General features: G+C 44.1%; 47 protein-coding genes, 1 tRNA gene and 1 other RNA gene (2 of these 49 running past the window's edge). 40 read left to right on the top strand and 9 right to left on the bottom strand.

The window, feature by feature from the left end; translation table 11 throughout:
- A protein-coding gene (gene pbp2a, locus TZ97_RS08150; protein ID WP_045760001.1) for a penicillin-binding protein PBP2A crosses the window boundary here: on the top strand, positions 1-250 show its 3' end. 1,985 nt of this gene lie to the left of the window's left edge; 250 of the gene's 2,235 nt are visible here — the last part of the coding sequence; its start codon lies beyond the left edge, outside the window; its stop codon occupies positions 248-250.
- 491 nt (positions 251-741) lie between these two features.
- Here the strand turns inward: pbp2a and ypfJ are convergent, their stop codons facing one another.
- Positions 742-1,653 (bottom strand): KPN_02809 family neutral zinc metallopeptidase, encoded by a 912-nt coding sequence (gene ypfJ / locus TZ97_RS08145; protein WP_045760000.1) that lies wholly within the window; start codon positions 1,651-1,653, stop codon positions 742-744.
- 144 nt (positions 1,654-1,797) lie between these two features.
- On the opposite strand from ypfJ, the gene rpmG reads away from it, so the two are divergent.
- The 3 genes from rpmG (at position 1,798) to nusG (ending at position 2,860) form a co-directional block, all read left to right on the top strand.
- Entirely contained in the window at positions 1,798-1,950 is a 153-nt protein-coding gene (rpmG, locus tag TZ97_RS10340; RefSeq protein ID WP_003009043.1) for a 50S ribosomal protein L33, read from the top strand.
- 9 nt (positions 1,951-1,959) lie between these two features.
- On the top strand, positions 1,960-2,136 hold the full coding sequence (gene secE, locus TZ97_RS08140; protein WP_003002261.1) for a preprotein translocase subunit SecE: 177 nt from the start codon (positions 1,960-1,962) through the stop codon (positions 2,134-2,136).
- 187 nt (positions 2,137-2,323) lie between these two features.
- Positions 2,324-2,860 (top strand): transcription termination/antitermination protein NusG, encoded by a 537-nt coding sequence (gene nusG / locus TZ97_RS08135; RefSeq protein ID WP_003002077.1) that lies wholly within the window; start codon positions 2,324-2,326, stop codon positions 2,858-2,860.
- A 236-nt stretch (positions 2,861-3,096) separates the two neighbouring features.
- On the opposite strand, the gene TZ97_RS08130 is transcribed toward nusG, so the two are convergent.
- The gene (locus TZ97_RS08130; RefSeq protein WP_045759999.1) at positions 3,097-3,855 is read right to left on the bottom strand and encodes a hypothetical protein; all 759 of its coding nucleotides are present in this window, start codon (positions 3,853-3,855) and stop codon (positions 3,097-3,099) included.
- A gap of 143 nt (positions 3,856-3,998) precedes the next feature.
- Positions 3,999-4,069, bottom strand: a tRNA-Cys gene (locus tag TZ97_RS08125).
- A 265-nt stretch (positions 4,070-4,334) separates the two neighbouring features.
- Here TZ97_RS08125 and rpsB point away from each other — a divergent pair.
- Both rpsB and tsf read left to right on the top strand, forming a co-directional pair.
- A complete protein-coding gene (gene rpsB, locus TZ97_RS08120; protein WP_003016971.1) occupies positions 4,335-5,117 on the top strand; it encodes a 30S ribosomal protein S2 in 783 nt (260 codons plus the stop codon).
- Between the two features lie 83 nt (positions 5,118-5,200).
- Positions 5,201-6,241 (top strand): translation elongation factor Ts, encoded by a 1,041-nt coding sequence (tsf, locus tag TZ97_RS08115; protein ID WP_045759998.1) that lies wholly within the window; start codon positions 5,201-5,203, stop codon positions 6,239-6,241.
- Positions 6,242-6,319: 78 nt separating this feature from the next.
- Here the strand turns inward: tsf and TZ97_RS08110 are convergent, their stop codons facing one another.
- Positions 6,320-6,790, bottom strand: coding sequence for a COG2426 family protein (locus TZ97_RS08110; RefSeq protein WP_003002130.1), 471 nt, complete (start codon positions 6,788-6,790; stop codon positions 6,320-6,322).
- A gap of 154 nt (positions 6,791-6,944) precedes the next feature.
- Between TZ97_RS08110 and TZ97_RS08105 the strand changes: the two genes are divergently transcribed.
- The 15 genes from TZ97_RS08105 (at position 6,945) to TZ97_RS08035 (ending at position 28,289) form a co-directional block, all read left to right on the top strand.
- Positions 6,945-7,466 carry a Dps family protein gene (locus tag TZ97_RS08105; protein ID WP_003009034.1) on the top strand — a complete coding sequence of 174 codons (522 nt, stop codon included), beginning with the start codon at positions 6,945-6,947 and terminating at the stop codon, positions 7,464-7,466.
- Positions 7,467-7,681: 215 nt separating this feature from the next.
- Positions 7,682-14,596 carry an Ig-like domain-containing protein gene (locus TZ97_RS08100; protein ID WP_045759997.1) on the top strand — a complete coding sequence of 2,305 codons (6,915 nt, stop codon included), beginning with the start codon at positions 7,682-7,684 and terminating at the stop codon, positions 14,594-14,596.
- Between the two features lie 104 nt (positions 14,597-14,700).
- The gene (locus tag TZ97_RS08095; protein WP_045759996.1) at positions 14,701-18,411 is read left to right on the top strand and encodes an alpha-L-fucosidase; all 3,711 of its coding nucleotides are present in this window, start codon (positions 14,701-14,703) and stop codon (positions 18,409-18,411) included.
- Positions 18,412-18,627: 216 nt separating this feature from the next.
- Entirely contained in the window at positions 18,628-19,092 is a 465-nt protein-coding gene (locus TZ97_RS08090) for a CtsR family transcriptional regulator (protein ID WP_021154058.1), read from the top strand.
- Positions 19,093-21,522 carry an ATP-dependent Clp protease ATP-binding subunit gene (locus TZ97_RS08085; protein WP_045759995.1) on the top strand — a complete coding sequence of 810 codons (2,430 nt, stop codon included), beginning with the start codon at positions 19,093-19,095 and terminating at the stop codon, positions 21,520-21,522.
- Between the two features lie 9 nt (positions 21,523-21,531).
- Positions 21,532-22,020, top strand: coding sequence for a hypothetical protein (locus TZ97_RS08080; RefSeq protein ID WP_045759994.1), 489 nt, complete (start codon positions 21,532-21,534; stop codon positions 22,018-22,020).
- Positions 21,998-22,405 (top strand): DUF4430 domain-containing protein, encoded by a 408-nt coding sequence (locus TZ97_RS08075; protein ID WP_045759993.1) that lies wholly within the window; start codon positions 21,998-22,000, stop codon positions 22,403-22,405. The genes TZ97_RS08080 and TZ97_RS08075 overlap by 23 nt, the downstream gene beginning before the upstream one ends.
- 163 nt (positions 22,406-22,568) lie before the next feature.
- On the top strand, positions 22,569-23,294 hold the full coding sequence (locus TZ97_RS08070) for a hypothetical protein (RefSeq protein ID WP_045759992.1): 726 nt from the start codon (positions 22,569-22,571) through the stop codon (positions 23,292-23,294).
- 164 nt (positions 23,295-23,458) lie between these two features.
- Positions 23,459-24,520, top strand: a complete 1,062-nt coding sequence (locus tag TZ97_RS08065; protein WP_045759991.1) for an AAA family ATPase — start codon at positions 23,459-23,461, stop codon at positions 24,518-24,520.
- Between the two features lie 10 nt (positions 24,521-24,530).
- Complete coding sequence (pnuC, locus tag TZ97_RS08060) at positions 24,531-25,313, top strand: nicotinamide riboside transporter PnuC (RefSeq protein WP_045759990.1); 783 nt, start codon at positions 24,531-24,533, stop codon at positions 25,311-25,313.
- The gene (locus TZ97_RS08055; protein ID WP_045759989.1) at positions 25,314-26,090 is read left to right on the top strand and encodes an NUDIX domain-containing protein; all 777 of its coding nucleotides are present in this window, start codon (positions 25,314-25,316) and stop codon (positions 26,088-26,090) included.
- A 169-nt stretch (positions 26,091-26,259) separates the two neighbouring features.
- On the top strand, positions 26,260-26,454 hold the full coding sequence (locus TZ97_RS08050) for a helix-turn-helix transcriptional regulator (protein ID WP_045759988.1): 195 nt from the start codon (positions 26,260-26,262) through the stop codon (positions 26,452-26,454).
- Positions 26,455-26,468: 14 nt separating this feature from the next.
- Positions 26,469-27,011: a DUF6773 family protein gene (locus TZ97_RS08045; protein ID WP_045759987.1), complete on the top strand. Its 543-nt coding sequence runs from the start codon at positions 26,469-26,471 to the stop codon at positions 27,009-27,011.
- Between the two features lie 10 nt (positions 27,012-27,021).
- Positions 27,022-27,357: a hypothetical protein gene (locus TZ97_RS10990; protein WP_045759986.1), complete on the top strand. Its 336-nt coding sequence runs from the start codon at positions 27,022-27,024 to the stop codon at positions 27,355-27,357.
- A 245-nt stretch (positions 27,358-27,602) separates the two neighbouring features.
- Positions 27,603-28,289, top strand: coding sequence for a YoaK family protein (locus tag TZ97_RS08035; RefSeq protein WP_045759985.1), 687 nt, complete (start codon positions 27,603-27,605; stop codon positions 28,287-28,289).
- A gap of 191 nt (positions 28,290-28,480) precedes the next feature.
- On the opposite strand, the gene dusB is transcribed toward TZ97_RS08035, so the two are convergent.
- Both dusB and hslO read right to left on the bottom strand, forming a co-directional pair.
- A complete protein-coding gene (gene dusB / locus TZ97_RS08030) occupies positions 28,481-29,458 on the bottom strand; it encodes a tRNA dihydrouridine synthase DusB (RefSeq protein ID WP_003012894.1) in 978 nt (325 codons plus the stop codon).
- Complete coding sequence (gene hslO / locus TZ97_RS08025; protein WP_045759984.1) at positions 29,445-30,317, bottom strand: Hsp33 family molecular chaperone HslO; 873 nt, start codon at positions 30,315-30,317, stop codon at positions 29,445-29,447. The genes dusB and hslO overlap by 14 nt, the downstream gene beginning before the upstream one ends.
- A gap of 111 nt (positions 30,318-30,428) precedes the next feature.
- Between hslO and TZ97_RS11085 the strand changes: the two genes are divergently transcribed.
- Positions 30,429-30,557: a hypothetical protein gene (locus TZ97_RS11085; RefSeq protein ID WP_374030427.1), complete on the top strand. Its 129-nt coding sequence runs from the start codon at positions 30,429-30,431 to the stop codon at positions 30,555-30,557.
- A 252-nt stretch (positions 30,558-30,809) separates the two neighbouring features.
- On the opposite strand, the gene gshAB is transcribed toward TZ97_RS11085, so the two are convergent.
- Positions 30,810-33,065 (bottom strand): bifunctional glutamate--cysteine ligase GshA/glutathione synthetase GshB, encoded by a 2,256-nt coding sequence (gene gshAB / locus TZ97_RS08015; RefSeq protein WP_045759983.1) that lies wholly within the window; start codon positions 33,063-33,065, stop codon positions 30,810-30,812.
- A gap of 296 nt (positions 33,066-33,361) precedes the next feature.
- Here gshAB and TZ97_RS08010 point away from each other — a divergent pair, with 296 nt between their 5' ends.
- The 13 genes from TZ97_RS08010 to TZ97_RS07955 all read left to right on the top strand — a co-directional run bounded on the left by TZ97_RS08010 (position 33,362) and on the right by TZ97_RS07955 (position 47,161).
- Positions 33,362-34,654 carry an adenylosuccinate synthase gene (locus TZ97_RS08010; protein WP_045759982.1) on the top strand — a complete coding sequence of 431 codons (1,293 nt, stop codon included), beginning with the start codon at positions 33,362-33,364 and terminating at the stop codon, positions 34,652-34,654.
- 371 nt (positions 34,655-35,025) lie between these two features.
- A complete protein-coding gene (gene tadA, locus TZ97_RS08005; protein ID WP_045759981.1) occupies positions 35,026-35,538 on the top strand; it encodes a tRNA adenosine(34) deaminase TadA in 513 nt (170 codons plus the stop codon).
- Positions 35,539-35,577: 39 nt separating this feature from the next.
- An RNA gene (gene ffs, locus TZ97_RS10335) (signal recognition particle sRNA small type) lies at positions 35,578-35,672 on the top strand.
- Between the two features lie 409 nt (positions 35,673-36,081).
- Positions 36,082-37,431 carry a glucose-6-phosphate isomerase gene (locus tag TZ97_RS08000; protein WP_045759980.1) on the top strand — a complete coding sequence of 450 codons (1,350 nt, stop codon included), beginning with the start codon at positions 36,082-36,084 and terminating at the stop codon, positions 37,429-37,431.
- 276 nt (positions 37,432-37,707) lie between these two features.
- Entirely contained in the window at positions 37,708-38,796 is a 1,089-nt protein-coding gene (locus TZ97_RS07995) for a hypothetical protein (protein WP_045759979.1), read from the top strand.
- Positions 38,797-38,903: 107 nt separating this feature from the next.
- The gene (locus tag TZ97_RS07990) at positions 38,904-39,611 is read left to right on the top strand and encodes a hypothetical protein (RefSeq protein ID WP_045759978.1); all 708 of its coding nucleotides are present in this window, start codon (positions 38,904-38,906) and stop codon (positions 39,609-39,611) included.
- 5 nt (positions 39,612-39,616) lie between these two features.
- The gene (locus TZ97_RS07985) at positions 39,617-40,306 is read left to right on the top strand and encodes a hypothetical protein (protein ID WP_045759977.1); all 690 of its coding nucleotides are present in this window, start codon (positions 39,617-39,619) and stop codon (positions 40,304-40,306) included.
- Positions 40,307-40,320: 14 nt separating this feature from the next.
- Positions 40,321-41,235 (top strand): hypothetical protein, encoded by a 915-nt coding sequence (locus TZ97_RS07980; RefSeq protein WP_045759976.1) that lies wholly within the window; start codon positions 40,321-40,323, stop codon positions 41,233-41,235.
- A 65-nt stretch (positions 41,236-41,300) separates the two neighbouring features.
- Positions 41,301-41,999: a 2,3,4,5-tetrahydropyridine-2,6-dicarboxylate N-acetyltransferase gene (gene dapD / locus TZ97_RS07975; RefSeq protein WP_003016885.1), complete on the top strand. Its 699-nt coding sequence runs from the start codon at positions 41,301-41,303 to the stop codon at positions 41,997-41,999.
- A gap of 287 nt (positions 42,000-42,286) precedes the next feature.
- Positions 42,287-43,420 carry an N-acetyldiaminopimelate deacetylase gene (locus TZ97_RS07970; RefSeq protein WP_045759975.1) on the top strand — a complete coding sequence of 378 codons (1,134 nt, stop codon included), beginning with the start codon at positions 42,287-42,289 and terminating at the stop codon, positions 43,418-43,420.
- Positions 43,421-43,528: 108 nt separating this feature from the next.
- On the top strand, positions 43,529-44,068 hold the full coding sequence (locus TZ97_RS07965) for a 5-formyltetrahydrofolate cyclo-ligase (protein WP_045759974.1): 540 nt from the start codon (positions 43,529-43,531) through the stop codon (positions 44,066-44,068).
- Positions 44,052-44,729, top strand: coding sequence for a rhomboid family intramembrane serine protease (locus TZ97_RS07960; RefSeq protein WP_045759973.1), 678 nt, complete (start codon positions 44,052-44,054; stop codon positions 44,727-44,729). The genes TZ97_RS07965 and TZ97_RS07960 overlap by 17 nt, the downstream gene beginning before the upstream one ends.
- Before the next feature lie 449 nt (positions 44,730-45,178).
- Positions 45,179-47,161, top strand: coding sequence for a C69 family dipeptidase (locus tag TZ97_RS07955; RefSeq protein WP_045759972.1), 1,983 nt, complete (start codon positions 45,179-45,181; stop codon positions 47,159-47,161).
- A 163-nt stretch (positions 47,162-47,324) separates the two neighbouring features.
- Here TZ97_RS07955 and galU read toward each other — a convergent pair whose 3' ends face one another.
- Both galU and TZ97_RS07945 read right to left on the bottom strand, forming a co-directional pair.
- Positions 47,325-48,233, bottom strand: a complete 909-nt coding sequence (galU, locus tag TZ97_RS07950; protein ID WP_003008975.1) for a UTP--glucose-1-phosphate uridylyltransferase GalU — start codon at positions 48,231-48,233, stop codon at positions 47,325-47,327.
- Between the two features lie 45 nt (positions 48,234-48,278).
- On the bottom strand, positions 48,279-49,295 hold the full coding sequence (locus TZ97_RS07945) for an NAD(P)H-dependent glycerol-3-phosphate dehydrogenase (RefSeq protein ID WP_045759971.1): 1,017 nt from the start codon (positions 49,293-49,295) through the stop codon (positions 48,279-48,281).
- Positions 49,296-49,567: 272 nt separating this feature from the next.
- Here TZ97_RS07945 and TZ97_RS07940 point away from each other — a divergent pair, with 272 nt between their 5' ends.
- From TZ97_RS07940 to pgfM1, 5 genes are all read left to right on the top strand, one after another.
- Positions 49,568-50,257: a gamma-glutamyl-gamma-aminobutyrate hydrolase family protein gene (locus tag TZ97_RS07940; RefSeq protein WP_003012927.1), complete on the top strand. Its 690-nt coding sequence runs from the start codon at positions 49,568-49,570 to the stop codon at positions 50,255-50,257.
- 114 nt (positions 50,258-50,371) lie between these two features.
- A complete protein-coding gene (locus tag TZ97_RS07935) occupies positions 50,372-52,375 on the top strand; it encodes a DUF2079 domain-containing protein (RefSeq protein WP_045759970.1) in 2,004 nt (667 codons plus the stop codon).
- Positions 52,376-52,538: 163 nt separating this feature from the next.
- Positions 52,539-54,617 (top strand): Ig-like domain-containing protein, encoded by a 2,079-nt coding sequence (locus tag TZ97_RS10725; protein ID WP_045759969.1) that lies wholly within the window; start codon positions 52,539-52,541, stop codon positions 54,615-54,617.
- Positions 54,618-54,687: 70 nt separating this feature from the next.
- On the top strand, positions 54,688-55,647 hold the full coding sequence (gene pgfS / locus TZ97_RS07925) for a glycosyltransferase PgfS (RefSeq protein ID WP_023919773.1): 960 nt from the start codon (positions 54,688-54,690) through the stop codon (positions 55,645-55,647).
- Between the two features lie 17 nt (positions 55,648-55,664).
- Positions 55,665-57,671: the 5' portion of a glycosyltransferase PgfM1 gene (gene pgfM1 / locus TZ97_RS07920; RefSeq protein ID WP_045759968.1), read on the top strand. The gene runs 921 nt beyond the window's last position; 2,007 of the gene's 2,928 nt are visible here — the first part of the coding sequence; it begins with the start codon at positions 55,665-55,667; the stop codon falls past the right edge of the window.

The raw sequence follows: 57,671 nt of genomic DNA, 5'->3' as shown, positions 1-57,671 counted from the left end.
CAGTGTTCTGCCTTATACAGACGGTACCCAGTTTGACTCGGTGAAGAACTCTTATGCTGAAAACGGTATTGCACCAGTCGGAGAAGAAACGACAGAAACAGATAGCAAAGAAGACAAAGGTTTCTTTGAGGATGTCAAAGAAAAGGCGTCGAATATGGTTGATAATGCGAAAAAAGCAATCGACGAGGCCGATATCCCAGGAAAAGCGAAAAACGCTTGGGATACCTTCAAAGGCTGGCTTGGTTTCTAATCAAAAAACGATTCAGAAATTCTTCTGAATCGTTTTTTGCAGATTGAAGATAAAGTCATCTTAGCAACTTTCCTTAGGTGAGTACGGACGTCAGCGAACTTCGAAGAAGTTCCATGACTAAATTAAGATACAAAGGGCGCGGCGGATAAAGTCAAAATAGGAAGTTTGACGCAGAATCTTTAGATTCTAGGAAGACTTATCTTTTTGACACGATCCGCAGCCCGTGTTCAATTCGTTTTAAACCCATTCGCTTTTCAAATTTTAGGCTCATGCTAAAACAGTTCCCCGAACTGTTTTACTTCCAAAACTCCCGTGTGCTAGAAACACCAGTGTTTCTAGCACTTTTCTCACGGCGGAAAGTTTCTGTTGAAATGATCCTAATAGTATTAATTATTTTAATTTTTCAACGTCACTTAGGTTGTTTTATGTAAAATGCAATTTGTCTATATTCTAAAAGATCTATTCAGAAGCATTTCTGAATAGATCTTTGTTTAAAGTTCACTATCTGACAAGCTAAAGGTATCGCCGTGTTGGAGATCCCCGTACTGGTAGCCCCGTTTGAACCAGCGCATGCGTTGTTCCGAAGTCCCGTGGGTAAAGCTATCTGGCACCGAGTAGCCGTAAGCTTGCTCTTGGAGAGTATCGTCACCGACTGCATGGGCCGCATTCATGGCTTCTTCGATATCACCGATATCCAAAAGGTTTCGGTCTTGAATGGAGCGGGCCCAGACACCTGCTAGGTAATCTGCTTGTAGCTCGATGCGGACGCTGATGGCATTCCGTTCCTTTTCAGAAAGTCCTTGCTGCATACGGTGGTATTTGCCAAGGATTCCCAGCTCATTTTGTACGTGGTGGCCGACTTCATGGGCGATGACGTAGGCCATGGCAAAGTCGCCACTAGCCTTGTATTTGGTGGTCAATTCCTTGTAGAAACTCATATCCAAATAAATTTTCTTATCGGTTGGACAGTAGAAGGGACCAGCTGATGCTTGCCCAACCCCACAGCCTGTCTTTGTCCGTCCGGTATAGAAGACTAGTTTGGGCTCCTGGTAGGTCCGTCCTTCTGCTTGAAAGACCTTGTGCCAATGATCTTCTGTTGTCCCAAGGACTTTGCTGACGAACTGGGCGTCTGCATCGTCGACATGGGTCTTATTGGTGCGCGTGACTTGGGTGGACTGGTATGGTTGAGAAGAAGTCCCATTTCCAAAGAGGCCCCCAAGGCTAGCTCCCCCTCCTAGAAGGACCATGACAAGGATGATGATGATCTTACTCTTGAAGCTACCAGGCGATAGCAAAATTTGTAAAATGCCCCCGCCAAGGTTACTGTTGCCTGAAGACTGGGAGTAGCTTTGCCCTCGACGGTCTTCGATATTTCTACTTTCTTTTAAGTTATCACTTTTCATATTCGTCTCCTTTTGTTTTATTTTACCAAAAATGAGGAAAAAACTAGAGTGATAACGCTTTAGTTTTGCTTTTTTATTGACAGTAGATTTTCTGTCCTTGTCAAAACGTGGAAAACTTGCTATAATGGGGTGAACGGAGGCGTTATGGCATTAAAAAAAGCAAGTCTAGCGTGTACGGTTTGTGGGTCACGCAATTACTCCATTAAGTTGAGTGGGACGCCAAAACCAACACGTCTAGAAGTCAATAAATTCTGCAAACATTGCAGCAAGTATACCATCCATAAAGAAACACGATAGGAGAGAGTTGTGAAATTCATTAAAGATATTTTCGTCTTACTAAAAGATACAACTTGGCCAAATCGCAAGGAAAGATGGAAAAACTTTATCTCAGTGATTGAGTACACCGCTTTCTTTGTTGCATTGATTTATTTGTTTGACAAAGTCATTGCACGTGGCCTATTGCACATGATCAATTTCTTTTAAGAAAAGAAGCCAGGCGGGATCCCAAGGGTCCTGCTTTTTATGGTCTTTTCTTAAAAATAAATCAGCAAACCTCTTTGCATTCCTGCAAAATGTGGTATAATGAAGCTAGGAAAAGGAAAGCCAAGAGGCTTTTTTTAGTATGTTCACAAAAGCTCGAGCAGGCTAAACAGAAAGAAAGGATGCCCAAATGGACAGTTTTGATAAAGGCTGGTTTGTACTACAAACCTATTCAGGATATGAAAATAAGGTAAAAGAGAATCTTTTGCAACGTGCGCAAACTTACAATATGTTAGAAAACATCTTGCGCGTAGAGATTCCAACTCAAACCGTACAAGTTGAGAAAAACGGTAAAACAAAAGAAATCGAAGAAAACCGCTTCCCAGGTTATGTCTTGGTAGAAATGGTCATGACAGATGAAGCTTGGTTTGTCGTTCGGAATACACCGAACGTTACTGGTTTCGTTGGATCACACGGGAACCGTTCAAAACCAACTCCATTGTTGGAAGAAGAGATCCGCAGCATCTTGCTCTCTATGGGTCAAACCGTTCAAGAGTTTGATTTGGATGTCAAGGTGGGCGACACAGTTCGCATCATCGACGGTGCCTTCACAGACTATACTGGTAAGATCACTGAAATTGATAACAACAAGGTGAAAATGGTCATTTCTATGTTCGGTAACGATACGGTTGCAGAAGTGAATTTGAACCAAATTGCTGAATTGTAAGAAAGAGAGAGTGGGACAGCTTCAACAGTCTGGGAGACTGTTGAAGGTTGCAGATAAAGGAAACATAGGGCATCTTTGAAGCTTAAAAAGCGAACAAAGACTTAGGATACTTGCTTCGCAAGTTCTATCCGCCACCTCAAAGCAGTGCTTTGAGCACTCAACCACTGCGTCTTGCTCGACAATCCAAAAATAATTAAGAGGCTAGGACTTTTGTCCCAGCCTCTTTGTATGGATCGTTATTGATTTTTATCCAGACCGGTGATGCCTTTTAAACGCTTGGTTTCTGCAGCAGACATAACATTAACGATCTGGTCTCCTTGTGTAGAGAAGTTAGATTCGTCCCCGTTGCTATCTTTATAGACATAGCTGGTCCAACGTTCAGAACGCATAATGGCATAGGGTTTTCCGAGACGCTCGAGAGCTGTTTTTGGTGTATCGGATTTGGAAATGGCGCCAGTAGACTGGTGGTTGGCATCGCCCCCTCTTAGTCGGAAGGTGATATCTGTTAACACATTATTACGGAAGAAAGCCATGATATCGCCATTGTCTGTTGCCCAAACATTGACCCCATCGCCAGGATTCGCACTGTCTGTACTACTTACGGGTTGACCAAAGGCTGCAACTACGTCATCGTAACTGCTTCTTTCTTTTGGCCCACCAACCTCTTGTCCATCTTCGGTTCTTAATACAAAACCAGTGGTAGGGTGGAGATTTTTGAGTTTTTCGATCTCAGGAATGGATGCAGCTCCCGGCACATATTGGAGAGAAGAACCATCATCTGGATCCATGCTGTAGCGATCTGAAAAATCATTTGAGCTAGTGCTGTCTGAAGAAGTGCTAGACGGTTTACTAGATGATTTTTTGGTTGAAGATTGTTTGATCGGTTTTCTAGAACTAGAAGCTGTTTTTACTTGTTGCGCAGAATTGGCAGGTGAGCAAGCTACTAGTGTTACTAGTGAAAGAAGGCCGATCGTAAAGAAACGAATGTTTTTCATAATAACCCTTTCTAATGTGCTTCGCCGATCAGGCGAGATTTTATTATATCAATAATCAAGGAATGGAGCAATTGGAAACAAAAAATCCCCTATTGCTAGGGGAATTTTTAAAAGATAAAAGATGATAAAAAATTTTATTATCAAGGCGGTAGACGGATTTGAACCGACGATCAAGCTTTTGCAGAGCCGTGCCTTACCACTTGGCTATACCGCCGTAACATATAATATTGTAACCTAAAAAACAAGATAGGTCAAGAAAAACTTTTTCCTTCAAACAACTTTAGAAAACCATTTCATCATAAGGATTGAAAAAATCTCTCAAATAGCTTGCGATTTCTAGGGATTTTTGCTATACTTATAGAGTTGTCTAAGACAGCAAATACTCATCTCGGATCCATTGTGACACCGTTGCCCTTGTGGTCGTGCTGCAAGTTGACGTCTGAGAGAGGAGAAAAAAAACAAAAAAGGAGAAACTACTCATGGCAGTAATTTCAATGAAACAACTTCTTGAGGCTGGTGTACACTTCGGTCACCAAACTCGTCGCTGGAACCCTAAGATGGCTAAGTACATCTTCACAGAACGTAACGGAATCCACGTTATCGACTTGCAACAAACTGTAAAATACGCTGACCAAGCATACGACTTCATGCGTGATGCAGCTGCAAACGATGCAGTGATCTTGTTCGTAGGTACTAAGAAACAAGCTGCTGATGCTGTTGCAGAAGAAGCTGTTCGTTCAGGTCAATACTTCATCAACCACCGTTGGTTGGGTGGAACTCTTACTAACTGGGGAACAATCCAAAAACGTATCGCTCGTTTGAAAGAAATCAAACGCATGGAAGAAGATGGAACTTTTGAAGTTCTTCCTAAGAAAGAAGTCGCATTGTTGAACAAACAACGCGCTCGTCTTGAAAAATTCTTGGGCGGTATCGAAGACATGCCTCGTATCCCAGACGTAATGTACGTTGTGGATCCACATAAAGAACAAATCGCTGTTAAAGAAGCTAAGAAATTGGGTATCCCAGTTGTAGCGATGGTCGACACAAACACTGACCCAGATGATATCGATGTTATCATCCCAGCGAACGACGACGCTATCCGCGCTGTTAAATTGATCACTGCGAAAATGGCTGACGCTGTTATCGAAGGACGTCAAGGTGAAGACAGTGTTGCTACAGTAGAAGCTGAATTGGCAGCTACTGAAGGTCAAGCTGATTCAATCGAAGAAATCGTTGAAGTTGTAGAAGGCGACAACGCTTAATTTCATTCAATAAGTAACGAACCTAAGAGGGCAGGGCTCAGCCCGACCCTCTTCTTTTATTAAAAAAATATAGGAGAACAAAAATGGCAGAAATTACAGCTAAGCTTGTAAAAGAATTGCGTGAAAAATCTGGTGCTGGTGTCATGGACGCTAAAAAAGCATTGGTTGAAGTGGAAGGCGATATCGAAAAAGCGATCGAATTGCTTCGCGAAAAAGGTATGGCTAAAGCAGCTAAGAAAGCTGACCGTGTTGCCGCTGAAGGTTTGACTGGTGTTTATGTAGATGGTAACGTTGCAGCAGTTGTTGAAGTGAACGCTGAAACTGACTTCGTTGCGAAAAACGCTCAATTCGTTGAATTGGTAAACGCAACAGCGAAAGTGATCGCTGAAGGTAAACCAGCTAGCAATGAAGAAGCTCTTGCTTTGACAATGCCTTCAGGTGAAACTCTTGAAGCTGCATATGTATCTGCAACAGCTACAATCGGTGAAAAGATTTCATTCCGTCGTTTTGCTTTGCTTGAAAAAACAGATGCGCAACACTTCGGTGCTTACCAACACAACGGTGGACGTATCGGTGTTATCTCTGTGATCGAAGGTGGAGACGAAGCACTTGCTAAACAAATCTCAATGCACATCGCTGCAATGAAACCAACTGTTCTTTCATACAAAGAATTGGATGAGCAATTCGTGAAAGATGAATTGGCACAATTGAACCACGTCATCGACCAAGATAACGAAAGCCGTGCAATGGTTGGTAAACCAGCTCTTCCACACTTGAAATTCGGTTCAAAAGCACAATTGACTGACGAAGTGGTTGCTCAAGCTGAAGAAGATATCAAAGCTGAATTGGCGGCTGAAGGTAAACCAGAAAAAATCTGGGATAAAATCATCCCAGGTAAAATGGATCGCTTCTTCTTGGACAACACAAAAGTTGACCAAGCCTACACTCTTCTTGCACAAGTCTACATCATGGATGACAGCAAGACAGTTGAAGCTTACCTTGAATCAGTAAATGCTTCAGTTATCGAATTCGTTCGTTTTGAAGTTGGTGAAGGTATTGAAAAAGCTTCAAATGACTTTGAAGCAGAAGTTGCAGCTACAATGGCAGCAGCTCTTAACAACTAAGAATAAAAAAATAAGAGGTTTCCTTCGAAACCTCTTTTTTGTATGTAAAGGACTGAAGGCGTTGCTTCAGTCTTTTGGTTAATGTGCGAAGGTATCGATTCCTAGAAGCAGGGACAGGGTTCCCATGATGAGGCCGGCTAGTATCACTCCGAGCATGACTGCGAGGCTACTGCGTTTGAAGTCCCAGTCAAGGATAGAAGCTGCAAGGGCCCCAGTCCAAGCCCCAGTCCCCGGAAGAGGAATTCCAACGAAGAGCAATAGGGCCCAGAAGATTCCTTTGTCACCCGCAGCTTTTTCTAATTTCTGTCCGCCTCTATGGCCTTTATTGAGACACCAGCTAAAAAAGCCTCCGATAATTGGTTTTTTTGCCCCCCAAGTAAGAATATGGCGGGCGAAAAAGAAGATCAGAGGGACTGGGAGAAGGTTTCCGATCACTCCAATGAGGAGCGCTGTCCATAAAGGAATGCCATTTGCAATGGCAAAAGGGATGGCTCCGCGCAATTCAACGAGGGGAACCATGGAGATCAGGAAGGTAAAGATATATTTCATTGGTTATGCCTTTCGATTAGTCCTCTTCATTCTATCGTATCTTTTCTCAATTGACAACTATGATCTTTTTTAATCTTTTATCTTGACTTTCTGGTGGAGGAAGCATATAATAAAGACATAGTTAATTAGAATCATTATAAAAAGGAGAAATGACATGACAACTATGAAACATGAAGCAGCTACTGATGTAGCAACTTTTGCACCTTCAAATAAAGAAACTCTTCCAGAAACAAAAGCTCTCTTGAACCAAGTCGTAGCAGATCTCTACGTGGCTCACATTGCCCTTCACCAAGTACACTGGTATATGCGTGGACGTGGCTTTATGGTTTGGCATCCAAAAATGGACGAATACATGGACAGCTTGGATGCAACCTTAGATGAAGTGAGCGAACGCTTGATCACTCTTGGTGGTGCGCCATATTCTAGCATGACTGAATTTTTGGAACACAGCAATATTGAAGAACGCCGTGGAACATTTACAAAAAATGTAGAAGAAAGCTTGACACGTGTTCTTGAAATCTTCCATTACCTTGATGGCCTTTACCAAAAAGCTTTGAATGTTACCGATGCTGAAGGCGACGATGTAACCAACGATATCTTTGTTGGGGCTAAAGCAGAACTTGAAAAGAACATTTGGATGGTGGCTGCTGAACTTGGTCAAGAACCAGGATTATAAGATCATAAAAAAATAGAAGCCGTGGGCTTCTATTTTTTTGGTTTGTAGGAGATTTCCACTAATTAAAGGAATTCTTAATCTAACTATAGTTGGAGCGAAATCGAGGCCTATCGCTCCTATTTTTTTGGTATAGTTAATATGTGATTTTCTGTAAGCGTTCGCAGGTATAAGAAAGCGCTTACAAATTTAACAGTTAATCCTAAGAGGAGGTTTTTATGGGAAAGTCTTTTTTTGAAAAGCGTCCTGTTTTTAGTATTCGTAAGCTCTCAGTTGGAGCTTGTTCTGTTGTGATTGGGCTTTCTGCCTTGGGTCTTTCAAGGGTCCATGCGGAAGAAAAGCCAGCCCTCGAAAGTGAACCGACTTCGATGGAGACACCAAGTGTTGTAACTGAAAACTCAGAAACGGAAGTTCCTGAAGCTGGTGCAATGGTTTCAGAAGCTCCAGCTGTCATCACCCCTACCAGAGCTGAGGGAAAGCCGGCGCCTCAAGGCGAAGGCCAGCCTGTTTCAGCTTCATCTGAGCGTGCTACAGGAACGGAAGAAACAGCTGTTCCAGATCAAAATCGTGTAGCGGAGGATATTGTGCAAGATCGAGAACGTGATTTTAATAAAGATTGGTATTTTAAATTAAATGCAGCTCCTGGTGCAGAAGGGCGTCAAGTGGATGTCAAGGATTGGAAAAAATTAGATCTTCCTCATGACTGGTCTATTTTCTTTGATTTTGATCACAACTCTCCTGCTCAAAATGAAGGGGGTCAATTAAACGGTGGGGATGCTTGGTATCGTAAGACCTTCCGTTTGGATGACAAAGATTTAGATAAGAAGGTCCGCTTGGAATTTGGCGGGGTTTACATGGATTCCAAAGTCTATGTAAACGGACAATTCGTCGGTCATTATCCAAATGGCTACAATGCCTTTTCTTATGATATTACTCCTTATTTGAACGCAGATGGAAGCGAGAATACCATCGCCGTTCATGTGGTCAATCAACAACCAAGTAGCCGTTGGTATTCTGGTAGCGGGATTTACCGGGATGTTAAGCTGAGTGTGACGGACAAGGTTCATTTAGCGCAGTATGGGACTACGATTACGACCCCTCAGTTGGAAAAACAGAAAGATGGGGCAGTAGATACGGTGGTGAAGAGCCGCATTGTCAACCAGGATGATCAAGCCCATAGTATTTATGCGGAATATGAAATTGTCGATCAAAATGGCCAAGTGGTGAGCGAAAAAACGCGCAGTGAAGCACAAGCTGTTCTAGCAGGTCAAGCGATCAACCTTTCTCAAACCTTGCATGTTGAAAAACCAACCCTCTGGGATGTGAAAACGGATCATCCAGCTCTCTATACCTTGTATACGCGGGTTTATCGGGATTCGCAGTTGGTCGATGTGCAAAAGGAACGCTTTGGTTATCGCTATCTCAACTGGACGCCAGAAGGTGGCTTCTTCCTCAATGGGGTGGCGACGAAATTCCACGGAGTATCCCTTCACCATGACCACGGGGCTCTTGGAGCTGAGGAAAATTACAAGGCTGAATACCGTCGTCTCAAACAGATGAAAGACATGGGGGTCAATGCCATCCGGACGACCCACAACCCAGCCAGTGAACAAACCTTAAAAATTGCTGCTGAGTTGGGCTTGATGGTCCAAGAAGAAGCCTTTGATACCTGGTATGGTGGTAAGAAACAATACGATTATGGTCGTTTCTTTGAAAAAGATGCCACTCACCCAGAAGCTCGTAAGGGGGATACTTGGTCCGATTACGATCTACGAACCATGGTAGAGCGGGGCAAGAACAATCCAGCCATTGTCATGTGGTCAATCGGTAACGAAGTCGGTGAAGCAGATGGTTCAGACAAATCTGTCGCAACTGTTCGTCGCTTGGTCAAGACCATCAAGGACGTGGATGCAACCCGCTATGTCACTATGGGAGCTGATAAATTCCGCTTTGGTGATGGATCAGGAGGCCATGAAAAGGTAGCGGCAGAGCTCGATGCGGTTGGTTTCAACTATTCAGAGGCCAACTATGAAAGCTTACGGGCGAAACATCCAAACTGGCTCATTTATGGTTCTGAAACCTCTTCTGCGACGCGGACACGGGGCTCTTACTACCACCCTGAAAGAGAATGGGTCGGAAGCAACCAAGAAGATCGCCACTATGAACAATCAGACTACGGCAATGATCGGGTTGGTTGGGGTCGGACAGCGACAGCCTCTTGGACCTTTGACCGCGATCATGCCGGCTATGCAGGGCAATTTATCTGGACTGGTACGGACTATATCGGTGAGCCAACTCCATGGCACAACCAAAATGACACACCTGTGAAAAGTTCTTACTTCGGTATTGTCGATACGGCCGGTCTTCCAAAGAATGATTTTTACCTCTACCAAAGCCAATGGGTATCGGCTGAAAAGCATCCGATGGTGCATCTCTTGCCACATTGGAACTGGGACAACCCAGAATTGGCCAATCGTGTCATGGATGAAGAAGGTCGGATTCCTGTTCGGACCTTCTCCAATGCCCACAGTGTGGAATTGATTGTCAATGGGGAATCACAAGGAGTGAAGACCTTTACCAAGAAGACCACAGCTGATGGCCGGACTTACCAAGAAGGGGCAAATCCGGATGAACTCTATCTAGAGTGGTTGGTTCCTTATGTGCCAGGTAAGGTGGAAGCCATTGCCCGCAACGAAGCAGGCGACGTGATTGCGAAAGATCAAGTCGAAACAGCCGGCAAGGCTGCAGGTGTTCGCTTGTTGAAAGAAGAACATGCGATTGCAGCAGACGGTAAGGATTTGACCTATATTACCTATGAGATCGTTGATGAAGCAGGTCGTGTGGTGCCAACTGCCAATAATTTGGTGCATTTCCATTTGCATGGACAAGGCCAAATTGTCGGTGTCGATAATGGGGAACAAGCTAGCCGTGAACGTTACAAAGCGCAGGAAGATGGCTCATGGCAACGCAAAGCCTTTAACGGCAAAGGGGTGGTCATTGTCAAATCAACTGAGCAGGCGGGTGCCTTTACTCTGTATGCAGACTCAGACCGCTTGCAATCAGACCAAGTCAGCCTCTTTACAGGTAAGAAGGACCAAGCGGAACGCACCGTATTGGGTGTAGAACCCGTTCGACAAAGCGCTTATCTGGGAGAAGAGCCAGCTTTACCAAGTAAGGTCAATGTGGTCTATAGCGATGGCAAGGCCCAAGAAGAAGCCGTTGAGTGGGACAAAGCAGACTATAGCCGTGCTGGCCAAGTCCGTGTGACAGGTCATGTTCAAGGACGGACGGTCGAAGCTCTGGTCGATGTGATCGGTGTGGAGCAAGTCCTTCCAGTTATCAAACAAATCCCACAGGGAGCAGATCTAGCGACAGTGGATAAGACAGTGCAATTAGTCTTCACAGATGGCCGGACAGTTAGCTATGAAGTTGATCAATGGACCTTGGAAGCTGGTCAAGAAGATCAGTTGTCCACACCAGGTGCTCGCTTGAAGGCGACAGGTCTCCTAGGCAATGGGGAAACGGTCCAAGCGACACTAGTGGTTGCAGGAGGAGATGTAGCCAAGGCTAAGAAACCAACGGTTCAGCTAGATGGAGTAGCTCTTCCAAAATTTGGTAGTGGCAACCATACCATTTTCCGTTCCCTCGCTTATGGTCAAGAGCCAGGTCAAGTCATAGCAAGTGCAGAAAATGCTCAAGTGACGGTCCTACAAGCTAGCCGTGAAAATGGTTTGAAAACTCAAATCTTTGTGACTGCTAAGGATACGGGAGCTGTACAGACCTATGTGGTCCAATTCCAAGAAGAAAGTCCACAGATCAAGCGCCTAGAATTGCGTCTGCCAGAAGGACAGGAACTCAAGGAAGACCAAACAGTACCACTTGAAGTCATTGCTCATTACCAAGATGGTAGTGTAGCTAGCCTTCAAGCAGATCAAATCGATGTGGCAACAGCAGCCGGTAGTCAAGGAAAAGCAGTCGCAAGCAAGAAAGGTTTGGAACTGCGAGAAGCAGGATTGGTTCATTTAGAAGCTAACTTCCAAGGACAAACAGGGGAATTAACCTTTACCATCACGCCAAATCCAGAAGAAAAGACAGTTGTCAAGGTGCGTCCTGTACGGATCAGCACCGATCGAAACGTTTTGCCAGCTCTTCCAGAGACCGTCTTGGTCGAGTATGATAAGGGATTCCCGAAAGAAAAACGTGTGACCTGGGATGCCGTGACAGCAGATCAAGTCAAGGATTATCATAGCTTTACAGTCACAGGTCATGTAGAGGGTGTGGAAAAAGAAGCCCAAGCTCAAGTCACCGTTGAAGGCATTATCGCTGTAGAAGAAGTCAGCACTACCACTCCAGTCGGAGAAAAACCAGCTCTTCCAGAAAGCGTGCGGACCTATCACTCTAATGGCAAGACCTATACTGCTAAGGTGGCCTGGGATGCGGTCGATCCGCAACTCTTGGCCAAAGAAGGAGAAGTTGTCCTAGCCGGTCGTGTAGAAGGAACGGATCTTCCAACACGTCTTCATATTCGTGTTTCCGCAAACACAGTCAAGGGGGCCAACGTAGCAGAGCAATGGACAGGATCAGTCTTGCCACTCGCTTTTGCAAGTGACTCTAACGATGCAGATCCAGTTGCTAAGGTCAATGATAAAGTCATCTCCTTTACCGATGCTCCAGCTAACCGTTGGACCAACTGGGGTCGTAACAATGCGGAAGATTCTGTTGGTATCTTGTTTGGGGATTCTGGTATCTTGACCAAGCGAGCAGTGGACAACCTCCATGTTGGTTTCCACGAAGACCACGGCGTTGGCGCTCCAAGTGAATATGTGATTGAGTACTATACAGGGGAACAAATCCCAACTGTTCCAAGCAATCCAAATCGCGTCAAAGACGAAACAGACCATCCATTTAACAATCCAGCCAACTGGAAAGAAGTCAGCAACCTAACCGTTGAAGAACCGGTAGCAGCTGGCAAGATGAATCATTTCAGTTTTGATAAAGTCGACACCTATGCCGTTCGGATCCGCATGAAGACACCAGAAGGCAAACGTGGAAGCTCTATTTCAGAGATTCAGGTATTTGCCAATAAGGTGGCAGCAGAAGAAAAGAGCCAGTTGACCATTCGCGTCAATGGCGATGTCTTGCCAGGTGTCAACCCAAGTGTGACCGATTACTACATCGATGCGCGTGATCGAGCTTATCCACAGGTGGAAGCGACAGCCAGCCATCACGGTCTTGCAACGGTTGTGCCAAGCGTCCATGAAGGTGAGCCAATCCGTGTCATCCATAAAGCAGAAGATGGTACTATCTTACAAGAATACCGCCTCCATCTCACAAGTGATGCAGAAAAACTGAAACAAGCTGCCCCAGTAGCAGTAGAAGCAGGCAGACGTTTTGTGAAAGTCGGTCAAGATCTGGTTCTACCATCTACAGTAGGTGTCTACTTCAAAGGGGACACAGGTTACGAACGCAAGGAACTTACGGTGGACTGGCAGGCTATCCCAGCTGATGCACTTTCTCATGAAGGCAGCTTCACGTTAGAAGGAAAGGTCCTCGGTTATGATCTGACAGCTCAGCTGACCGTCCGGGTGTCCGAAAAAACAGGAGAAAACCTCTCTGTGAACCGTGACTACAATGCAGAAGATACCAGGGCATTTGCTAGTGAAACCAATGATCTCGATCCAAATCAAATCGACTATATCGATTACATCAACGATGGTGGCTACAACGAATACTATCGCTGGACCAACTGGAAGAGAGAACCGGATCAAACCGAAGCCTTTGCTGGTCTCATCTTCAAGAAAAATGGTCAAGTAACAGAGCGTTTGGTCAATAAAGTAGCGGTCGACTTCTTTGCAGATCAGGAAACAGGCCTGCCAACTAAGACGGTGCTTGAACGCTATATTGGACCAGACTTTGAGGTTCCGGATGATTATGGCAATCTGAAGAATCTTCCAGATCATCCATTTAACCAGGCCTCTAACTGGGAAGAAATTCCTTATAGCTTGGATTATGACTTTGAAGCTGGTTATATCTCTAACCTCAGCTTCAATGAAACCAGAACCAAAGCCATCCGTTTAAGAATGGTTCGTGATGAAAATCTTAAAGGAATCGGAATCATTGAATTGAGTGCCTATGCCCCAACAGAAGAGGCTCAGGCAACAACTGATGTCACCATTCAAGTGAATGGCAAAGACCTAGAAGGTTTTAAACCAGATGTGACAGATTATCATCTAGAGTATGAGGGAGAACGTCCAAGCGTTTCAGCACAAGGCAAGAATGGAACAGCCGTTACGGTCGTGGATGCTAAAAGTGCTAATGCCCCTGTTCTTGTCAAGGTTGTCTCAGAAGATGGCAAGCTCGAAAAAGTATATCAACTTTCTCTCTCCGCAAAAGCACCTACAGGTTCAGCCATTCCTGAAGAAGGGGTTAAGAATCTGGTCCATACCAAACCAGAGTTGGTGATTGAGCCAGAAGAGATGGACTTTGAACGCCTAGAACGTCCAAATGCGGATCTTCCAAAAGGTGAGAAACGTGTGATTCAAGAAGGTCAAAAAGGCCGCAAATTGCGCTTGGTGGAAGTTTCTCAAGAAAATGGTGTGGAAAGCCGGAAGGAACTAGATGCCTTTGTAGAGCTAGATCCAGTGGCAGAAATTACAGAGGTGGGCACAAAAGAAGTACTTCCAGACACTCCACAACCAGAGCCACAGCCACAACCGCAGCCAGAACCACAACCAGAGCCACAGCCACAACCGCAGCCAGAACCACAACCAGAGCCACAGCCAGAACCAGAGCCACAGCCAGGACCACAGCCGCAACCGCAGCCTCAGCCACAGTCACAACCGCTTCCGAACCCAGAAGGTCCTCATGTCTCAGAAGGACCAGTAGCTACCGCAACTCCTCAAGCATCTCTTGAGGTCAAAGCGGTGCGCCAGGAAGGGACAGATGCAATAGAGAAGGAAGTCGAGAAAGACACTCAAACACCAGCAGTTTCAGCGGCTCCAGTTTCCGAAGGTACATTACCAAATACAGGAACGGAAGAAAGCGTCGCAAGCCTCGTTGCTGGAATCTTAGCGGCAGGCCTTGCCAGTGCTGTGCTGGACGATCAGAAAAAAAGAGCCAATAAGGCCAAGTAAAACAGCTAGAGAAACTAGTAAAAAATGGTGAAAAGTTCACAGGTAAAAAGAAGGAGGATGGGGAAGCCCCACCCTCTTTACCTGGTGACATAAAGGAATAGAATATGGGAAAAAGATTAGTTGATCAGAGAAATCGATTTGGCATTCGTAAACTCTCAGTAGGTGTCTGCTCGGTAGTCGTAGCGACTTGTTTTTTAGGAACTACTACCAGTTACGCAGAGGAACAAGCTGAGAATAATGAACCGCGTGAAGAACGGGTTGAAACAAGCAATGCAGGAGATCAAGGAAAGGAGGAGAAAACTGTGAACGAGCACCAAGAAGCATCAGAACAACCCTCAGCAGCTACTAGTGAGAAAGAAAATCGCACAGTCAGTCAAGGGACAGAAGCAAGCCAACCAGCCACTTCTCTAAACGAGGAGACTGAGATTGCGGATTACGGACCACTTCCAAGCAAGGCTCAGATGCAATACCACCGCGAAGAGCTAGCAGCTTTCATCCACTTTGGGATGAATACTTACTATGATCGTGAGTGGGGAGATGGGCAAGAAGATCCTTATTATTTCTATCCAGAGCATCTGGATACCGATCAGTGGATCAAAACCCTGAAAGATGCTGGCTTTAAACGGACGATCATGGTCGTTAAGCACCACGATGGCTTCCTCTTGTACCCTTCCAAATATACCGACCATACCATTGCTAAAAGCGGTTGGAAGGATGGGAAAGGCGATGTCCTAGCCGAGGTTTCTGCTTCTGCCAGCAAGTATGACATGGACATGGGGGTCTACCTCTCACCTTGGGATGCTCACAGTCCGCTCTACCATGTGGATACAGAGGACCAATATAATGAATACTATCTCAACCAGCTTAAGGAAATCCTTGAAGATCCAAAATATGGGAACAAGGGCAAGTTCGTAGAAGTCTGGATGGATGGAGCGCGTGGCGATGGGGCTCAAAAGGTCACCTATACTTTCGACAAGTGGTTTGAAGCCATTCGTAAGGCCCAAGGGGATATTGCTATCTTCTCAGCTGAGCCGACCAATGTTCGTTGGATTGGAAATGAAAAGGGGATTGCCGGAGATCCGGTTTGGCAAAAGGTCAATCCAGATAAGATCCGCAACAATCCATCCAACAGCTACCTCAATCACGGGGATCCGGAAGGGAAGCAATACTCAGTGGGAGAAGCCGATGTCTCTATTCGCTCCGGCTGGTTCTACCATGACAATCAAGAGCCTAAGTCCTTGCGCGAATTGATGGACATTTACTTCAAATCGGTCGGCCGTGGAACTCCACTCTTGCTCAATATTCCACCCAACCAAGACGGAAAATTTGCGGATGCCGATGTGGCCCGTTTGAAAGAATTCCGTCAGACCTTGGACCAACTCTACAGTGTGAACTATGCGGCAGGAGCTTTGGTAGAAGCTGACTCGACACGGCGCAATCCTCTCTACAAGGCCAGCCATTTGACAGATGGCGATGAAAAGACCAGTTGGGCCCCGGCTGATGATGCCAAAACCGGCTCTTTTGTCCTTGATCTTGGAAAAGAGCAACACTTTGATGTGGTAGAGCTCAAAGAAACCATCGAGAAAGGCCAACGGATTTCTGGTTTCACCATTGATGTGGCAGTGAATGGGCAATGGGTTCCTTATGGAGCTGGCTCAACTGTAGGATACCGCCGATTAATCAAAGGGCAACCAGTTGATAGTCGCTATATTCGGGTGTCCATCACTGATGCCCAAGCCACTCCAATCTTGAACGGTGTCTCTGTCTATAAGACACCAGCCAGCATTGAAGAAACCGATGGCTATCCGCTTGGTTTGACTTATCATTCCGACCGGACAGCAGAGCGGTCCAATGGCCAGTGGAATGAAGAGGGAGAAGGCGTTCGAGGCACCTCTATGTGGACCAAAGAAAAGGGAGCTTCGGTGACCTATCAGTTTGAAGGCACCAAGGCCTATGTCGTCGCAACTGTCGACCCTGGTCATGGGGAAATGGATGTCTATGTCGATGGTCAAAAGCTAGCGACCGTCAATACCCAAAGCTCAAACCGCAAACGCAGCCAAAAGGTCTATGAAACACCGGATTTGGCAGCAGGATCCCACACCTTGACCTTGGTCAATAGCAAGGGAGATGCGATCGCAACGGAAGGGATTTATGCCCTCAATAACCAAGAAAAGGGTCTCTTTGAATTTGCTCAGCCAACCCTAGCTGTTAAGAAAGGCGACCCAGCGCAAATCCTCGTCAAGAGAAAAGGTGGCTCTAAAGGAAGTGCCAGTCTTAAATTAATCACAGAACCAGGAACAGGGGTTCATGGCAAGGTCTACAAAGATACCAACATCACCCTTGAGTTCGCAGATGGCGAGACAGAAAAAACAGTCCAAGTTCCAACCCTTGATTTTGCAGGAAAAGCGACCGACGTCTATGACTTTAAGGTCAAATTGCTCCATCCGGATCAAGGAAGCCTGGTCGGCTTTATTCCAGAACTGACAGTCCAAGTGATGAATGAAGACCAGTTGCCAGAAAATCGCAAAGAAGTGGATGACCAAGATCCAAAACTGCACTATAGCCAAGGCTGGCATCATGAGACAGACAACAAAGACTTCTCAAATGGCACAGAATCTTGGTCCAGCTTTAACCAAGTGACCGATGAGGAAGGCAAGAAACACATTGAAGTGACCATTACCTTTAAGGGCACAGGCGTGGAGGTCCGAGGAGTGGTTGATCCAAGTCATGGTCTCTACAGCGTCACTTTGGATGGGAAAGAAATGGCCTTCGAAGAAGGGCGTGGCCATGATTATGAGATCGACGGCGATCATTATTTCAGTGGCTACGGAGATCAACGCAAGCTCGACCAGAGTTTGGTCAATCTGCAAGGCCTAGCAAAAGGCTACCACCAGCTACGCTTGCATCTGGATCCAGCCCTCAATGACCCTCACTCATCTCGAGCTATCCAGGTGGACCGATTTGTCCTCTCAGGGAAAGATAGCCAGTTGCTCAGTCAAGAAGAGCTGCAACAGATCATCAGAGAAGGAGTAGAAAAGATCAAGGCTACTTCTCTCGATCGCTTGAAAGCAGATCTCAAACCGACGGTTCAAGGACAATTGACGGACTTGACTCAGTTGTTGGATCAAGAGCGGCCAGATTTGGTTGCTGCAGCTAATCAAGTCGAAGCCCTTGAAACCATCTTAGAAGATGCTCACAATTATGAACCCCTGACGCAGACACGGCCAGAAGAAGGTATTCGGGATTTGATTCTTGAAAAGCCAGAACTTCTCATCGAAGCGGAGGAGATTCCATTTGAGAGTCAAACACGTGAGAACAAGGACTTGGCCAAGGGCGAAAGCCGGATCCTTCAAGCAGGAAAGGTCGGACGCCGGTTGAAATTGATCGAGGTTCGACAAGAAGAAGGCAAAGAAATTCGGACAGAAGTCGATGCCTTTGTCGAAGTGGAGGCCCAGGACCAGATCACAGAAGTCGGAACGAAGGAAGCGGAAAAAAGTCCGTTGATAGCTGATATGCCGACTCCAACCACTCCTGTCTCCCCAAGTAAGGTGCAACCAGAAGTTATGACTCTTTCTCAAGCTGAAGACAAAAAAGAAAAAGGAAGACCTGTTCTCTTGCAACCGAAAACCCCAGAAGCAGTTTCTGTTTTGACTTCAGACCATCCGGAAAAAGAAGTGGTTGAAAGTCCTTCTCTACAATCGGAAGGAAAACTACCTCAAACCGGTACAAAAGAAGGTGGTTTCTTTGCTTGGTTAGGCCTTCTTGGTCTAGGTTTCTTGGGCGGAGGCGCCAAATTCGCTCGTCGCAAAGAGTAGCTCCTTCTTCGCATAAGAGGTTAGTTCTCACTAGCCTCTTTTTTTTGCCTTCTTAAGAGATTCCTATTTCCATAGAGTCTTTGCTTTATTTACAGCCGTAAAAATTGTATAATAGTCAAATAAGGTCAATGATGAGAAGGAACACTCCAAGGCCATTTTTTATGGGCCAAAGAGCAGAGCATCCATCTAGAAAAAAACAAGCCAGAAAGGAGCATCATGGCAAATAAGAACACATCTGATAGCATCGAAGCTTATATTAAGGCCTTGCTGGCTCAAGCTGGCATGGCAGAGCTCAAAAGAAGTGAGTTAGCCGATGTCTTTCAGGTCGTACCCAGTCAGATTAACTATGTCATTAAGACCCGTTTTACCGAGAGTCGAGGCTATATTGTAGAGAGCAAACGCGGTGGGGGTGGCTATATCCGCATTGGCAAGGTCCAGTTTTCAGATCACCATCAGATGCTCCAAGACTTGGCAGCCAATATTGGAGAAACCATCAGCCAGCAGGTCTTCAATGATATCCTCCAGATGCTCTATGAAGAAAAATTATTGACAAGACGTGAAACGCAGCTCTTGCTTGCGACGACCTCCGATGAGGTCCTAGGTCGAGATGTTCTCATCCTACGAGCAACGATGCTGAAAAAAATCATTCAACAAGTAGATAGAAAAGGAAATACCGACTAGATGAACTATTCAACAGCACTGTTAGAAAGTATAGAAGCGGCCCAAATACTAGCAGGCCACTATCAGGGACATACCTTAGATACTTGGCATCTCCTGACGGCTATGGCCAATAATCCCTATAGCGTGGCAGGTTCTGTACTTAACGATTATCCTATGCAGATCGATGAGTTTCAGGATGCGGCGGAGCATATTACAGGCCAAGCTTTTCAAAGCGACAATCGGTATGAAATCTTCCCATTTTCTTATCGGATGGAAGCCATTATGAAGCACGCAAGAGAGATTGCCCAGGTCCTTCATGCCAAGACCTTGGGAACAGAGCATGTGCTCCTCTCTCTTCTAGCAGACCGTGGGACCTTGGCGAGCCAAGTCATGGAGTTTGCCGGCTTTGCCTTTACAGAGCAAGACAAGGGAGTTCCTATTGCCTCCCTTCGCAAGAATTTAGAAGACAAGGCAGGCTGGGACAAGAATGATATCAAAGCCATCCGGAGCCTCTACCGGGCCCAAAACCCTAACCGCCAAACCATGGGAAATATGATGGGCATGCCCCCAAGCACCAGTGGAGGTCTTGAAGATTATACCCGTGATTTGACAGAAATGGCGCGTGCAGGCCAGCTTGAGCCTGTGATCGGCCGGGATGCAGAGATTTCACGCATGATCCAAATCCTCAGCCGCAAGACCAAGAACAATCCTGTATTGGTGGGAGAAGCAGGGGTCGGAAAAACCGCTCTTGCATTAGGTCTGGCTCAGCGTGTCGCTAGTGGCAATGTTCCAGCTGAAATCGCGCAAATGCGTGTTCTTGAATTGGATCTCATGAATGTCGTTGCAGGGACGCGCTTCCGTGGGGACTTCGAAGAACGGATGAACAATATCATCCAGGACATCGAAGAAGACGGTCACGTGATTCTCTTTATCGATGAACTGCATACCATTATGGGCTCAGGATCCGGTATTGATTCGACCTTAGACGCAGCCAATATTCTAAAACCAGCCCTGGCACGAGGAACCTTGCGCACAGTTGGTGCTACGACTCAAGATGAGTACCAAAAGCATATCGAAAAAGACGCGGCTCTCTCTCGTCGTTTTGCGAAAGTCACCATTGAAGAACCGAGTGTTGCAGATAGCATCCAAATTCTCCAAGGCTTGAAAGAGACCTACCAGGACCACCATCATGTGACCATTACCGATGAAGCGATCGAAACAGCTGTCAAATATTCCCACCGCTATTTGACCAGCCGTCAATTACCAGATTCAGCCATTGATCTCTTGGATGAAGCGGCAGCTACCGTACAAAACCGCGATTCCAACGGTCACGTAAAAGAAGAGTTGACCGCCTTGGACCGGGCTTTGATGGATGGCAAGTGGAAGAAAGCAGCCCAGCTCTTACAAGTAGAGGTTGCTCCCATTGTCTACAAAAAAGAGGTCACTGACCAAGATGTCTTGGTGACCTTGAGCCAATTATCGGGTATTCCAACTCAAAAACTGACCCAAACTGATGCCAAGAAGTACCTAAACTTAGAAACAGAATTGCACAAGCGCGTGATTGGTCAAGATCAAGCCGTTTCGAGTATCAGTCGGGCTATTCGTCGCAATCAATCGGGTATCCGTAGCAATAAACGTCCGATCGGTTCTTTCATGTTCCTAGGACCTACCGGTGTCGGAAAAACGGAGCTAGCCAAAGCCTTGGCGGAAGTTTTATTTGATGATGAATCGGCCCTCATCCGTTTTGATATGAGTGAGTACATGGAAAAATTCGCCGCTAGCCGCCTCAACGGTGCCCCTCCAGGCTATGTGGGCTACGAAGAAGGGGGCGAGTTGACCGAGAAAGTCCGCAACAAACCGTATTCTGTCCTCTTATTTGATGAGGTGGAAAAAGCCCATCCAGATATTTTCAATGTCCTTTTGCAAGTCTTGGATGACGGAGTCTTAACCGATAGCAAAGGCCGGAAGATCGACTTCTCCAATACCATTATCATCATGACCTCAAACCTGGGAGCAACAGCCCTTCGGGATGATAAGACAGTTGGCTTTGGTGCTAAAGATATCCGCTTTGACCAGGCCAATATGGAAAAACGTATGTTTGAAGAGTTGAAGAAGACCTATCGTCCAGAGTTTATCAACCGGATTGATGAAAAGGTGGTCTTCCATAGCCTCTCAAGCGAGGACATGCAGCAGGTGGTGAAAGTCATGGTCAAACCGCTTATCGCGACCTTGGCCGAACAAGGCATGACCCTCAAATTCCAGCCTTCAGCGCTCAAGCTGCTAGCAACCAAAGGCTACGATCCAGAAATGGGAGCTCGCCCACTGCGTCGTGTCTTGCAGACCGAAGTGGAAGATCAACTAGCAGAGCTATTGCTGAAAGGCCAAGCCCAAGAAGGGCAAACCATCAAGGTTGAAACAACAGCCGGAACGATCAAGTTCGAGATTGTCTAGGAGGACGTCATGACGCTTCAGCGATTAACCCGTATTTCGCTTTTGGCGGCCCTTTGTGTCGCCCTACGTCAGGCTTTTGCACCTTTTCCAAATGTCCAACCGATCTCTGCCATCTTTTTTCTCTTGGTGATATTTGAAGGGTATAGCTTTGCTTTTCTTGTTATGATGATCACCATGTTTGTCACCGCTTTTTTCCTGGGGATGAGCCTGATTGTGTTCTTTCAGATTGTCGCCTTCGGCTGCTTGATGCTCCTTTGGTGTATCAGTTACAAGTGGTTGCCCTTTGTCCTTCAGATTCTTTTTGTGGGGCTACTGTCCTTTGCTTATGGGGTCTTGATCGATAGTGTTTATGCCTTGATTTACCATATTCCTTGGTGGACCTATGCTTTGGTCAATGGTTTTAGTTTTAACCTGGCCCATGCTTTATCAACGATCGCTTTTTATCCCATTATCTATCATATCTTTAGGAGATTTTATGTTGAAAAAAATCATTTCTAGCTTGACGACCTTGCTTGCAGCTCTTCTTTTAGTGAGTTGCGCTCCGTCTCATAGCACAAACAATCAACCAACAGCTTCTAGCACAGAAGTTGCCAAGAAAAACGAAATTTCGATTACAATTAGCGTGACGCCAGAAGGTCAAGAAGCGCAATCAAAAACCTTGAAAGTAGCAGAAGAGAGCAATCTTATGAAAGTGCTCAAAGCCAACTACAAGATTGAAGAAAAAAATGGCATGATCACCTCGATTGATGGCCACAGCCAAGACGAAGCCAAAGGGCTTTACTGGATGTACAAGATCAATGGAGAGATGGCTCCCAAAGGAGCGGCAGAAACCACTGTCAAAAAAGGGGACAAGATCGAATTCTATCAAGAAGTGTACAAATAATGAGTAGCCGGATTATGTGTCCGGCTCTTTTTGTGATGGTATAGGAACTTACCTAAAACTTCTTTCAAATTAGAAAAATATTTGAGAAACTATTGACAGCCTCATATAACAGTGTTACAATAATGTTACAAAATATTACAAATGTTACAAAAGAGGTTCCGTTATGAAAAACAAAAAAATCATTTCCCTAGCAGCCCTAGCTTTGACAGCTAGTCTTTTCCTAGGAGCTTGTGGCGGGAATAAAGAAGAAAAAACTTCAGAAGCAAGTAGTTCAAAGACCAGTCAGGTTAAACAAACAAGTTCTTCTTCTAAGAAAAAAGTGATCACTAGTAAAGATCCGATTGCCTCTTCATCCTCTGATAGCAAATCAGAAGAAAGTCATACCGTTGGTAGCAAAAATAACCAAGCTGCAGCTAGTCAAACACCAGCTCCAGCTAAAGAAGCGACACCAGCAGCACCAGTAACAAAAGAAACAAAAGAAGTGGCCACTCCAGCAACACCAGCGAAAGCAAAATTGCCAAGTCTAGAAGACGGCCATGCCCAGGCTAAGAAGCAAGCTTCTGCTACGGAGAATGCCCAATACAAGGGAGTCTATTCTGTAGCAGCAGGAGATTTCTCTGCTGCAGCTGGGAATTGGTCTGACAAACGCGACACTGGAGTCACTATTGGCCAAGGTGGTCAAGTGACCATCCAACTTCCTGGGGGTCAACCCGTAGCCTATGGGATCAGCGCTTATAACTATACCTTGGATGATGGTCATTACCATGCTAATCTCTCAGCAGGCGATGGGTCTGCAGCGACTCTAGATATCGTAGTTGGAAAAGATGGTTCTGTGTCTAGTGTGACGGTTCTTAAAGACGGTGTCAGTCACTCCCTCACTCGTGAATAAAATTCGAAAGATCTGAAAGGAGAAGCATCTCTTTTCAGATCTTTTTTTGTTGATTTGAATAAAAATATATTTTTTTATAAAAAACTATTGACAGATAGAAAATATAGTTTATAATAAAAACATAAAGAAAATCTATTTATAAAAAATTATAAAAAGGAGCTTATATGAAAAAAGAAAGAATTGCCCTGGTTTTTGGAACCTTTGCGCCTCTTCATCAAGGGCATATTGACCTGATCCAGCGGGCCAAGCGTCAGTGTGATCGCGTTCGTGTCATCGTTTCTGGTTACGAAGGGGATCGTGGCGAAGAAGTGGGACTGCCTTTACAAAAACGCTTCCGTTATATCCGCGAAGCTTTCTCAAATGATGAGTTGACCAAAGTCTATAAGTTAGATGAGACAGAACTTCCTCGTTATCCCTTGGGCTGGGAGCCTTGGTTACAGACAGCCCTAGACACCATCCAGTATCAAACAGAGACAGAAGAGTTGATCTTTTATGTAGGGGAGAAAGCCTACAAGGAAGAGTTGGAAGCTAGAGGGTTTGAAGTTCACTTAGAAGAGCGTCGCTTCGGGATCTCTGCTACTATGATCCGGGAAAATCCCAGCAAATACTGGAAATACATTGCCCAGCCCTTCCGTCGCCAGTTCACGAAAAAAGTCTTGATCATGGGGAGCGCCAGCAACGGGAAAACGACCCTTGCAAAGGACTTAGCCCGCTTTTACGATGCACCTGTTAGTCTTGAGTATGCCCGTGAATACCAGATCAAGAACAATGTTCGAGATGATGAGCTCACGCCAAAAGATTACTATTATCTACTCTTAGGACAGTATGATCAAACCTCTAAGCTCATCGATAGTAGTGCCAATAGAGGCCTTGTCATCGCAGATACCAATTCCCTGGTGACCAAGGGTTATTACGACTACTACATGGAGGTCGAAGGTCAGGATACCAGCATGACCGATACCTTCGACAACCTCTTTGTCAGTATTCTGTCCAAAGAAAAATGGGATTTGATCCTCTTTGTACAGCCGATCGGTTCTTATGTCAATGATGGTTTCCGAGACATGACCATGGCTGACGAAGAGATCCGCACCAGCTTTTCAAATTACCTGGACCAATTGCGCCAGCAATACCTAGGAAACATTCCGACCACTTTCCTCGCATCAGACTACCTCGGCAACTACGAAGAAGCCAAGAAGGTGATCGATGCCATTTACCAAGCCGACTAAGGAGCAGCTTATGAAAAACCTATCTCAAAAATTCGCAACTTTTAGCCAAGACTTTAGAAATGTTCACCAAGAAGCGAAAAAGCAAGGCTTTGTCAATATTATGAAACTTCTATGGAAGGACCTTTTTGTAGGACGCACAGCCTTTCAATGGATCTATCTCCTGCTTCTTTCCAGTGTTCCCTTCTTCTTAGAATGGACCAATCGTACAGGTCAGCATGATTGGCTGGGACTGTTTGCCTCTTGGACGGGCATTGTCTGTGTTATCCTGGTTGCCGAAGGGCGTGCTAGTAACTACCTCTTTGGAGCAGTGAATTCCGCGATCTACCTCGTTTTAGCCCTCAATAAAAACTTCTACGGAGAAGTTCTGACAACTCTTTATTTCTTCATCATGCAACCGATCGGCCTTTATGTTTGGCTCTCTAATCGGATCAATGATCAAGGTAAGGTCGAAGAATCTCACTTTGAAGCCAAGAAATTGAACTTGATTGAGTGGATGCGCTACTTGGCCTTGTGTGCTGTGATTTGGATCGGTATGGGTTTTGCGTATCAGAGCATCCATAGCGCTCGCCCTTTCCGTGATAGTATCACCGATGCGACCAATGGGGTTGGCCAGCTCCTAATGACCCGCCTATACCGGGAGCAATGGATCTTCTGGATTGCAACCAACGTCTTTAGTATCTATCTCTGGTGGGATCAGAGTCTTCACATTCAAGGGATGTACTGGGTTTACACGCTCAATAGTTTAGTGGGCTGGTACCAATGGACCAAAGCCCTCAAGAAGGAGGTGGCTTAGATGGCAAGTCTCTCAATTCCAGCAGGAATGACGGAGAAAGAGTATTTTGAGACGGTCGCTAGTGAAGCAGACTTTCTCAAGTGGTACAAGGAGCAAGATCTGCCAACTTATGAAACTCCAAGTGTCACAGCGGACATGGTGGCTTACTGTTTTGTTGATGGACAGCTCAAGCTCTTAGCCATTCGCCGCAAGGCCCACCCTTATCAACACCGCCTCGCCTTGGTGGGGGGCTTTGTGAACAAGGATGAAGATGCGACTCATGCCTGTATCCGAGAAGTCAAAGAAGAAGTTGGGCTCGATCTGCCAGTGAATAAGGTGGAGCAGCTCATGACAGTTTCCACCCCTGGGCGGGACCCTAGAGGCTGGGTCATTACCATCGCCCATCTGGTCTATCTGCCAGCAGAAGCAGTAGACTTAGCCCATGCAGGTGACGATGCCAAGGAAGTCGTTTTTCTCGATGTCGATTTCAAAAAATCCCAGTGTTTGCTCGATGGAGAACCCTTAGCTGCTTCTGATTTTGCCTTTGACCACTACCAGATTATTCAAGAATCGATCAAGCGGATTCAGGGGCGTCTGGATTGGAATCCAACCTTCCTCTATCTGTTAGAGGAGCCCTTCACCGTTTATGAAGCAACTGAGTTGGTCAATCTGATCAATCCTGGACGTCCCATCGTTAGCAATAACTTCCTCGTAAAATTCGGAGAATTCGTGGAAGAAGTGGGTGTCAAGCGAGTACCTAAGAAAAAACCACGCAAGACCTATCGTCTAAAACAGTAGATCGAGCAGGGTTCTTTCAGGAAATCTCTCCAGTTACTATTAGTAGCTGGAGGGATTTTTTTGTTCTAGTAAGAAATATTTAAAAATATGTCAAAAATAGTTGACATTTTATGTTCATAATACTATACTATAGTCAAATATATACGACATTCATTTAATAGGAGGAAGCATGAATCGTGTAAAAAAATTCCGCAAGGAATTGGGCATGTCCCAACTCGAACTTGCCAAAGATATCGGTGTCTCTAGACAAACCATCAACATGATTGAGAATGACAAGTACAATCCTACCCTGGAACTCTGTCTCAATCTCGCTCATAGCCTCCAAACAGACCTCAACAGTCTCTTTTGGGAGGACGAATTTTAATAAGGAGAAGAAAAATGAAAAAAGAAACTCTCACTGAAAAACTCATCAAACGCACATATGGCATTTCTGGACCACTTGATGAACATAAGCAACGCGAGGCTGACCGCATCGGAAATAAAATCTTTATGGTCCTGTTTTATCTCATGATTTTTGGCAATCTCATTCCCTTTGTCCTTGCTTATAAATATCCCCAAATGGTCGCGTTTGGATATCCAATTATCATCTTTCTGGTTTCTATGGTTTGTGCTATCTATGTCAGCACTCAAACTAAAAAAACAGGTATTACTGCTATCGATCCTGATATGTTGAGCCAAAAAGAAAGCAAACAGCTACGCTATCCTGGCATTAAAGCTGGTCTGCTCTATGGAGTTTTGATGTTCTTTGGAATACCACTTCTCAATGTCTTAACGGATAATAGCAAAAACTTTTTCACCTCTCTTTTCAATCTAGGTCATTTTATATCAATCCTTTTCGCAGCTTTCTTCTTCGGATTGATGATGCAAATTATCGTCTGGCTTCGCATTCGAAAAGCCAAGGAAGATCAGGACGACGATTAGGAGGAAGCTTATGAAATCATTACAAACTTTAATTTTCAGTCATATTTTAGTTAGCATCTTTGTTACCTTTTTCCTAGTCTATGGCCAAGTTACGCGTCCTTTTCTGATCATTTTCCTTTTAGTTCTTCCAGTCTTGAATAAGGGACAAAGATTTCAGAAAATCACATCAAAAAAAATACGCTTCTTGAACGCATCTCTCTGCTTTATCCTCGTATCTCTCCCACAACTGATAACGAATTCTATGGATTGGAGATATCTCCTATTTCTAACCATCTGTATTATTTTTAGTCTCATTTATATCTATACTCTCTATCAACTCTTTAAAGAAGGCAAACAATGTTTTTAAGAGGTCACTACCATGAAAAAAGAAAACAGGACAACTGAATTATTTTGATCTTTCTTTCAGGAATCACGAAGGTTATTAATATGATTCTCTTAGCACTATACAGTGATAGGGAAATTCTAATTATCTAGAATCATAGTCCTGACGTAAACCACTTGTTTGATGAGTGGTTATGATTGATTTTCAATACTCAGCTCTGGTGCAAAGTGGTATAATAAAAAATAATTGAAATCAAAAGAGACAAGACTATGGAAGAAAAAATAATTTTACCACAAAATACACGACTGATGGGGGCTCTGCTTGGTTTTATCGGAGGAGGCCTCGATGTCTTTTGCCACATGCACTACCGGAGTTTGGTCGCGACTCAAACTGGGAACCTCCTGCTTCTCATCGCTGATTGGCACGATCCCCGTGTCGAAAATACCATCATGCGTTTTTCATCTATTTTGTTTTTCTCGATCGGCTTTGTGGTTGCTCTCCATATCAAAGAGTATCGCAAGACAGCCTTTTGGCGGACCAAGATGTTGATTCCTTTGTTTGTGGTGACACTCCTGATTCCCTTGGTGTCTGTCATACCACCTGTAGAAGTTCCCTTTATTGCTTTTGGAACAGGGATGATGATGTTGACCTTTACAGGGAGCCTCATCGAAAATCACCCTTATGTGATCTTTATGACTTCCGGCAATTACCGCAAGATGCTGACGGCCTTGTACCGAATCACTCGAGGAAAGGGAGATTTGGACGAGTATCGGCGTCAGGCTATGAATTACGGGATTGTTGTTGGAAGCTTTGTTGCGGGAGCGATTAGTGTAGCCATCCTCATGCATTTCATTCACCAATGGGCCATCTGGCTGATCACAGCCAACCTCTTTTTGATCATGACCTACTACACCGCAAGAGTCAAACAACTCGGCCTGCAAACAGACAATCTATAAAAAGAGGCTGGGACAAAAGTCCTAGCCTCTCAATTATTTTTGGATTGTCGAGCAAGACGCAGTGGTTGAGTGGGCTCTACTACTCTGATTTCATCAGCTTTTACAGCCCTACTCAACTGTGCGGAGCTGGGATGACGAAATCGAATTCTAACGAATTACCGATTTCAGTCCCATTCTCGCTTTTTGTATTTCTATGCTTTTAATTGTAAGAGTTCTTCAATCTCAGCCAGAGTGCTGGCTTGCGAGATGGCTCCACGGAGTTTGGCTGCGCCTGAAGTCCCACGAAGGTAGTGAGGGGCGAGCCCTCGGAATTCACGAACGGCAATGTGCTCACCTTTGAGATCGATCAAGCGTTTCAAATGTTCGTAAGCAATCTTCATCTTGTCTTCAAATGTCAAATCAGGCAGGATTTCTCCTGTTTCAAAGTAGTGGTTGATTTGGTTGAAGAGATAAGGATTCCCCATAGCAGCGCGACCAATCATGACCGCATCAGCACCGACTTCTTCGATCCGTTGTTTGGCATCTTGAACTGTGCGGATATCTCCGTTTGCGATAAATGGAATCTTAGTCAGGGCTTGTGCAACCTTGTGAAGGGTCTCAAGATCCGCATGCCCCGTATACATTTGCTCCCGAGTCCGTCCATGCATGGCAAGGGCAGAGACACCCGCAGCTTCGGCAGCGAGGGCGTTCTCAACTGCTAGGGAAGGATCCGACCAACCCGTCCGCATTTTAACAGTGAGGGGGATATCGAGGACGGATTGAACCTTATTGATGATGGAGTAGATCTTGTCTGGGTCTTTGAGCCACATGGCACCAGCCTCGTTCTTGACGATTTTATTCACCGGGCAACCCATGTTGATATCGACGATATCGGTCTTGGTATTTTCTTGGATAAATTCAGCTGCGCGTGCGAGGCTATCTTCGTCACTTCCAAAGAGTTGGATCGATACAGGATTTTCTCCTTCATCGATATGGAGCATGTGAAGCGTCTTTTCATTGTTGTACTGGATTCCCTTGTCAGAGACCATTTCCATCACAACGAGCCCCGCCCCTAGTTCTTTGGCAATGGTCCGGAAAGCTGAGTTGGTCACTCCGGCCATTGGGGCTAGGACAGTACGGTTAGGGATTTCGACATCCCCGATCATAAATGGCGTATTAAGATTTGTCACGAATGAGTTCCTCCAAGTCATTTTCGTCAAAGTGGTAGTGTGTTTGGCAGAATTGGCAGGTAATCTCTGCACCGTGATCTTCATCTTTCATCTCTTTCAGATCACTAGCTGGCAGACTTGCTAAAGCGTTCAAGAAACGCTCACGGCTACAGTCACACTGGAAGCGGATCTCTTCTTCTGAGAGACGCTTGTATGGTTCGTCACCATAGATGGCAGTAAGAAGGGCTTCAATATGGTCGTCAGAGGCTAAAAGGGTAGAAATGGCCGGCATTTCTTGGATCCGTTTTTCAAAGCTGGCAATTTCTTCTTCCTTGGCATTTGGCAAGACCTGCACCAAGAAACCACCGGCAACCTTGACCTTGTCTTCTTCATCAAGGAGGACATTGAGCCCAACCGCAGATGGCGTTTGTTGGCTTTCAGTCAAGTAATAAGCTAGGTCTTCACCGATTTCTCCAGTGACGAGAGGTGTCATGGAATGATAAGGATTGCCTGTGCCGTAGTCGGTAATCACTAGGAATTCCCCGTTTCCGACAAATGGTCCGACCACGACTTCACCGGTCGCTGTTTTCTTGATATCCACACCAGGATTTTGCACGTAGCCTTTGATGTTTCCTTGAGTATCTGCCACAGTGATGATAGCACCAAGTGAGCTAGTCCCAAGGACTTTGACCGTAATTTTAGTATCTCCTTTCTCGTTTGCCGCCAAGATTTGACTGGCAATGAGGGTACGGCCAAGTGCGACCGTGGAGCTAGCTTGTGTATGATGTTTTTCTTGGGCTGTTCGTACAGTTTCTGTACTGTCTAGTACAAAGGCACGGAAAGAGCCACTTTCTGAGATAGTTTTGATAATTTTGTCCATACCTTTTATTTTAACACAAAATAGAAAAACAGGCGCAGGCCTGCGCTTGTTTTTTGGGGTTAGGAAGAATTTTAAGACCAAAAATAGTATAATAAAACAAAGGAGGCTAGCATGAACCAATCTTTGAAAGCGGCAGTCTATGGTTTGGCGGTAGCTGATGCATTAGGGGTTCCGTATGAATTTTTAACCCGAGGCAGTTTTAAAGCGGTTGAGATGGTGGGCTATGGAAGCCAACAGTAACTGGCTGGAAATTGTTCAGATGATACTAGCCTTGTATTCGCGACCTATGATTCTTTTTATGAAAAAGGGAAGATTTCCTCTGCTATATGCAGGAGAGGTTTGAAATTTGCTTGTTAGAGGATGATTTTACAGCAAATGACTTGCTATTTTAAACTTGTAGGAGGACCATGCTTAATCTTTTTAGGTTATCATCTAAAACTCTACCTCGGTTACAAAACAAAAACGCAGAGACATCTTCTGCGTTTTCTTACTTTATAGGTCCATTTCTGGGAAAAGTTTAGCTAGTATTTTCGGAGTAATGCTTTGTCCCGGCCCCTCAGCACAATAGGTGTGCATATACATAGAAGGATTGAAGTTGAGCTCGATGCAGGTACAGTTGGGATTTTCCTTTGTGGAAATAGCAGAGCTGTCAGGGATGATGAGATCAACGCCACAGGCCCAGGCTCCCATAGCCTTTGCCATGTCCGCAGCGAGTTCCTTATAAGATGGGTGCATGCTGTCTGTGACATCAATCGAGTCTCCGCCAGTAGAAATGTTGGAATTGCGCCGCAAGTCAACCTTGACTCCAGCAGGCAGGATATCATCTGGTCCATAGCCTTGCTGGTCCAGCATGAGCAGTTCAATGTCCCCCAGTTCAATGATTTCAAGCGGTGAACGATGATCTCGGCCCCGCAGAGGATTGTCATTTTTGATGGCAATCAATTCTCTCACGGTATGCTGACCGTCTCCGACGACATTGGCCGCCACTCGCAAGAGGACTGCTTGGCATTGTCCGTCTAAGACAAAGAAGCGGTACTCCGTTCCAGCGATAAATTCCTCCACTAAGACGGCGACATCTTCTGAAAAAGCAATCTCCAGAGCCTTGTGATAAGCTTCCAGGCTAGCTGGCTCTTGGAAGATAGAGATGCCCAGTCCGAAGTTAGTTGACTTGGGTTTGACAACAATTTCTCGGTTCTTAATCAAAGGGTAGTAGGCCAGTCCCTCTTCTAGAGAAGAAAATTCTGCTCCAGCCGGAACGGGAAAGTCAGCTGCTGCCAAAATCTTTTTGGTGACTGTTTTATTGGCCATGGCCAAAGGGATGACATAGTTATCCTTGGAGGTCATATTGCCGTTCTTGACATATTCTACATGACTACCATGCCAAAGCTTGAGAAATTGGTCCTTTTCATCTAAAATTTCGACATTTAGCCCCTTTTGAATAGCATCAAAGAGTAGCATCTGGGTGGACAGTTCCATATTTTCGTAGCCTTTGAGGGCATAAGGAGCAGTCCAGGCATAGCGGTGGTATTCTTCTGCTTTTTCTAGACCAAAAGCTGTTAAGGAATCTTGCTGGATATGGGGCAGGAGCTGTCCTGACAGTGTCAGCTGAGGATGTATGAGAGCCTCTCTCATCTGGTCCAGCAAAGTTTGATAGTAAGTTGGCAGTTCAAAATGCTGGATGAGCTCTTCCATGGCTTGGAGAAGGGCTGAGCTGTCTGCCTCATCTGGCAGGGCAGTCAGCGGGTGGCTACAAGCAATTTTCTGGTTCAAATCATGGGCAGCTTTTAATACTGCATCAACATTTTCTACATCATCTAGCCAGAGCAGGCCCAGTAAAAAGAGATGGACAGTATCTAAGGTCTCTTGGCTAATGCCCAAATGGTCAAAAGGATTGAGATCGAAGCAGCGGAATTCCAGATAGGTGATACCCTGCTCCAGATAGGCGCGATTGTGCTTCTGTCCACGGAAGCGAACGGCTGAGTAAAATTCTTTTTCAGCACTGAGCTCGCCAGACTGAACGTAGTTTTCAATATCGGTTACATATTGCTCCAAAGAAGTGTAGGACACCTGAATATTCTCGTCATTGACATAGCCATAGTCGCTGTTGCGAAAAGAGCGGATAGGCTGCGGGTATTCCTGACTGTAGAAGCCGGCTTCTGCCAGAGGAGCAGCACCGTAGAGATAGGTTAAGAGCCATCGGAAACGCAGAAAGTTTCGAGCCAGTTTGAGATAGAGGTCATTTTTAAAGTCCTTGAGTAAATGATAGGAGCTGACTTGAAAGAGAGCAGCGACCAGATCTTTCCCTAGCTCCATGTTGTAGTGGATGCCAGAGATGGCCTGTAGTTTTTTGCCATATTTTTTCGCTAAACCCTCTCGGTAGTGGCGTTCGTATTCGTTTTCCAGACGGGCGATGATAATATCTTCTTCAGTCAGCTGCGGTGGCATGGACAGAGGCCACAGGCATTCACTCTGGTCAATTGAGCGGCCTGCCACATCGCTGATAGCTCCCAGTAAGCGCCGCGCTTCCTTAGTAGAGTGAGCAATAGGTGTAATTAGTTCCAGTTGTTGTTCGCTGAAGTCTGTTTGGATGGTCGGGTGGAAATTGCGGGAACCAAGCTGACTCGGATGAGCAGTTTGAGCTAAGTGTCCATCAGTTGTCACTCGCAGATTTTCCCTCTCCAGACCAAAGGTCGCTTGGAGAATAGGGCTTGATGTATCCAGTTTCTGCAGTAATTGATTAATCGTCATCGTTTCACCGTCCTATGGTAGTTATTTTAGTCTATTACAAACGGAAAAAGAAAGCAAATTTCCGCTACGATTTTACAAAAATTCCGAACTTTTATTTTAAATTAAGTACTAAAATTCAGAAAATACATATTTTGTAAAAATGTAATTCGTCTACATAAGAGAAAAAACAAATGAAATGATGAACCCTCCTTGAAAAATTGTCAAATTTTTCATATAATGAGGTATAAAACATAATCGCAGGTGAGATTCCTGCCTGCTTTTCAAGAAAGGACGAGCTATATAGCTCAGACAAAGATATGACATCAGTAGTTGTTGTAGGAACCCAGTGGGGAGATGAAGGAAAAGGGAAGATTACAGACTTCCTATCAGCCAATGCAGAAGTCATTGCTCGCTACCAAGGTGGGGACAATGCCGGTCACACCATCGTGATTGATGGCAAAAAGTTCAAGTTGCACTTGATTCCTTCTGGTATCTTCTTCCCTGAAAAGATCTCTGTGATTGGAAATGGGGTGGTTGTCAACCCGAAATCATTGGTCAAAGAGTTGGCTTATCTCCATGAAGAAGGGGTATCAACAGACAGCCTTCGCATTTCTGACCGTGCCCATGTCATCCTTCCTTACCACATCGAATTGGACCGTCTCCAAGAAGAGTCAAAAGGGGACAACAAAATCGGAACGACCATCAAAGGGATTGGACCAGCTTACATGGACAAGGCTGCGCGTGTGGGAATCCGGATCGCGGATCTTTTGGACCGCGACGTCTTTGCAGAACGCCTGCGCATCAACTTGGAAGAAAAGAACCGTCAATTTACCAAACTCTATGAAGCAGAGGCTCTTTCCTTTGACGATATCTTCGAAGAATACTATGAATATGGTCAACAAATCAAACAATATGTAACCGATACTTCCGTCATCTTGAACGATGCTTTGGACAACGGCAAGCGCGTGCTCTTTGAAGGAGCACAAGGGGTTATGTTGGATATCGACCAAGGAACTTATCCATTTGTAACCTCTTCAAACCCTGTTGCAGGTGGGGTGACCATCGGATCAGGTGTCGGCCCAAGCAAGATCGACAAGGTTGTCGGTGTATGTAAAGCCTACACTAGCCGTGTCGGTGATGGACCATTCCCAACAGAGCTGTTTGATGAAGTGGGCGAGCGCATCCGTGAAGTGGGGCATGAATACGGTACAACGACTGGCCGTCCGCGTCGGGTGGGCTGGTTTGACTCCGTTGTTATGCGCCACAGCCGCCGCGTATCAGGAATTACCAATCTTAGCTTGAACTCCATCGACGTTTTATCAGGCTTGGATACAGTGAAAATCTGTGTGGCTTACGACTTGGATGGCGAACGCATTGATCACTATCCAGCAAGCTTGGAGCAACTCAAACGTTGCAAACCAATCTATGAAGAATTGCCAGGTTGGTCAGAAGACATCACCGGTGTTCGCCACTTGGACGAGCTTCCAGAAAATGCCCGCAACTATGTGCGCCGGATCGGCGAATTGGTTGGTGTGCGCATTTCAACCTTCTCAGTCGGACCAGATCGTGACCAAACCAATATCCTTGAAAGTGTCTGGTCAAGTAAATAATTTAAAAGAGGCTGGGACAAAAATCCTAGCCTCTCAATTATTTTTGGATTGTCAAGCAAGACGCAGTGGTTGAGTGGACTCTACTATGCTGATTTCATCAGCTTTTACAGCCCTACTCAACTGTGCGGAGGTGGGACGACGAAATCGAATTCTAACGAATGACCGATTTCTGTCCCACTCTCTTTTGCTACTTAAGCTTACTTTAAGACCTCTGAGATATACTAAGATCATAAACAAAGACCTCCCAACTTTGTTTAGCACTCTTTAACTTTTTTCATAATATCTCCCTATAAGAAGTCACCCATTGGTGGCTTTTTTTGTAGCTTCATCATATAATAGAACAAGAACATAAAAAGTAAGTGAGTGTACAAGTGAGAGACTATACCCTAGAAGAGAAAGAAGCTTTTATGCGAGAGGCCTTAAAAGAGGCAGAGATTGCCTTAGCCCATGAGGAAATACCCATTGGCTGTGTCATTGTCAAAGACGGTGAGATCATTGGACGTGGCCACAACGCACGAGAGGAATTGCAGCGAGCGGTCATGCATGCGGAGGTGATAGCGATCGAAGAAGCCAATCAGCATGAAGAGAGCTGGCGTTTGCTGGATACGACTCTTTTTGTGACCATTGAACCTTGCGTCATGTGTAGCGGTGCCATTGGACTGGCCCGGATCCCTCAGGTGATTTACGGAGCGACCAATCAAAAGTTTGGCGGAGCAGGGAGTCTCTATGATATTTTGACAGATGAGCGCCTCAATCACCGGGTGGAAGTAGAAACAGGAATCTTGGAAGCAGAATGTGCAACCATCATGCAGACCTTCTTCCGCCAAGGCCGAGAACGAAAAAAACAAGCCAAGCTCGCAGCCAAGGCCGAAACACAAGAATAAAAACCGGACCTTTGCAAATCGAACAAATTATGATATAATACCTATCGGAGCAACAGTTCTGCGTGAAGCGGGTCAGGGGAGGAATCCAGCAGCCCTAAGCGAAGTGAACTGTGTGCTCTTTTTCTATAGCTCTTAGTGAGGTAAGCCTGTAAGGCGTGACCGAGCTTAGAGATATTGATCCTGAGGAGCGAAGCGACGTGAGGACTATAGCGTAAAATGAAATTAGCCCGTAAGGCGCGACCGAGCTTAGAGATATTGACCCTGAGGAGCAAAGCGACGTGAGGGCTATCATTCACCAGAGTCATGTAGAAATGACTTTCATATCCAAAGAATAAAAGAAAAAAAATAGAGTTTCGTGAGAAGCTTCTTTTTTTGATTTTTTAGCCCAAAATAGTACAAATATGCAAACGATTGCTATTGCGTCGTTGCTTGATTTGTGAAAATAAAAAAATTAGCAAATGAAAACGTTTTATAGATTGGTTTCCCTTGATTTAATCCGTGTAAAGCGATATCATAGAGAAGAACAAAATTTGGAGGAATAACATGTCTCATATTAAATTTGACTACTCAAAAGTTTTGGGTAAATTTGTTGCCCCACATGAAGTGGAATACATGCAACCACAAGTGACTGCAGCTGATGAATTGATCCGTAAAGGAACAGGTGCTGGTAGTGACTTCCTAGGTTGGTTGGACCTTCCTGAAAATTATGACCGTGAAGAATTTGACCGCATCTTGAAAGCTGCTGAACAAATCAAATCAGACAGCGATGTTTTGGTCGTGATCGGTATCGGTGGATCATACCTTGGTGCGAAAGCAGCGATTGACTTCTTGAACCACCACTTTGCAAACTTGCAAACAAAAGAAGAACGCAAAGCTCCACAAATCCTTTATGCTGGAAACTCAATCTCATCTACTTACCTTGCTGACTTGGTAGAGTATGTTTCAGATAAAGACTTCTCAGTCAACGTGATTTCTAAATCAGGTACAACAACTGAACCAGCTATTGCTTTCCGTGTCTTCAAAGAACTCTTGGTGAAGAAATATGGTCAAGAAGAAGCCAACAAACGGATCTATGCGACAACTGACCGTGCCAAAGGTGCTGTAAAAGTGGAAGCAGATGCCAATGGTTGGGAAACATTTGTAGTTCCAGATGATATCGGTGGACGCTTCTCAGTCTTGACACCAGTTGGATTGCTTCCAATTGCTGCATCAGGCGCAGATATCAAAGCCCTTATGGAAGGTGCAAACGCAGCTCGTAAAGACTACACTTCAGATAAAATCTCTGAAAACGAAGCATACCAATACGCAGCAGTTCGTAACATCCTTTACCGTAAAGGATATGCTACCGAAATCTTGGTAAACTACGAGCCATCCCTTCAATACTTCTCAGAATGGTGGAAACAATTGGCTGGTGAGTCAGAAGGAAAAGACCAAAAAGGGATCTACCCAACTTCAGCTAACTTCTCAACAGACTTGCACTCATTGGGTCAGTTTATCCAAGAAGGAACTCGTATCATGTTTGAAACAGTTGTCCGTGTGGACAAACCACGTAAGAACGTGATCATCCCTACATTGGAAGAAGACCTTGATGGACTTGGTTACCTCCAAGGAAAAGACGTTGACTTCGTAAACAAAAAAGCAACTGACGGTGTTCTTCTTGCCCACACTGACGGTGACGTGCCAAACATGTACGTAACTCTTCCTGAGCAAGATGCCTTCACTCTTGGTTATGCCATCTACTTCTTCGAATTGGCAATCGCCCTTTCAGGTTACTTGAATGCGATCAACCCATTTGACCAACCAGGTGTTGAAGCTTACAAGAAAAATATGTTTGCCCTTCTTGGTAAACCAGGATTTGAAGAACTTGGAGCAGAACTCAACGCTCGTCTTTAATCAATAGACAAAACGATCTCGTAAGAGGTCGTTTTTTTACTTGCTAAACAAACTCATATTTTTGTCCCCTGGAATCAATTATAAAAACACGATCTAGTTATGTTTCTCAATCATATGGTTAACTGATTGCTATTGTCTCCCTTCGCAAGAAATTTTAAGATAAGTTTCTAAAAGGTCGGATATCTCTCCGATCTTTTTTAGTCTATCAAGACAGGAGTTGGTCCTTGCTTGGTTTTATGTTATAGTAGAAGAGAAGAATAAAAAGGAGAATTCAAAATGTCAGAGAAAGATCAAGAACCATTGATGAAACAGACTCCCTTAGATGGAACACCCCATTTTGATGTGGCTGCGCCGGCATTTGTCCCAAAAGAAGAAGTCAAAGACTTGGAAGTTCCAGAAGTTAGTGGCGTTTCAGCGACGGAGACGAAAGCAATGGAAGAAGAGGTAAAAGAGCCAGTTATTTCAGAAACGGTGGAGCTCCCAAAAGTGGATAAAACGACTGTTGAAGAAGACGCGGTAGTGCCTGCTGCTCCCCAACCGACCCCTCCATTCCAGCCTGCACCTCAAGCTCCTCAAAACATGGCAGCTGAACCAATTGGTCCGCAAACAGTGCCTGTTCCTGAGACACCTATTCCACAAGCTCCTCTTCCTCCCGTTGGAAAACCAATGGATACTGCGGACAAGAAGGCGATTCGTTTTGCCCTTGGGATTTTAGTGGGTCTCCTCATCGGTGGAGTCAGTGGCTATTTGATTGGTCATGCCAGCCCTAGCACGTCACCATCTAAAAAGCACACTTCTTGGTCAGGAAACCAGTCTGGTTCTTCATCCAATATTGATTTGGACCAGTTGACCGCAGAAGATGCGGAAGCCGATTTTAGCTGGGAGCAGTCTGATATCGAGCAACTTCAATTTTTGACTGGAAAGGATGATGGGGAGACTCCTGAAGGAATGGTCGACGCTTATGGAAAGGCTAGTTCTGTTCAATTTGATAGTGGAGAATTGAAATTATTCTGGGATGATAACTCTTATAATAAAGAGGTCAAAGCGACCTACTCTAAGAAAGGAAAAGAATTTCAGCTTGTCAAATTTGAATTTAATCAATTTGGGAAAAATCTTAGCGTCGAGGATAACTTCGCAGATGGGTTCAAGGTTGGAGATAGTGAGACCGGTGCTGGAGGGACCTCTTACAAAGAACTCTTAGAAAAATACGGTGATGCAGTCAATCTGACGGTGAGTTCATCCGATGATTCAGACATAGTGGAATTGGTCATGGACTTCCAAAAGAAAAACGGGGACTATGTAGATTTGACCTTTATTCGTCAAGAAAATGGAGATTTCCTCTTGAGCAGTAAGGATAGTTACTAAACCAATGAATAAAAAAAGAGGCAAGCGCCTCTTTTTTGGAATAAGACAAGACAAATGCGCTAATTTTCTATACAATAGAAGGAGTTTGAATAGAAAGAGCATAAAGGATGGAAGAAATGAAACAGTGGATAGAACATCATAAGCGGATCCTCCAAAAAGCTGCAGGGGCTTTGCTAGCTTTTGTCGTTGGGGCTTGCTTGGTGTTTATGATTCATCCGGTTAAAACCTTACCAAAAGACCGTTTGCTGAGCCTATCTCGAATGCAAGAAGCTAGCCAACAATTTGTCGCTCCTTCTTCAAAAGAGCCGGCTCTAGAAGACTTGTTGTCATTAGAGCTTGCAAGGGGAGAAGGAAAGGTACAAAAAAGTTGGGTGACTTTGTCTGCATTCGTCAAAAAATTTGGAAAAGCAGCGAGCTTTACACAAGAAGATACGAGTTTTGGAGCACAAGTCCAGTTAGGCTATGGGGCTTCTGTGAAGGGGCTCTATCCTTATACCATAGAATTTCAAAAGCAGGATCATGATTTTTATTTGAGCTCGATTCAAGGATTTGCGCCAAAATCGTCTCACTATCAGAGCAAAAAGAATTTAAAATTAGCAGATTTTACAGGCTATAAGCCTTTGGATGGAAAAATGGAAAAGGGAACGGCAGTAGAAGAAGTCTTGAAAAAATCAGGTCTTCCCAATTCTCTTAGTTTGACCTCTGTAAAGGACAAGCAAGTTTTAGCTTTGTCTTATCAGGTGACAGATGGATTGGTCTCTTTGACCTTTGAACGCGACCAGAGTGGTCAGTATCGTTTGACGAAGAAGGGGTGAAGCAAATGATCGAGTGGATGAAAAAAAATCGAAAAGAACTCTTGCTGCCGTTTTTATGTTTTGTTTTAGGGTTGTTACTTGCGATTGCAAGCATCCAGGTGCAAGAGCAGGGAACCGATACCAAGGAGGACCAAACGCTTTCCCGTTTTCAGCCAAAGGATTACAAGAATTTGGTAAGCAACGATCAAGAAATCAAGCAGTTTAAATGGACCATCGAAGCTGTGGCGAATTTGAAAGTCCGTCTTAAGCAGAGTCAGCAACCAGGAACCCGCTTGGAAACAGTTGTGACTGAATGGGGAAAAGCACAAAAAGTTCGCTACACAAAGACAGCTCAAGGGGAACAAACCGTTCTTGTCTTGACTTATGCAGCTAAGCAAACCGATCAGGGGAAGAAAAGTGTGAACTTGTGGTTTGAAGAAGAGAAAGACCAGGGGTATCGCTTGACGATGGTGGATGCGACGAATTTGTTGGACGCAAAAGAGAAGACAAGCAGTGAGAAAGAAATCACTACTGAAAAAGAGCACAAAGGTGCAGAATTCGCCCAGCTTATTAAGAAACTAGGAAATCCTCAACGCTTAATCTGGGGGGAAGTGTCAGATGGCGGAATGGGGTATCGCGCGACTTACCAGCTACCAGGGCAGTCAGAAGTGGTAATGGAATTCAAGAAAAAAGGCAAGAAATTAGTGTTGGTATAAGAAGGGAGACATCATTGGACGATCAACGGACAGACATCAAGGCAACTTCTTCTCACCAGGGTGGGAGTCGCTTGATTTCAGAAGCTGACCTGGCTTCAATAGGGGGAAGCAGGCGCTCAGAACCAAGACAACCTGTACTAGACTCCCAATCGGATAGGGCGAAAACCTACTCTCCTTCCTCTAATAGTGGAGGGTCTTCGCTGGCAGCCTTTTTTGGATTAATGGCCATGCTGGGATTATTTGCCTATCTGGCTTCAGGAGGTATCCATAGTGAGGAACATCCTTCTTCTACTACTAGTGAATACGGAAGCACTGGCCGGTCTTATGGAATCAGAAAGGAAACCTTGAAGAGTGGCACGAGTACCTTGATTGCTCCGGAGGGGGAATTTCAGTTTCAAGTGACCTATGAGAAGGCGATTTCCCTGATTCCTGGTTTAAGTGAGGGGGATCAAGGCCGTACCTCTTCAACTTATCTGTCTCCGCAGGATGTGGTAGCTGTACTGGGCAAGGCTAGTAGTGGGGAAGAAACCTACCAAGAGGGTAGTGTCGGTCCTTTCATGACAAGCTTGGATTATGAGGCTGAAGGATCCCCTTCTTCTGTATCTGTTTTGCTTTCAAATATGATTAGTAGCCGTCTATCTTCTCTTAATTTTGAGAACTTAAACAGTGAGCGATTAGCCAATAAAAATGGTAGTTTGAATAGAGAGGATTTTGCCAATATTAAAATAGGAACCAGCTATGCAGATCTTGTGAATACAGTCGGAATTCCTAGCCGTGTTTCTTGGTCGAGTATGATGGGTTCAGAGTCTTTTTTAACCTTTCACTATAAACTTTCTGATTCGCGATCAGTCATTATTCGTTTTGGAAGTAATCGAACTATTAGTGAAATCAAGGGTCTCGAAGATCCGGCGACATCCACATCGCCTTAGGTGTTCATCTCACTAGGATTGTGGTATAATATGGATACATTTAATTGAAATGAATGGAGAATCTCATGACTGCACAAAAAATGTCTGCTCAAGAAATTATCGCTTTTATTGGAAATGCAGAAAAGAAAACAAATGTGAAAGTAACCTTTGAAGGGGAATTGGCAACAGCTGTTCCTGCTTCTGTTACCAAGCTGGGCAATGTGTTGTTCGGTGACTGGAAAGATATTGAGCCCCTTCTTGCTAACTTGACTGAAAACAAGGATTATGTGGTCGAACAAGATGGCCGGAATTCAGCTGTTCCCTTGCTGGATAAGCGCTATCTAAACGCGCGTATCGAACCAGGCGCTATTATCCGTGATCAAGTGACCATCGAAGACAATGCTGTCGTGATGATGGGTGCTGTCATTAATATCGGTGCTGAAATCGGTGCAGGAACCATGATTGATATGGGGGCTATCCTTGGTGGCCGTGCAACAGTCGGTAAAAACAGCCACATCGGTGCAGGTGCCGTTCTTGCGGGTGTCATTGAGCCAGCTTCTGCTGAGCCGGTTCGGATTGGTGACAATGTCTTGGTCGGTGCCAATGCAGTTGTGATTGAAGGGGTTCAAGTAGGGAACGGATCCGTCGTTGCCGCTGGCGCTATCGTTACTCAAGATGTCCCTGAAAATGTGGTCGTAGCCGGTGTCCCAGCTCGCATCATCAAGGAAATCGATGAAAAAACACAACAAAAAACAGCACTCGAAGACGCTTTGCGTAATTTGTAAGATATGAATGGTAGAGGCTGGGCAAAAACTGTCCAGCCTTTGATGTTTGAAGGGAATAATTGTATGACGCAGTGGTTGATTGGCATCTTTGTTCGCTTGATTAAGCTCCAAAGATGACCTATATTGACGGAAATGATATTTCCTTTATCTGCAACCTCCAACAGTCTCCCAGACTGTTGGAGCTATGCGGGGGTGGGAAGATTGAAAAGGTTTGGGGAACCTTTTCAACCTTTTTAAAATAATAGGAGTTCTTTCCCACTCCCTATTCTAATAGAAAGAAGACGACGATGACATTGGATTTAACCAAAATCAGACGGGATTTGCACCAAATCCCTGAAATTGGCTTGGAAGAATTTGAAACCCAAGCCTACCTCTTAGAGAGAATCGCAGAGATCACAGCGGGCAAGGACTTTGTTGAGCAACGGACTTGGCGGACCGGGATCTTGGTTTATCTCCATGGATCTGCGCCTGAAAAAACGATCGGCTGGCGGACGGATATCGATGCCTTACCGATTGTGGAACAAACGGGCCTTGATTTTGCCTCCAAGCACGAAGGACGGATGCATGCTTGTGGTCATGATATGCACATGACGACAGCCCTTGGACTGTTGGATCAACTGGTTCAAGTGCAACCAAAAAATAACCTGCTCTTTCTCTTCCAACCAGCTGAAGAAAATGAGGCTGGTGGAATGCTCATGTATAAGGACAATGCTTTTGGCGACTGGCTTCCTGATGAATTTTATGGTCTGCATGTGCGACCTGATTTGAAGGTGGGGGACATTGCGACCAATACGGGTACCCTTTTTGCGGGGACCTGTGAAGTCAAGATCACCTTTACAGGAAAGGGAGGGCATGCGGCCTTTCCACATGAGGCCAATGACGCTCTTGTAGCGGCCTCTTACTTCATTACCCAAGTCCAATCGGTCGTGAGTCGAAATGTCGATCCGATTGAAGGTGCTGTGGTGACCTTTGGTTCCATGCATGCAGGGACAACCAATAATGTGATCGCTGAGACAGCCTTCCTTCATGGGACCATTCGGACCTTGACCATGGAGATGAATCTTTTGACTCAAAAACGGGTCAAAGCCATTGCAGAAGGAGTTGCAGCAGCCTTTGATGTGAAATTGGACCTGGAACTCAAGCAAGGGGGCTACCTGCCTGTGGAAAACCAACCAGCATTGGCTAGAGAACTCATGGACTTTTTCACAGCTGAGGAAGACGTGAACCTGATTGATATCCTGACTGCGATGACAGGAGAAGACTTCGGCTTTCTCTTGAGCAAGGTCCCCGGTGTCATGTTCTGGTTGGGGATTGATACCCCTTATGCCTTGCACCATCCAAAGATGAGCCCAAATGAGGCCGCCCTTCCCTTTGCTGTGGAAAACATTGGTAAATTTTTGAAAATGAAGGCTAACCAATAAAGGATTGATTCAACTCCGTCTGGAGTTGGATTTTTTCTTTGTTGTATAAAAACTGTTCGGATCTTTCCTAAAAAATGATACAATAAAAGCTAGACAAAAGGAGTAGGCATGAAGAAAACACTACGAAAAGAAACTATAGCAGCCATGAAAGCACTGCCTCAAACTGTGAAAACTCAAGCAGATGAAGAGCTGACTCAGCGCCTCTTGGAGCTACCAGCTTTTCAGGAGGCAAAGACCCTTGCGACCTATCTGTCTTTTGACCATGAAGTTTCCACAGCTGGCTTGATCCAAGCAGCTCTTCAACTTGGGAAACGCGTCTGTGTTCCCCGTACCTACCCACAAGGGAGAATGGAATTTGTGGAATACGATCCTGATATTTTGGAAAAGACACGCTTTGGTTTGTTGGAGCCCAATGAAAAAGGGAAGCTTGTGGATCAGTCAGAGATTGATCTGATCCATGTACCAGGCGTGGTCTTCCAGTCAAAAGGCTACCGAATTGGCTATGGTGGTGGCTATTATGATCGTTATTTAGAAGATTTTACTGGAAAAACGGTTAGTACGATTTATTCCATCCAGCAAGGGGATTTCCAGCCAGATACGTTTGATCAGGCAGTTCAGGAGGTGCTAGTCTATGAAGTTACTCTTTGATCGTCGTTATCCTGTGACCAGCCTCTTATTGCTCGTGACAACGGCAGTCTTTCTTTCCATGTTTATCCGATTTGGAGGTGACTACCAAACAGGTGCCGCTGTTTACTATAGCGGTGGGATTATTGGAGAGGTTGTGAAAGTCGATCCTAGCCAGTTATGGCGAATCGTGACAGCTACATTTGTTCATATCGGCCTAGAACATTTTGTGCTCAATATGATCACTCTCTATTACTTGGGACGTTTGGCAGAAGATCTCTTTGGATCGAAGGCTTTCTTAGCTCTCTATCTCTTATCGGGCATGATGGGCAATGTCTTTGTCGCTATTTTTACGCCAGATGTGATTGCAGCAGGAGCTTCTACAGCCCTCTTTGGACTGTTTGGGACTATCGGTGCTCTGCGCTTTATTGTCCAAAGTCCCTATATTCGCCACTTGAGTCAGTCCTATACCAGCTTGATTGTGGTCAATTTGATCTTTAGCTTCATGCCAGGAATCAGTATGGCGGGGCACATCGGTGGCTTAGTAGCTGGGGTCATGTTGGCTTATGTCTTTCCAGTAAGAGGGGAAGCTCGCTTTATGAACCGAACCTATCAGATGAGTGCAGCCCTATCTTATCTCTTACTTTTGCTTTATTTCTTAGGTAAAATCTTAACTCTATTTTAAGAAGAGGCTAGGACAAAAGTCCTAGCCTCTTAATTGTTTTTGGATTGTCGAGCAAGACGCAGTGGTTGAGTGGGCTCTACTACGCTGATTTCATCAGCTTTTACAGCCCTACTCAACTGTTCGGAGGTGGGACGACGAAATCGAATTCTAACGAATTACCGATTTCTGTCCCACTCTCTTTTTTTCCTAAAAAATGTAGCGCAATCGTAAACTAACAGAAAATTGTTTGAAATGCAAAGAATTGTATATATTTATTATAATATGTTTGCAGGAGTCAAGAGAGCCCTCTATTGCTAGGTCCATAGAGAAGGCAATTATGGGTAAAGAGGTATAAAAATGCAAAATAGAAAGCGCTTGCAAAAAGGCTGAGAAAGGTGTAAACTGGAGATATAAAAATCAAAAATAGTGCTATTTTGTCAGAAGTAGTGCAAAAATAAAGGAGATTTGCCATGAAAAAATGGTTGTTAAAACTCTCATTGGTAGCGATGACACTCTTACTCCTACCGATTCAAGCTGTTCAAGCCTGTTGCGGTTTTATCATTGGTCGCCAATTGACCAAGGATGGGACCACTCTCTTTGGTCGGACAGAAGACTACCCTTACTATCCAAATGGTGGAAAGCACAACAAAAACTTTGTAGTTGTTGATGCGAAGAACTATAAGGAAGGGGATCAACTGGAAGACGAATCTAATGGTTTTACCTATCCACATGCTGCCAGTGAAATGAAATACACAGCGACTTATGACTCTGCTCGTGGAGATGGTAGTAACGGTGCCTTTGGTGAACACGGATTTAACGAAGCCGGTGTCTCTATGACCTCAACTGTTACAGCAATTCCAAACAAAAAGGTCTTGAAGACTGACCCATTGACAGAAAAGGGAATTCCAGAAGCTGCTATGTTGGACGTAGTTTTACCACGCGTTAAGTCTGCTCGTGAAGGAATCGAACTACTTGCGAAAGTCATTGAAGAAAAAGGTTCAGCTGAGGGGAATACAGTTGTTATTGCCGATCAGAAAGAAACTTGGTACATGGAAATTCTTTCTGGACACCAATATGTAGCTGTTAAAGTTCCAGAAGATAAATATGCAGTTTTTGCCAATACCTACTACCTTGGCCATGTAAACTTGAATGACACTGAAAATGTTATTGCTTCAAAAGATGTTGAAAAAGTAGCTAAAGAATCAGGTAGTTACAAGACTGATAAAGATGGCAATTTCCATATCGCTAAATCTTATGGACCAGAAAAATATGCTGAAGGAGACCGTTCACGTACTTACGCAGGAATCACTCTTTTGGATCCAAAATCAAAAGTGACTTATGAAGATGATGAATACGAACTCTTCCGCTCACCAACAGATCCAAACAAGAAATTTACTTTGGAAGATGCCTTTGCTCTCCAACGCAACCGTTTTGAACATTTGAATGGTCGTTTTGTTCCAGACGATCAAATTGGTGTCAAGAAACAAGGGGATAATGGTAGCAATGATGCTGTTCGTAAAGACCAATACAAGTATGCTTTAGGAAACGAAAACGTCATCGATGCCCATGTCTACCAAATCAATCCAAACCTTCCAAAATCATTTGGTGGAACTGTATGGCTTGGTATGGGACCATCTCGGAACACTCCTTATGTTCCATTCTATGGTAATCTAAAAGATACTTACGAAGCCTTCAAACCTCAAACAGCAACTTATGATCCAAATTCATGGTATTGGACAGTATGGCACATTGACAACATGGCGATCAATAACCAAGATGTCTTTGGTAAAACAGTTCAAGATCACTGGAAAGCTCTGGAAAAACAATTGATTATTGAACAGGAAGCTAGTGATGCAAAATATAAAGCTTTGAAAGACAATCCGGAAGCTGCTAAAGCAGTAGAAGACGAAGTGACAGCAAATGCTCTTGCGCTATCTAAAAAACTGTTTGAACACTTCAAATCTTATGAAGCAGATATGCATGCACATTTGATTTCGCTAGGTCGTAAAGATGATCCATATCGTGCCTCTAAGCCAGATGATTACAAAGACCCAGAGCCTGAAAAACCAGTTCAACCTGAGAAACCAGTAGAACCTGAAAAACCAGTTCAACCTGAAAAGCCAGTAGAACCTGAAAAACCGGTTCAACCAGAAAAACCAGTTCAACCAGAAAAACCAGTACAGCCAGAAAAAACTCAGCCAATTCAAACAAAAGTCAATGAAGAAGGCAATCCAAATAACCGCTTCGGTTATGCAGCTACAAAAGATAAAGAATCTTATGTTTCTACTAAAGTTGAAACATTTGTGAAACCAGAAGCAAAAGCTCAAGATCCATCCGAAGCAGTTTCAGCTGGTAATGGTGGCAATGAGAACAATCGTTTTGGTTCATCTTTTGCGAAAGCAACTGTTGAAACGTTCCCAAATACCAATTATTCTTACAATGTTCATCCTTAAACAATAAGAATTAAAAAGTGAATTGGACTAAGTCCAATGAAACAAAAGAGGCCGGATTTTTATCCAGCCTCTTTTTTACAAAAAAAAAGATTGACCATTGTAAGGTAGCAAATCCCTTACATGATATGGCCAGTCTTTTTGTATTCTTTTGATTTGGGAATGATTAGTCTGCAGTTTGTTCAGATGCTTCTAATTTTTTTCCAAGGTCGATAATATATTGTTTGAGATCATCTTTGACTTGAGGGTGTTTCAAGGCATAGTCAATCGAAGTTTTCATGAAGCCGAATTTATCACCTACATCGTAGCGTTGGCCTTTAAATTCACGGGCAAAGACTCGTTGGGTCTTGTTGAGAGTGTCGATCGCATCCGTCAATTGAATTTCATTGCCAGCACCTGGTTCTTGATTTGCAAGAATATCAAAGATTTCAGGAGTCAAGAGGTAGCGTCCGATAATAGCAAGATCACTTGGAGCATCCTCTGGGTTTGGTTTTTCGACAAAAGTTTCAACGCTATAAAGACCGTTAATGCCTTCGCCTTGAGGTGCGATCACACCGTAAGAAGAAACCTCTTCGTGAGGGACTTCCATCACAGCGATAGTGGACGCATGGGTTTCATCGTAGTCGTTCATCAACTGTTTGGTCAATGGCAAGGCATCATCATTAGTGATGTCCATGAGATCATCTCCCAACATAACGACAAAAGGCTCGTTTCCAACAAAGGCTTTTGCCTGAAGAACAGCGTCCCCTAAACCTCGAGGGTGACTTTGGCGGATGAAATGAAGATTGATCGCTGTTGTATCATTGACCAACTTGAGTAAGTCAGTCTTGCCTTTTTGCTCGAGATTGTATTCCAATTCGAAGTTAGAATCGAAATGGTCTTCGATCGAACGTTTGGCCTTCCCTGTTACGACAAGGATTTCCTCGATCCCAGATTTCAGAGCCTCTTCTACGATGAATTGGATCGTAGGTTTGTCAACGATTGGCAACATTTCCTTTGCCAAAGCTTTGGTAGCTGGGAGGAAGCGCGTCCCCAAACCAGCCGCAGGAATGACTGCTTTTCTAACTTTAGTCATATAGTTTCCTTTCTAAAAGGTAGGATTGATGATAGGGTGGTTGACTTATTTCCACTCGTTTTCTTCTTTAAATTCATTGCTCATCATGTGGTGGATGGCTTCGCGGATATCTTTTCCTTCATAAATGACTTGGTAAATGGCTTGTGTAATCGGCATGTAGACATCCAATTCTTGCGCCAGTTCATGGGCGACTTTGGTCGTAGAGATCCCTTCAATGATCATGCCCATGTTGGCTTCGATGTCTTCCAATTTTTCGCCACGTCCGAGAGCATCCCCAGCTCGCCAGTTGCGGGAATGAACAGAAGTACCGGTAACGATCAAGTCACCAACCCCAGACAAACCGCTATAGGTCAAGGGGCTAGCTCCTAGCTTAACGCCAAGGCGCGTAATTTCAGCGAGACCGCGCGTGATGATAGCTGCTTTGGCATTGTCACCATAACCAAGACCATGCAGGGCTCCAGCTCCGACTGCGATAATATTCTTCAGGGCTCCAGCAGTTTCCACTCCGATGACATCTGTATTGGTATACAGGCGGAAGTAGTGATTGCTAAAGAGTTCTTGAACATAACGTGCAGCTTCTAAATCTATTGAGGCAGCTGTAATGAGGGTGATGTCCCGTACGATAGTTTCTTCGGCGTGACTAGGTCCAGAAACGACCACCACCTCGCTGCGAAGAGAAGCAGGAATTTCTTCTTCAAGGATTTGAGAAATCCGATTGTGTGTACCAGGTTCTAGTCCCTTGGAAGCGTGCATGACTGTTACAGGGTGATCCAGTGTTTCAGCGACTTGTTTCGCCACCAAACGGGTCACCTTTGTAGGCACGACAAAGAGGATAGCGTCCACACTGTCCAAAGCTGCTTTCAAATCGGTCGTAGCAGTGATGTCTTCGCTAATAACGATATCTTTGAAATAGCGTTGATTGGTATGAGCGGTATTGATTTCATCGATTTGTTCTTGGATATTTCCCCAGAGACGGACTTCATGGCCGTTATCATTGAGGACTTGTGAAAGGGCTGTTCCCCATGAACCAGGACCCAATACTGCAACGGTTTGTTTTTCCATTGTATCTTCCATTTCTATGTCTATTTTTCAACAAGGCTAGGAATCTAGCGCTTGCGCCTTCGGAACGGCCTAATGTGTGCCTTGAAGGGCGATTCTATTTTCCTCTCTATTTTAACATAATATAGGTAAAAAAACTTGTATGATCATCAATTGTTTTGTGAGGAAAGTGAGGGTGATAAATAAAATCTATCACGGTTTTAAAAAATACATATTAGACACTATCACTAATGGGTGGTAAGATAAGTAGTAGTTAAAATGAAGGAGGAATGAATATGTGCAGAACAATTGTTGGAGTATCCGCTAATCTCTGTCCGGTGGACCCGGAAGGGAAAAACCTTCATTCCTCCGTGTCTAGTCAATTTGCTGAAGGAATCCGTCAAGCAGGTGGGCTTCCAATGGTCATCCCGATGGGGGATCCTTCCTTGGTTAAGGACTATGTTGAAACGATTGACAAGTTGATCTTAAGTGGAGGCCAAAATGTCGATCCTAGTCTCTATGGGGAAGAAAAAACCATCGAAAGCGATGATTACAATATCGAACGCGATCAATTTGAGCTTGCCCTACTGAAGGAAGCAGTTCGCCAAAACAAACCGGTTCTAGGAATCTGCCGTGGGGTTCAGTTGATCAATGTAGCTTTTGGAGGAACACTCAACCAAGAGATCGAAGGGCATTGGCAAGGACTTCCGTTTGGGACCTCTCATTCTATCCAGACTAAAAAAGGCAGTGTGGTAGAGCAGCTTTTTGGGCAGGCCAGTCGAATCAATTCCGTGCACCGCCAAAGTATCAAGGATCTTGCACCAAATTTCCGTGCGACCGCCTTTGATCCGCGCGATCACACCATCGAAGCGATTGAAGCAGTAGACGGCCATCGGATTATGGGCTTGCAGTGGCATCCAGAATACTTGGTCAATGAAGAAAAAGGTAATTTAGAACTCTTCCGTTATTTATTACAGGAACTATAAGAAAAAGAGAGGTTGAACTGGTATCAACCTCTCTTTTAGTGTGCTTATTACTATCTAGAAATAGTAAGGGTTTTGTGCTAGAATAGGAACTACAATTGGGAGGTATTGATAGAAATGAAACTTACTAAGACACTGAACCGTAACTATTTATGGTTGCTTCTAGGTTCTTATTTTGTGGCCATGATGGTCAATCTATTGAGTTTTTCAACAAAGGAATTATTTCTAGAACTTGGTAAAGTGGGATGGACCCATACGGTCCTTGCTTTGTTCGTTAGTTATCCTATTCTTTGGTTTTTGACGGAGAGCAAGAAGTATATCTGCATACAAAAATTGAATCTCTGGTTCGCGGCAGGTATCCTATTTATTTCTATTTTGAAAAGTCCGAGTCTCTTTATGTCATTGGGCCTAGTGTTGCTCTCACTGGTCTTGTTTCTATATTTTTATTTAGGAAAAGAAACAATCGCTTATATCTTCTTGGTGGTAAATATCTTGTCTTTTCCGAAATTGTTGCTACAAACCAGTGCCAATTTTCAAGATAAGGAACTGGGGATCTTTTCGTTTATGGTTTCTGAATCGAAGTTACCCACTTTGATCTGGCCAGTATTGGTATCCGTTGTCGTTGCCATTCTAATCGGTTTCGTTCTCTATAAGGTTTCTTTGGCTAAAGTCAATGAAACTTGGGTTCGAAGACTCACCGTGGTGACATTGATCAGTGGTATTTTCTACGTGCTCTATCTATCGGTTGTGGCCTATTATAAGATTAAAGCCAATGCGGTGTCTTCCTTTGATATTGGAATTTTTTCGCAGATGTTTGAGAGAATGAGACATGATTTTTCACAAGTCACCACCCTTGAAAGAGATAGGGCCTTATCGCATTTCGGAGTCCATATTTCTCCAATTTATTATTTGATCTTGCCCTTCTATATGCTATTTCCTTATGTGGAAACATTAGATATCGCTCAAACAGTGATTGTCTTTTCTGCAGTTATCCCGCTTTGTTTGATTCTAAAGAAAATACAATTGCCAAAAGTCATGAAGCCACTCGTGCTTGCCCTCTTTTTTGTGACTCCGGTCATGACAACGAGTGGTGGATTCCATTTGCATGAAAATTGTTTTTTGCCTCCATTGATACTTTGGTTGTTCTACAGCCTGATCTCTCAGTGGCGTGGCAGAACTCTTTTCATCACCTTATTGCTTCTCTTTGTGAAAGAGGATGCCTTTGTCTACGTGCTGTCCTTAGGACTTTATTTTGCTTTTCAACATCGTTTTACCTTCGAGGCCAAGTTTAAAAAGTGGTTGTATCTCAGCCTGTTTGCCTTACCGATACTTTATTTTGCATTTGCCATGTTCCTCTTAGCAAGATATGGCGAGGGAGCTATGGTTTCTCGATACAATAATCTATTATTGAGTGGCGAAAACGGCCTCCTGATGGTTGTGAAAAATGTAGTCCTAAATCCGCTTTATGTTTTGGGAAGTCTATTTACAGCGAAACGACTTGGTTACCTCTTTTTGGTCCTATTTCCTTTTAGCTTTTTACCACTGATTCAGCGACGTTGGTCTACCTATTTTCTGATGTTGCCCCTTTTTCTCATTAATTTATTGATGGATTGGCCTTACCAATATGATATTGGTTTTCAGTATAGCTATGGTTCGGTCACGCTTCTATTTCTGATGGCTTTATTGTCTATCGATCAATTAAGCAAGAATCAGTTGGCATCAGATAATGTATTGGTGGCTCTACTAGCTTCTTCCATCATTTTTTCAAGCGCCATTCTATATAGTTTCACGCATAATTGGAATTTTGAAATCCAATACTATCAAACACGCAAAGACTATTTTGATGGGCTCGAAAAGACCTTGCAGGCCATCCCTAAAGATAAAGCGGTCTTAGCAGCAGGTGGCTATACGCCAAGTCTTCGCAGTCATGAAAAATTGTATGATATTTTCTACCATAATAACAAAAAGCTTGATTCTAAGATTGACATAGTGGTAGTTCCAAGGGAAATGCAAGAGGAAAAAAATGGTTATTCTGAAACAGCCACTCTAAACCTCTATAAAGAATCAGGGTATAAAGAAAGCAACTTATCTACAAAAGATGTGCTGATTCTGGAAAAATAATTGTTTAAAAGAGGGAGGTTTATTTAGAAAAAAATTCACAAGCCCAATAGACCTTAAATATACAAAAGATGGATTTTTTGTTCAATAATCTTGACTTTCTCACTATGTTTTGCTATATTATATGCGTTGATTTATAAAAAATCAGCCTAGAAAGGGAGAAAAAATGAAAAAGTTAGCAGTTTATTTGTCAATAGTTTGTTCGCTATTGATTGTGTCATTGACACTTTTTTCTAAAACTGTACAAGCGGAAACGTCTAAAAAAGTCGATGTCATCACGGAGATCAAGATCCAAAATAGCAAAGGTGAAGAATTAGCAACCGGTCTAGGTCGTTATGACACTTTCCGTCTGAATGCAAAATTTGCTTTAGAAGGAAAAAATGTTAAAGCAGGGGATACAACTGAAGTCACTATCGATGGACCAATCGATATCAAGTCTCAGGATTTTGAAATCAACGATACAATCACTGGTAAAAAGATTGCCGATGCAAAAGTTGATGCAAAAACTGGTAAGATTGTCTTGACATTCACAGATTTCGCTCAAACGAAAAATGACGTTTCAGGTTCATTCTTCTTCTACGCTGGTGTTAACAAAGATAAATTCCCAAATGATGGTGAAGTTCCTGTTAAGGTTTCTGTTAACGGTAATGTAAAATTCAACGGTAAAGTAACAAGTACAACAGTTGGTGAAGGTAAACGTTACACAATCATCAAATCTGGTTGGGATAATGGAGATCACAAAAACCTTGGATTCCGTATCTCTGTAAACAGAACTAACGAAGCAATCAACAATGCAGTCCTTTCAGATTCAATAACATCAGCAGGGGTTACCTACAAAAAGGATAGTTTCAAAATCTTCAAAGGTACTTGGGAATACGCTAATGGAAAATGGACTCTTAACAATAAACAAGACGTTACGGCTAACTATACTGTAAACGCAACAGATAAGTCATTCTCTATTGATTTTGGTAATATTTCTGTTAACGATCACTTTGCAGTAGAATATGAAGCAGTTGCTAACTATGAAACTGTTGACGGCGAACAAATTAAGAATACAGCGACAATCAAAGGTGCTAACAAAGATGAGTACCCTTCAAATAGTAAAGTAAACATCCAAATCGCTGGTGGTGAAGGTATCGGTTACGAATTTAGCATTCAAGTGAAAAAAGTAGACGAAAACGGTGCTCCACTTAAAGGTGCGAAATTCCAAGTTATCCGTGCAACTAACCAAGATATCATTGGTGAGTTTGAGTCAGATGCTAATGGTGAATTCACTGTTAAGAACATCTTGCGTGACAAATATATCATCAAAGAAATTTCAGCTCCAGAAGGTTATGACTTGGCGGCAGATACTGTTGTGGAAGCTGGAGAATTTAAAACACCAGAAGCTCCAGTAGAGAAGACGATTGTAGACCAAAAGACAACGACTACAACTACCACAACAACGACAACCACCACGACTACAACAACGACAACAACTACTGCAGAACCAACCACCACCACCACGACTACTGCAGAACCAACGACCACGACAACAACTACTGCAGAGCCAACAACAACAACGACGACTACTGCAGAGCCAACAACAACAACGACGACTACTGCAGAGCCAACAACAACAACGACGACTACTGCAGAGCCAACGACCACGACAACGACTACTGCAGAGCCAACAACAACGACGACTACTGCAGAGCCAACAACAACAACGACGACTACTGCAGAGCCAACGACCACGACAACGACTACTGCAGAGCCAACGACCACGACAACGACGACTACTGCAGAGCCAACGACCACAACAACGACTACTGCAGAGCCGACGACTACTACGACCACGACAACAGAAGAGCCGACGACTACTACAACCACGACAACAGAAGAGCCGACGACTACTACAACCACAACAACAGAAGAGCCGACGACTACTTCAACCACAACAACAGGAGAGTCAACGACTACTACGACTACTGTAGAGCCAACGACGACAACAACGACTACTGCAGAACCAACCACCACCACCACCACAACAACAACTCCAGAGAAACCGGTGACTCCAGGAAGTGAAGAATCAACCACGACGACCACGACTGGAAAACCAGGACCAAAAGGTGGAAACAATGGAGGAGGGCGTAAAGCGCTTCTTCCTAATACAGGTGAAGTTGCAGCAACTGGATTTGTATTCTCAGGAGCCTTTGTGTTAGCAGGTGCAGTCGTATTGAAACGAAAATTGTCTATTAAATAAACAATGAGTTTCTACATAAGGGGAGAGCATGAGCTCTCTCTTTTTTGGGAATGTATTATGGAGAAAAGGGATGAAATTATCAATCTTAATAACCCTCTTGAATGAGGAGCTGGTACTTCCTCAAACCCATCGTGAAATTTCTAATCAGCTTGAGCAAATGTTAGGGAAAGAGCTCTCTGATTATGAAATCCTCTACATCGATGATGGAAGTAGTGACAAGACCTTTGAGTTAATTGAAGAATTTGCAAGAGAAAACGACCGCATCAAATATATCCGTTTCAGTCGAAATTTTGGACGAGAGAGCGGTATCTTGGCTGGTTTTAAATATGCCAGTGGGGATGCGGTTATGGTCATGGACGGGGATCTCCAGCATCCACCATACTTGATTCCCTTATTCTTAGAAGCTTATAATGAGGGCTATGATATTGTTAGTGGCCAACGAACTCGTGAAGGAGAATCTTTTGTAGGAAGTTCCTTTGCACGTTTGTTTTACTTCTTGTCAAATCGCTCCATGGATGTGCACCTAACAGATGGAAAATCTGAATTAAGACTGCTTAGCCGAAAAGCGATGGAAGCCTTTGTGTCAATGCCAGAGTACAATCGCTTTAATAAAGGTTTGTATGAATGGATTGGTTTTAAAGAGAAAGTAATCCCTTATAAGAATGAAACCCGTAAGGCTGGAAAGAGTAAGTTTGGTTTTAAGAAATCTTTGAATTATGCGATTCAAGGAATTATTTCTTTTAATGATCGTCCTCTCCGTGTTTGTATTCAATTCGGTTTCATCTGTTTAGGGCTGGCTCTTTTATATCTAGTTTTTGAGTTGATGAAATATATCTTCGCTGCTGGGAATTATGTGAGTGGTTATTTCACAACGATTGCGGCTATTATATTATTTAGCGGAGTGCAACTCATCTTCATCGGAATTCTTGGAGAGTATATTGGCAAGATCTATTACGAAGTGAAGCGTCGTCCTCATTTCATCATTGAAGAGACCAATATCGAACAAGCGAAGAAAAATCATATCGGCTAAAGAAGATAGGAGAAAACATGTTAATCTGGTTCATGCGTTGGCAAGAGTTTTGGAAAAAACATCCAAAGAAAGTTCTCTATGCTGCAAGTGCCCTGCTCCCAATGACCATTATGCTGGTTGTGTGGGCCGTTATAGGGATGTACCCTTTTGGAAGTAAGAGTCTGATGGCTGTTGACTTTGGACAGCAATATATCAGTTTCTTTGGCTTGCTAAAAAATGCCATCTTGACGGGGGATCTATCTAGTTTGAGTTATTCTTTCACCAAGTCTCTTGGTGGAGATATGATCGGTGTGCTCGGCTACTATTTAATGAGTCCCTTCAACATCATCTATATTCTAGCTCCCCTCAAATATTTTGGAGCAGCAGTATTTTTAACTATTTGGCTCAGATACGGGGCAATCGGTCTATCCTTTGCTTTCCTTTTAATCAAGCGCTACAAAGGATTAGAATCTAGAAAATGGTTGGTTCCATTATTCTCGACAGCCTATGCCTTGTCAGGAATGTTGGTTTCTTATCAGATGAACGTCATCTTCTATGATGCCATGATCATGCTTCCTATTGTGATTGTGTATTTGGAAGAATTATTAGATGGGAAATCTCCTTATCGCTATGCTTTTGCTCTGGGATTGACGGTCTTGCTTCAGTTTTATATGGGCTATATGATCTCCATTTTCATCGCTCTGTATGCCTGCTACTATGTATCGCCAAGATTGCTGGTTGAGGGAGATCTAAAGGCAAAGATTAAAAACTTTAGTATCCCTTTATTGCAAGCGGTGATCTATTCGATTATTGGGATTGCAACAGCTTCAGTCTTGCTCTTGCCTGTATTTTTCAACCTGATTGAAAGTAAGGGGCAAGTTGGTGGAGGCATGAGCTTCTCATTTGCCTTCCAAATTAACCCTTTAGATATTCTTTCTAAGTTGGTTGTTGGTGGCTTTGATACGACATCAGGGTGGTCAGCGGGTCCCAACCTTCCCAATATTTATATTGGAGCGCTCGGCTTTCTTGGTTTTATCTTTTATTTCCTATCGCAAAAAGTTGGAAAAGCCAAAAAATGGGCTGCAGGGATTGTTACCCTCATTTTCCTGATTTCCTTTGTCAATGAATTTGTCAGTAAGATATGGCATATGGGACAAAACCCAGCCGGTTTCTTCTTCCGTTTTTCTTGGCTATTTTCATTCTTTATACTAGTCCTAGCTTATCAAGCGATGAAGCAGAAGATCGTTATTTCCAAACGAACTAACTGCATCATCGGCTTGGGCTTGCTCTTGTCGGTGGTTTATCTCTATTTCCATCAGTATAGTTTTATCTCAAAGACCCAACCGCAAGCGATCAGTCGTTTCCTCTCTAAGTTCTCTATTCTAAGTGTTCTGGGAATAGCAGCAGTGACCTGCTTCATCTTCTATGCGTATTGGGAAAAATCTCAGAAGAGCCAATTGGAAAAAATGATTCGAATGGCTCTAGCAGCAGTATTTCTAGTACTAGCTGCCGTCTTATTAAAGACAGGTTATCTCTTGTCGCAAGTGGGGATTACAGCGATGCTCTACTTGAGCATTCTCTTCATCCTAAACTTTAAGATCTCACGTTTGTCCATGATTGTCGTATCTGTGCTGACAATTTTTGAGTTTGGCTATAATGCGTATTTGTCCCAAGTAACATTTGGGTATGATGATGTGCACAAGTTTGCAGATGCGACCGTTTCGGTCAAGCGCGTGACAGACAATATCCAAGAAAATGCAGATCAAAAATTCTATCGGATTGCCACGGATTTTGCCTATTCCAGAACAGTTCCTTCCTTGGTGTCCTATCCGGGTCTAAGTACCTTTAGTTCAAGTTTGGAACGTAGCACCATGGATCACTTTGCTTTCATGGGAGATCTTGGCGTTAATGCGGCGACCCAATATTCAAATGGGACACCTTTGACAGATGCTTTATATGGTGTTCGTTACTTTATGAGTGCCAAGGATTTTGATCCCAAAGATATTGAAGCCAATCCGGATAAGATGTACTTTTATCGATTTACA

Origin of the sequence: Streptococcus parasanguinis (assembly GCF_000963275.1) — a bacterium.
Lineage (GTDB): Bacteria > Bacillota > Bacilli > Lactobacillales > Streptococcaceae > Streptococcus > Streptococcus parasanguinis_B.
This window is presented reverse-complemented; position numbering and strand designations above follow the sequence as displayed.

What these genes read in the sequence shown, in the direction of transcription:
- ypfJ (WP_045760000.1), bottom strand. Translation starts at nt 1,653, where the DNA reads ATGAAAAGTGATAACTTAAAAGAAAGTAGAAATATCGAAGACCGTCGA.
- rpmG (WP_003009043.1), top strand. Translation starts at nt 1,798, where the DNA reads ATGGCATTAAAAAAAGCAAGTCTAGCGTGTACGGTTTGTGGGTCACGC.
- nusG (WP_003002077.1), top strand. Translation starts at nt 2,324, where the DNA reads ATGGACAGTTTTGATAAAGGCTGGTTTGTACTACAAACCTATTCAGGA.
- TZ97_RS08130 (WP_045759999.1), bottom strand. Translation starts at nt 3,855, where the DNA reads ATGAAAAACATTCGTTTCTTTACGATCGGCCTTCTTTCACTAGTAACA.
- rpsB (WP_003016971.1), top strand. Translation starts at nt 4,335, where the DNA reads ATGGCAGTAATTTCAATGAAACAACTTCTTGAGGCTGGTGTACACTTC.
- tsf (WP_045759998.1), top strand. Translation starts at nt 5,201, where the DNA reads ATGGCAGAAATTACAGCTAAGCTTGTAAAAGAATTGCGTGAAAAATCT.
- TZ97_RS08110 (WP_003002130.1), bottom strand. Translation starts at nt 6,790, where the DNA reads ATGAAATATATCTTTACCTTCCTGATCTCCATGGTTCCCCTCGTTGAA.
- TZ97_RS08105 (WP_003009034.1), top strand. Translation starts at nt 6,945, where the DNA reads ATGACAACTATGAAACATGAAGCAGCTACTGATGTAGCAACTTTTGCA.
- TZ97_RS08100 (WP_045759997.1), top strand. Translation starts at nt 7,682, where the DNA reads ATGGGAAAGTCTTTTTTTGAAAAGCGTCCTGTTTTTAGTATTCGTAAG.
- TZ97_RS08095 (WP_045759996.1), top strand. Translation starts at nt 14,701, where the DNA reads ATGGGAAAAAGATTAGTTGATCAGAGAAATCGATTTGGCATTCGTAAA.
- TZ97_RS08090 (WP_021154058.1), top strand. Translation starts at nt 18,628, where the DNA reads ATGGCAAATAAGAACACATCTGATAGCATCGAAGCTTATATTAAGGCC.
- TZ97_RS08085 (WP_045759995.1), top strand. Translation starts at nt 19,093, where the DNA reads ATGAACTATTCAACAGCACTGTTAGAAAGTATAGAAGCGGCCCAAATA.
- TZ97_RS08080 (WP_045759994.1), top strand. Translation starts at nt 21,532, where the DNA reads ATGACGCTTCAGCGATTAACCCGTATTTCGCTTTTGGCGGCCCTTTGT.
- TZ97_RS08075 (WP_045759993.1), top strand. Translation starts at nt 21,998, where the DNA reads ATGTTGAAAAAAATCATTTCTAGCTTGACGACCTTGCTTGCAGCTCTT.
- TZ97_RS08070 (WP_045759992.1), top strand. Translation starts at nt 22,569, where the DNA reads ATGAAAAACAAAAAAATCATTTCCCTAGCAGCCCTAGCTTTGACAGCT.
- TZ97_RS08065 (WP_045759991.1), top strand. Translation starts at nt 23,459, where the DNA reads ATGAAAAAAGAAAGAATTGCCCTGGTTTTTGGAACCTTTGCGCCTCTT.
- pnuC (WP_045759990.1), top strand. Translation starts at nt 24,531, where the DNA reads ATGAAAAACCTATCTCAAAAATTCGCAACTTTTAGCCAAGACTTTAGA.
- TZ97_RS08055 (WP_045759989.1), top strand. Translation starts at nt 25,314, where the DNA reads ATGGCAAGTCTCTCAATTCCAGCAGGAATGACGGAGAAAGAGTATTTT.
- TZ97_RS08050 (WP_045759988.1), top strand. Translation starts at nt 26,260, where the DNA reads ATGAATCGTGTAAAAAAATTCCGCAAGGAATTGGGCATGTCCCAACTC.
- TZ97_RS08045 (WP_045759987.1), top strand. Translation starts at nt 26,469, where the DNA reads ATGAAAAAAGAAACTCTCACTGAAAAACTCATCAAACGCACATATGGC.
- TZ97_RS10990 (WP_045759986.1), top strand. Translation starts at nt 27,022, where the DNA reads ATGAAATCATTACAAACTTTAATTTTCAGTCATATTTTAGTTAGCATC.
- TZ97_RS08035 (WP_045759985.1), top strand. Translation starts at nt 27,603, where the DNA reads ATGGAAGAAAAAATAATTTTACCACAAAATACACGACTGATGGGGGCT.
- hslO (WP_045759984.1), bottom strand. Translation starts at nt 30,317, where the DNA reads ATGGACAAAATTATCAAAACTATCTCAGAAAGTGGCTCTTTCCGTGCC.
- TZ97_RS11085 (WP_374030427.1), top strand. Translation starts at nt 30,429, where the DNA reads ATGAACCAATCTTTGAAAGCGGCAGTCTATGGTTTGGCGGTAGCTGAT.
- gshAB (WP_045759983.1), bottom strand. Translation starts at nt 33,065, where the DNA reads ATGACGATTAATCAATTACTGCAGAAACTGGATACATCAAGCCCTATT.
- TZ97_RS08010 (WP_045759982.1), top strand. Translation starts at nt 33,362, where the DNA reads ATGACATCAGTAGTTGTTGTAGGAACCCAGTGGGGAGATGAAGGAAAA.
- TZ97_RS08000 (WP_045759980.1), top strand. Translation starts at nt 36,082, where the DNA reads ATGTCTCATATTAAATTTGACTACTCAAAAGTTTTGGGTAAATTTGTT.
- TZ97_RS07995 (WP_045759979.1), top strand. Translation starts at nt 37,708, where the DNA reads ATGTCAGAGAAAGATCAAGAACCATTGATGAAACAGACTCCCTTAGAT.
- TZ97_RS07990 (WP_045759978.1), top strand. Translation starts at nt 38,904, where the DNA reads ATGGAAGAAATGAAACAGTGGATAGAACATCATAAGCGGATCCTCCAA.
- TZ97_RS07985 (WP_045759977.1), top strand. Translation starts at nt 39,617, where the DNA reads ATGATCGAGTGGATGAAAAAAAATCGAAAAGAACTCTTGCTGCCGTTT.
- dapD (WP_003016885.1), top strand. Translation starts at nt 41,301, where the DNA reads ATGACTGCACAAAAAATGTCTGCTCAAGAAATTATCGCTTTTATTGGA.
- TZ97_RS07970 (WP_045759975.1), top strand. Translation starts at nt 42,287, where the DNA reads ATGACATTGGATTTAACCAAAATCAGACGGGATTTGCACCAAATCCCT.
- TZ97_RS07965 (WP_045759974.1), top strand. Translation starts at nt 43,529, where the DNA reads ATGAAGAAAACACTACGAAAAGAAACTATAGCAGCCATGAAAGCACTG.
- TZ97_RS07960 (WP_045759973.1), top strand. Translation starts at nt 44,052, where the DNA reads ATGAAGTTACTCTTTGATCGTCGTTATCCTGTGACCAGCCTCTTATTG.
- TZ97_RS07955 (WP_045759972.1), top strand. Translation starts at nt 45,179, where the DNA reads ATGAAAAAATGGTTGTTAAAACTCTCATTGGTAGCGATGACACTCTTA.
- galU (WP_003008975.1), bottom strand. Translation starts at nt 48,233, where the DNA reads ATGACTAAAGTTAGAAAAGCAGTCATTCCTGCGGCTGGTTTGGGGACG.
- TZ97_RS07945 (WP_045759971.1), bottom strand. Translation starts at nt 49,295, where the DNA reads ATGGAAAAACAAACCGTTGCAGTATTGGGTCCTGGTTCATGGGGAACA.
- TZ97_RS07940 (WP_003012927.1), top strand. Translation starts at nt 49,568, where the DNA reads ATGTGCAGAACAATTGTTGGAGTATCCGCTAATCTCTGTCCGGTGGAC.
- TZ97_RS07935 (WP_045759970.1), top strand. Translation starts at nt 50,372, where the DNA reads ATGAAACTTACTAAGACACTGAACCGTAACTATTTATGGTTGCTTCTA.
- TZ97_RS10725 (WP_045759969.1), top strand. Translation starts at nt 52,539, where the DNA reads ATGAAAAAGTTAGCAGTTTATTTGTCAATAGTTTGTTCGCTATTGATT.
- pgfS (WP_023919773.1), top strand. Translation starts at nt 54,688, where the DNA reads ATGAAATTATCAATCTTAATAACCCTCTTGAATGAGGAGCTGGTACTT.